This is a genomic window from Pseudonocardia sp. SID8383, from assembly GCF_009864975.1.
Lineage (GTDB): Bacteria > Actinomycetota > Actinomycetes > Mycobacteriales > Pseudonocardiaceae > Pseudonocardia > Pseudonocardia alni.
Genome location: NZ_WWFY01001020.1, coordinates 1 through 57,671, shown reverse-complemented (window position 1 = coordinate 57,671; position 57,671 = coordinate 1). Strand labels below are relative to the sequence as shown.

Annotated in this window: 34 protein-coding genes and 6 tRNA genes (1 of these 40 running past the window's edge); 20 read left to right on the top strand and 20 right to left on the bottom strand. The window is 71.1% G+C overall.

Translation table 11 applies throughout. From position 1 onward, the window contains the following. Positions 1 to 715, top strand: partial view of an SDR family oxidoreductase gene (locus tag GTW08_RS24490; protein WP_073574128.1) — the 3' portion only. The gene continues 32 nt to the left of window position 1, outside the view; 715 of the gene's 747 nt are visible here — the last part of the coding sequence; its start codon lies off the left edge, out of view; the stop codon is at positions 713 to 715. 69 nt (positions 716 to 784) lie between these two features. On the opposite strand, the gene GTW08_RS24485 is transcribed toward GTW08_RS24490, so the two are convergent. From GTW08_RS24485 to GTW08_RS24460, 6 genes are all read right to left on the bottom strand, one after another. Next, positions 785 to 859, bottom strand: a tRNA-Val gene (locus GTW08_RS24485). A 1-nt stretch (position 860) separates the two neighbouring features. After that, positions 861 to 932: transfer RNA gene (locus GTW08_RS24480), tRNA-Cys, on the bottom strand. A gap of 30 nt (positions 933 to 962) precedes the next feature. After that, positions 963 to 1,035, bottom strand: a tRNA-Gly gene (locus GTW08_RS24475). A gap of 235 nt (positions 1,036 to 1,270) precedes the next feature. After that, a tRNA-Val gene (locus tag GTW08_RS24470) sits at positions 1,271 to 1,345 on the bottom strand. A 19-nt stretch (positions 1,346 to 1,364) separates the two neighbouring features. Next, a tRNA-Gly gene (locus GTW08_RS24465) sits at positions 1,365 to 1,437 on the bottom strand. 156 nt (positions 1,438 to 1,593) lie between these two features. Further along, entirely contained in the window at positions 1,594 to 2,022 is a 429-nt protein-coding gene (locus GTW08_RS24460) for an SsgA family sporulation/cell division regulator (RefSeq protein ID WP_073574127.1), read from the bottom strand. 278 nt (positions 2,023 to 2,300) lie between these two features. Between GTW08_RS24460 and GTW08_RS24455 the strand changes: the two genes are divergently transcribed. The 4 genes from GTW08_RS24455 (at position 2,301) to GTW08_RS24440 (ending at position 4,574) form a co-directional block, all read left to right on the top strand. Further along, positions 2,301 to 2,978, top strand: a complete 678-nt coding sequence (locus tag GTW08_RS24455) for an RNA polymerase sigma factor (RefSeq protein WP_073574126.1) — start codon at positions 2,301 to 2,303, stop codon at positions 2,976 to 2,978. 26 nt (positions 2,979 to 3,004) lie between these two features. Beyond that, positions 3,005 to 3,886 (top strand): anti-sigma factor, encoded by an 882-nt coding sequence (locus tag GTW08_RS24450; RefSeq protein ID WP_073574125.1) that lies wholly within the window; start codon positions 3,005 to 3,007, stop codon positions 3,884 to 3,886. A gap of 26 nt (positions 3,887 to 3,912) precedes the next feature. Continuing rightward, positions 3,913 to 4,440 carry a TIGR02611 family protein gene (locus tag GTW08_RS24445; RefSeq protein WP_073574124.1) on the top strand — a complete coding sequence of 176 codons (528 nt, stop codon included), beginning with the start codon at positions 3,913 to 3,915 and terminating at the stop codon, positions 4,438 to 4,440. 62 nt (positions 4,441 to 4,502) lie between these two features. Then, positions 4,503 to 4,574: transfer RNA gene (locus tag GTW08_RS24440), tRNA-Val, on the top strand. 367 nt (positions 4,575 to 4,941) lie between these two features. On the opposite strand, the gene GTW08_RS24435 is transcribed toward GTW08_RS24440, so the two are convergent. Continuing rightward, entirely contained in the window at positions 4,942 to 5,982 is a 1,041-nt protein-coding gene (locus GTW08_RS24435) for a hypothetical protein (protein WP_073574123.1), read from the bottom strand. Between the two features lie 57 nt (positions 5,983 to 6,039). Here GTW08_RS24435 and GTW08_RS32180 point away from each other — a divergent pair, with 57 nt between their 5' ends. From GTW08_RS32180 to GTW08_RS24420, 3 genes are all read left to right on the top strand, one after another. Then, positions 6,040 to 6,645, top strand: coding sequence for a TetR/AcrR family transcriptional regulator (locus tag GTW08_RS32180; RefSeq protein ID WP_304580025.1), 606 nt, complete (start codon positions 6,040 to 6,042; stop codon positions 6,643 to 6,645). 743 nt (positions 6,646 to 7,388) lie between these two features. Further along, entirely contained in the window at positions 7,389 to 11,984 is a 4,596-nt protein-coding gene (locus GTW08_RS24425) for an AAA domain-containing protein (RefSeq protein WP_161152597.1), read from the top strand. Positions 11,985 to 12,106: 122 nt separating this feature from the next. Further along, positions 12,107 to 14,572 carry a GmrSD restriction endonuclease domain-containing protein gene (locus GTW08_RS24420; protein WP_073574120.1) on the top strand — a complete coding sequence of 822 codons (2,466 nt, stop codon included), beginning with the start codon at positions 12,107 to 12,109 and terminating at the stop codon, positions 14,570 to 14,572. On the opposite strand, the gene GTW08_RS24415 is transcribed toward GTW08_RS24420, so the two are convergent. The 3 genes from GTW08_RS24415 to GTW08_RS24405 all read right to left on the bottom strand — a co-directional run bounded on the left by GTW08_RS24415 (position 14,551) and on the right by GTW08_RS24405 (position 22,806). Continuing rightward, on the bottom strand, positions 14,551 to 15,741 hold the full coding sequence (locus GTW08_RS24415; RefSeq protein ID WP_161152596.1) for a sigma-70 family RNA polymerase sigma factor: 1,191 nt from the start codon (positions 15,739 to 15,741) through the stop codon (positions 14,551 to 14,553). The genes GTW08_RS24420 and GTW08_RS24415 overlap by 22 nt on opposite strands. A gap of 99 nt (positions 15,742 to 15,840) precedes the next feature. After that, entirely contained in the window at positions 15,841 to 20,547 is a 4,707-nt protein-coding gene (locus tag GTW08_RS24410; RefSeq protein ID WP_073574119.1) for a DEAD/DEAH box helicase, read from the bottom strand. Between the two features lie 18 nt (positions 20,548 to 20,565). Beyond that, positions 20,566 to 22,806 (bottom strand): hypothetical protein, encoded by a 2,241-nt coding sequence (locus tag GTW08_RS24405; protein WP_161152595.1) that lies wholly within the window; start codon positions 22,804 to 22,806, stop codon positions 20,566 to 20,568. A gap of 93 nt (positions 22,807 to 22,899) precedes the next feature. Between GTW08_RS24405 and GTW08_RS32595 the strand changes: the two genes are divergently transcribed. Next, positions 22,900 to 23,022, top strand: coding sequence for a hypothetical protein (locus GTW08_RS32595; protein ID WP_255497748.1), 123 nt, complete (start codon positions 22,900 to 22,902; stop codon positions 23,020 to 23,022). Positions 23,023 to 23,594: 572 nt separating this feature from the next. Here GTW08_RS32595 and GTW08_RS24400 read toward each other — a convergent pair. From GTW08_RS24400 to GTW08_RS24375, 6 genes are all read right to left on the bottom strand, one after another. Beyond that, the gene (locus tag GTW08_RS24400; protein ID WP_161152599.1) at positions 23,595 to 24,392 is read right to left on the bottom strand and encodes a transposase family protein; all 798 of its coding nucleotides are present in this window, start codon (positions 24,390 to 24,392) and stop codon (positions 23,595 to 23,597) included. A gap of 238 nt (positions 24,393 to 24,630) precedes the next feature. Next, entirely contained in the window at positions 24,631 to 25,029 is a 399-nt protein-coding gene (locus GTW08_RS24395) for a hypothetical protein (protein ID WP_161152594.1), read from the bottom strand. A 663-nt stretch (positions 25,030 to 25,692) separates the two neighbouring features. After that, the gene (locus GTW08_RS24390) at positions 25,693 to 27,885 is read right to left on the bottom strand and encodes a UvrD-helicase domain-containing protein (RefSeq protein ID WP_161152593.1); all 2,193 of its coding nucleotides are present in this window, start codon (positions 27,883 to 27,885) and stop codon (positions 25,693 to 25,695) included. After that, entirely contained in the window at positions 27,886 to 34,257 is a 6,372-nt protein-coding gene (locus GTW08_RS24385; RefSeq protein WP_161152592.1) for a DEAD/DEAH box helicase, read from the bottom strand. Next, the gene (locus GTW08_RS24380) at positions 34,254 to 39,008 is read right to left on the bottom strand and encodes a restriction endonuclease subunit M (protein WP_073574112.1); all 4,755 of its coding nucleotides are present in this window, start codon (positions 39,006 to 39,008) and stop codon (positions 34,254 to 34,256) included. The genes GTW08_RS24385 and GTW08_RS24380 overlap by 4 nt, the downstream gene beginning before the upstream one ends. After that, on the bottom strand, positions 39,005 to 41,797 hold the full coding sequence (locus GTW08_RS24375) for a helicase-related protein (protein ID WP_346009966.1): 2,793 nt from the start codon (positions 41,795 to 41,797) through the stop codon (positions 39,005 to 39,007). Before GTW08_RS24375 ends, GTW08_RS24380 begins: the two co-directional genes overlap by 4 nt. Before the next feature lie 488 nt (positions 41,798 to 42,285). Here GTW08_RS24375 and GTW08_RS24370 point away from each other — a divergent pair, with 488 nt between their 5' ends. From GTW08_RS24370 to GTW08_RS31210, 5 genes are all read left to right on the top strand, one after another. Beyond that, positions 42,286 to 42,753 carry a hypothetical protein gene (locus GTW08_RS24370; protein WP_073574110.1) on the top strand — a complete coding sequence of 156 codons (468 nt, stop codon included), beginning with the start codon at positions 42,286 to 42,288 and terminating at the stop codon, positions 42,751 to 42,753. A 206-nt stretch (positions 42,754 to 42,959) separates the two neighbouring features. Continuing rightward, positions 42,960 to 44,915, top strand: coding sequence for an SNF2-related protein (locus tag GTW08_RS24365; protein WP_139282687.1), 1,956 nt, complete (start codon positions 42,960 to 42,962; stop codon positions 44,913 to 44,915). Between the two features lie 467 nt (positions 44,916 to 45,382). After that, positions 45,383 to 45,532: a hypothetical protein gene (locus GTW08_RS33080; protein ID WP_337825959.1), complete on the top strand. Its 150-nt coding sequence runs from the start codon at positions 45,383 to 45,385 to the stop codon at positions 45,530 to 45,532. 41 nt (positions 45,533 to 45,573) lie between these two features. After that, positions 45,574 to 46,128, top strand: coding sequence for an alpha/beta hydrolase (locus tag GTW08_RS24360; protein ID WP_337825960.1), 555 nt, complete (start codon positions 45,574 to 45,576; stop codon positions 46,126 to 46,128). Positions 46,129 to 46,370: 242 nt separating this feature from the next. Beyond that, positions 46,371 to 46,595 carry a hypothetical protein gene (locus tag GTW08_RS31210; protein WP_202417626.1) on the top strand — a complete coding sequence of 75 codons (225 nt, stop codon included), beginning with the start codon at positions 46,371 to 46,373 and terminating at the stop codon, positions 46,593 to 46,595. An 11-nt stretch (positions 46,596 to 46,606) separates the two neighbouring features. Here GTW08_RS31210 and GTW08_RS24350 read toward each other — a convergent pair whose 3' ends face one another. After that, positions 46,607 to 47,527: an alpha/beta fold hydrolase gene (locus GTW08_RS24350; protein WP_073574395.1), complete on the bottom strand. Its 921-nt coding sequence runs from the start codon at positions 47,525 to 47,527 to the stop codon at positions 46,607 to 46,609. Between the two features lie 101 nt (positions 47,528 to 47,628). Beyond that, positions 47,629 to 48,579, bottom strand: a complete 951-nt coding sequence (locus GTW08_RS24345; protein ID WP_073574107.1) for an SDR family oxidoreductase — start codon at positions 48,577 to 48,579, stop codon at positions 47,629 to 47,631. 333 nt (positions 48,580 to 48,912) lie between these two features. On the opposite strand from GTW08_RS24345, the gene GTW08_RS24340 reads away from it, so the two are divergent. The 6 genes from GTW08_RS24340 to GTW08_RS24315 all read left to right on the top strand — a co-directional run bounded on the left by GTW08_RS24340 (position 48,913) and on the right by GTW08_RS24315 (position 56,531). Then, positions 48,913 to 50,223: a dienelactone hydrolase family protein gene (locus GTW08_RS24340; RefSeq protein WP_304580023.1), complete on the top strand. Its 1,311-nt coding sequence runs from the start codon at positions 48,913 to 48,915 to the stop codon at positions 50,221 to 50,223. A gap of 772 nt (positions 50,224 to 50,995) precedes the next feature. Then, a complete protein-coding gene (locus tag GTW08_RS24335; protein WP_083658127.1) occupies positions 50,996 to 52,606 on the top strand; it encodes a peptide ABC transporter substrate-binding protein in 1,611 nt (536 codons plus the stop codon). Positions 52,607 to 52,701: 95 nt separating this feature from the next. Further along, the gene (locus GTW08_RS24330; RefSeq protein ID WP_073574469.1) at positions 52,702 to 53,628 is read left to right on the top strand and encodes an ABC transporter permease; all 927 of its coding nucleotides are present in this window, start codon (positions 52,702 to 52,704) and stop codon (positions 53,626 to 53,628) included. Continuing rightward, positions 53,621 to 54,559: an ABC transporter permease gene (locus GTW08_RS24325; RefSeq protein ID WP_073574470.1), complete on the top strand. Its 939-nt coding sequence runs from the start codon at positions 53,621 to 53,623 to the stop codon at positions 54,557 to 54,559. Before GTW08_RS24330 ends, GTW08_RS24325 begins: the two co-directional genes overlap by 8 nt. After that, positions 54,556 to 55,530, top strand: coding sequence for an ABC transporter ATP-binding protein (locus GTW08_RS24320; protein WP_073574471.1), 975 nt, complete (start codon positions 54,556 to 54,558; stop codon positions 55,528 to 55,530). The genes GTW08_RS24325 and GTW08_RS24320 overlap by 4 nt, the downstream gene beginning before the upstream one ends. After that, complete coding sequence (locus tag GTW08_RS24315; RefSeq protein ID WP_073574472.1) at positions 55,527 to 56,531, top strand: ABC transporter ATP-binding protein; 1,005 nt, start codon at positions 55,527 to 55,529, stop codon at positions 56,529 to 56,531. Before GTW08_RS24320 ends, GTW08_RS24315 begins: the two co-directional genes overlap by 4 nt. Positions 56,532 to 56,590: 59 nt before the next feature. Here GTW08_RS24315 and GTW08_RS24310 read toward each other — a convergent pair whose 3' ends face one another. Beyond that, complete coding sequence (locus GTW08_RS24310) at positions 56,591 to 56,827, bottom strand: hypothetical protein (protein WP_073574473.1); 237 nt, start codon at positions 56,825 to 56,827, stop codon at positions 56,591 to 56,593. A 9-nt stretch (positions 56,828 to 56,836) separates the two neighbouring features. After that, positions 56,837 to 57,671, bottom strand: an 835-nt coding sequence (locus GTW08_RS24305) for an NAD(P)/FAD-dependent oxidoreductase (RefSeq protein WP_161152591.1), incomplete at its 5' end; no start/stop codon positions are given.

The window sequence follows — 57,671 nt, the reverse complement described above, 5'->3', positions numbered from 1 at the left end:
CGTGACGGGCGCGTCGAGCGGTATCGGCGAGGCGACCGCCCGGGCGCTGGCCGCCGAGGGGGCGACGGTGGCGCTGCTGGCCCGGCGCCGGGAGCGCCTCGAGGAGCTGGCGACGGAGCTGCCGAGGTCGTCGGTGCACCCGGTGGACGTCACCGACGACGACGCGCTGCACGCCGCCGTCGCGGCGGTGGTCGAGCAACACGGCGGGCTGGACGTCCTCGTCAACAACGCCGGCTTCGGGTCCTGGGGTCCGGCGGCCGAGTCCGACGTCGCGGACTGGCGCACGATGATCGACGTCAACCTCACTGGCGTCCTGTCGACGACGCACGCGGCCCTGCCGCACCTGGCGACGGCGGCCGGTGGGCCGCGCGGCGTCGCCGACGTGGTGACGATCAGCTCTGTGGCCGGGCGGCGGGTCCCGTCGCCGGAGAGCAACGTCTACGCGGCCACCAAGCACGGGGTCGGCGCGTTCTGCGAGGCGCTGCGCCAGGAGTACGCCGAGCGCCACGTACGGGTCGGTCTCGTGGAGCCCGGCCTGGTCGCCTCGGAGATGACGACCTCGGGTGCGGAGTACGCACCGGACGCGACCTCGAAGGGCGAGCGCGGGGTGCTGGAGCCCGCCGACATCGCCGACGCCGTCGTCTACATCGTGACCCGCCCGCGGCACGCGGCGGTCAACGAGATGCTCGTGCGCCCGGTGGAACAGGTGCGCTGAGCCGCGGCAGGGGAGGCCCGGAAAGCAGAATCCCCGGGGCCGGACTTCCGGCCCCGGGGATCCGGGAAATGGTGCGCGATACTGGGATTGAACCAGTGACCCCTACCGTGTCAAGGTAGTGCTCTCCCGCTGAGCTAATCGCGCGAGGCGGCGGCGGGAATCGAACCCGCGTACAGGGCTTTGCAGGCCCTTGCCTAAGCCACTCGGCCACGCCGCCGGAAACCGGCCTGCTGTCGGGGCCCGGCAGAGCGGACGACGGGATTCGAACCCGCGACCCTCACCTTGGCAAGGTGATGCGCTACCAGCTGCGCTACGTCCGCATGCCGCACCGTTCCCGTAGCGTTTCCGCAAGTTCCCGGTGCGTTGGGAGAACAGTAGCGCACGGTCCGTGGCCGCTGTCGAGGGGGTACCCGGTGATCGTCCGTCCAGGTCAGCGGGGCCACGACCGCCGGACGAGCCCGGGGGAGGGCGCCGTGGGTGGTCGGCGGTGCGCGTCGCCGTACCCGGAAATGCGAAATCCCCGGGGCCGATGTGCGGCCCCGGGGATCCGGGAAATGGTGCGCGATACTGGGATTGAACCAGTGACCCCTACCGTGTCAAGGTAGTGCTCTCCCGCTGAGCTAATCGCGCGTGGGAAGAGAAGTCTCCGAGCGGACGACGGGACTCGAACCCGCGACCCTCACCTTGGCAAGGTGATGCGCTACCAGCTGCGCTACGTCCGCACCGTGCACCGCGTCCCGGACCGTCAGGCCCGTCCGCGGTGCGGTGAGAGAACACTAGCACCCGCCCCGAGGGGGGTCCGACCGCCCCCTCTCTCCACCACCGGATGTCCTCTCACGTGCGGAGACGGGCTCCGCCCGGTGGTGGGGTACGTCGGGTCAGTCCCGGGCGGTGGTGTCGAGCAGGTCGGCGAGGGCGGCGTCGAAGTCGAGCCAGGAGTACTCGGCGGCGGCCGGCACGGCGTCGTAGGTCGCCTGCAGGAACTCCGACAGCGTCGCCGCGGAGGTGGTGAACAGGGCGTGGCCCGACGGGGAGGTGAGCTCGAGCTCGATCCGGGTCGGGTCGTCGCTCATCGGCTGCACCCGGACGTCGCCGGTGCCGGCGGAGTCGACCAGTCCGTCGCCGAGCAGGTCGCGGGCGAAGACCCAGTCGACCGTGGTGTCGTGACCGGTCTTGAACGAGGCCTGCACGGCGTAGGGGTCGCGGCTGCTGTAGGACAGCTCGACCTTCACGGGAACGACAGGCGCGTCCGGAGCGATGAGCTCGAACATGGCCGTCGCCCGGATCGTCTTGGACTCGTCGCGCATCGGTGATCCTCTTTCGTGGGGGCGTTGCGTGGGGCGTCAGTGTGGGAACGAGACAGAAGGCCTCGGGGTGACGGGTTCGATGCGCAAGAACGTGGATCACCGTGGGATGACCCCCGATCGAGTCACAACGGTGTAACTCGCTGCGTGTGGCGACAGGGCTGAACGGGCTCCGCGCCGTCCTGGCGTGTGAGCCGTGTGACCGGGAACGACTACTCTCGTCGGAGTTCGAACCGGAACGGGTACGGACACCGAACACAGCAATCGTGAGGACAACGCTGGTGGCAGGCATCGCCGATCCGCCGGACCGCCCCGAGCACGGGCGGGCCGCCGGGCCTGCCGCGCGCCGTGATCCGGCGCGTCGTGACGACGCGGGGGACGCGCGACTCGTGCAGCGGATCGTGTCGGGCGACTCGACCGCACTGGGTGAGCTGTACGACCGCTTCGGGCGTCAGGCCTATTCCCTCGCGCGACGTATCTGTGCCGACGAGGGGTTGGCCGAGGACGTCGTGCAGGAAGTCTTCCTGGCCTTCTGGCGCGACCCGTCGCGCTTCGACCCGGCCAAGGGCCGCTTCGGTACCTGGCTGCTGACCCTGGTGCACCACAAGTCCGTCGACGCCGTCCGCCGGGAGAGCGCCATCCGGCGCCGCACCGTCCCGGCGTCGGACGACGGCGCGGAGTGGAACGCCCCGCCCGGCCCGGGTGCCGACGAGGGGGCCATCGGCGCACTCGTCGCCGGTCAGGTGCGCGACGCGCTCGGTCAACTGCCCGCGGACCAGCGGAAGGTCCTCGCGCTGGCGTACTACGGCGGCTACACCCAACGCGAAGTGGCTGCGATGACCGGGGTGCCGCTGGGCACCGTGAAGTCCCGCATGTTCACCGGGGTGGCCAAGCTCCGGAACCTGCTGGGCCCGGCGCTCGGGGAGGCCGGGGGAGACCTGGCGGGAGGGCTGTCGTGAACGGCAACGAGGGGAGGCCCTGTCCGATGAACGAACAGACGGTCGGGTGGGCGCTGCACGCCCTCGAGCCCGACGAGGAGATCGAGGTGGTGCAGCACCTCGAGAGCTGCGACGAGTGCCGACGGCTCGCCGCGGACGTCGCCGGGACCACGACCGTCCTCGGTGGCGCGGTGCCGCAGGTCGAGCCGCCGCCGTCGCTGCGTGAGTCGATCATGGAACAGGCCCGGCAGACCCCGCAGCTCGGACGCGAGTCCGACCGCCCGGTGCCGCGGCACGCCCTCCGCGACGAGACGTCGTCCACCGGCGCCGCGCCCGACGGGGGGGCGCGAGCCCGCCCGTCGCGGTCCGAGCCGTCCACCGGGCCCGCGACACGCCCGTCGGGAGGTGCCGGACGCGGTCCGGCCCGGAACGGGTGGCTGCGCCGCCCCGGACGGGTACTGGTCGCGGCGGCCGTCGCACTCGCGGTGATCGTCGGCGGGGGAGCGGCGTTCGGGCAGATCCGTTCCCTGCAGGCGGAGCGGGACGCGAGCCTCGCGCAGGCCCAGGAGCTGCGCGACGTGCTCTCCGCCATCGCGCAGCCCGGGACACCGCATGCGTTCCTCTCCGCGGAGCCGGGGGCGCCGATGGTGGCCGCGGTCGTCGTGAAGGACGGACAGCGCCAGGTCATGCCGATGGGGCTGGGCCCCAACGAGACCGCGGACCAGACCTATGTCCTGTGGGGACTCGACGGTGACGGAACTCCGCGCGCGGTCGGCACGTTCGACGTACGAGCGGGGCAGCCGGGACCGGTGTCCGTAGAATCGCCCGACAGCGGGACCTACGGGACATACGCCGTCTCGCTCGAGCGCGGAAGGGAGGCTCCTCCCGCGCCGACCAAGGTAGTTGCGGCCGGGCAGGTGGAGACCTGAGTACGACGGAGAAGAACGACGTCGGTGTGCCGGCGTCCGGGAGAACCACCTCCGGGCGCCGGTACACCGGTATCCGCAAGAAGTACCGGCGGGCGAAGGTCCGCTACCGCGTGTTCCGGGCCCGCGTGGCTCGCAACCCGGTGCTGGACCTGGCCTACCGCATCACCATGGGCGTCCTCGGCACCGCGATCGTGATCATCGGGATCATCGCGCTGCCCGCGCCGGGTCCCGGCTGGGCAATCATCTTCCTCGGCCTGGGCGTGCTCGCCGCCGAGTTCGGCTGGGCGCAGCGGCTCCTGCACTGGGTCCGTGTCCGCTACGACGGCTGGGTCGCCTGGATGGGCCGTCAGAACCGCGTCGTACAGCTGCTGGTGATGACGCTGATCCTCGGCACGGTCGCCGTGTGCGCGTGGCTGTTCGGGATCTTCGAGACGGCCGGCGGCTGGGTGGGGATCCACTGGGAGTGGCTGCGCTCGCCGCTGCTGCCGCTGGTCCAGCCGCCGCCCCCGCCGGTGCCCGTTCCGGGATCGGAGCTGGTCACGGGCCCGCGGTGATCCACGGGTGACCCCCGTGAACGGCGGTGGGACGGGCTGTGTAGAGTTAGTTTCACCGCTGAGGGCGATTAGCTCAGGGGGAGAGCGCTTCGTTCACACCGAAGAGGTCACTGGTTCGATCCCAGTATCGCCCACAGTCAAACCCCTGGTCACAGGCTCAGCGAGCCGGATGTGACCAGGGGTTTCGTCGTTCCCCGGGGTGTTCCCGGAGCATTTCCGGAGCATCGTTCATTCCGGAGCGACGGACGTTCCGCGATCGTCCTCGTCGTCGAGGGCCTGGAGAATGCGCTCGCTGTTGTCGGTCCGCCGGGGGTGGAGGTCAGCGTCGTCGAGGACCGCTCGTGGCCCAGGACCCGCTGCACCATGTTCGGCGGGACGCCGTCGTCGACGAGCCAGCGCTGCCTCTTGCGTGAGTTGTCTCTGCCGGTAGACATGCGGTACAGCCGACATCCGCAGGGCCCTCGATGGGAAACGGGTGGTTCGCGGCGTCTCGTCGCAGCTTCAGGTCACGGGGTGGCCGGTCCGCATTCGGCCGTACTCGGCCAGTGCCGAGAAGGCTGCTTTTGGCTCCCATGGCATCCCTGGGTAGGCGTTGCCGGTGCGCCCGTGGGTAAGGGTCTTGACGATCCCGAAGCTTCCCAGGTCGAAGTCCCGCTCTGGCTGATCGGAGGTCGGCAGGTGTCGAGAGGCGAAGGTGTACACGAACGCCGTGTCCACGCCTCCCGAGTCGTAGAGGTGGAGGAGTTCCAGGAGGTAGGCGGCTTGTTCGGCTTCGTTGCGCTCGACGGTCTCTGTGAGGTGCGTTGCGTGCCCGGTCCGGTCGTCGTAGCCGATGATGTCGCCCCGGCTACCCCGATCGGCGGCTCCGGAGAAGGCTGCACAGCCGAACTCGGTCACTGCGAACGGTTTTCCCTGCGAGGTCATGGCGGCGAGGTTCGCGGGAAGGGCGTCAGCGTTGCCGGCATCGCGGTAACCCGCGTCGGTCGCGATGAAGTCGAACGGCGTCCAGTCCACTCCCTCCAGGGGGAGTGACGCGTAGCCGATGAGGCCTCCGAATCGCTCGCGTGCCCCCTCGACTGCTCGGGCCAGTAGCGCGTTGGTCCTGTGCTGCACTCCCGGGAGGATCTCGCGAACACGCGCCGCGTCTGTGAGTACGGCGGATCGTTCGGCCAGCGTCTGCCCGGGCATCAGTCCGATCGTCATGATGCTGATCTCCGAGCCGGTGAGGAACCGGATGTCCGCACCTTCCTGTCGGATGCGCTCCGCGCGCTCGGCTGCGTCCAGCAGGAATGCCAACAGCTCGTCGGTGGTCAGGTCATGGGTGAACGGGCAGTACCAGACCTCCAGTCCGACGGCTGCCGCGTGCCGTGCGGCGGTCTCCAGGCGGTCGGCGACTCCGCCGGTGATCCGCACGGCGTCGGCGAGAAGCTCTTCACGGATGATCCGCATGTCCTCGGCGACGACCGTGGGGTCGAACGGTTCGTGTGTCGTGCTTCCGCAGTTGGTGAAGCCGGTGTCGTAGGTGACGCCCCATGCGCGCATCGCAACCTCCATAAGGTACGAGTAGTACCGTATCAGGTGGGAGGTACGCTCCGTACCGTGACAGGGGGGCGGCGGCGCGGTGCGGAACTGGAGCAGGCGATCCTGCGTGCGGCCGCCGATGAACTCGTTGCCTCCGGCTACGCCGGTATGACGATGGACAAGGTCGCTCGGCGCGCCGGCACGAACAAGAACGCGATCTACCGGCGCTGGCCCGGGCGCGCCGCGCTCGGCGTCGCCGCCTACGCCTACGTCGCGGACGCTCGCACTCTGACGCCGGACACGGGCGAACTCCGCGGTGATGCCGTCGAGCTGCTGCGGCAGGTCAACTCCACCTGGTCCTCCCCTCATGGGGAGATCCTGCGTGATCTCCTGGCCGCGGCCGCCGACGAGCCCGCGCTGCTGGAGCTGCTGCGCGAGCAGGCCGGAGGGGGCGCGCTGGACGCCGCCTGGGTGGCGATCGTGGACCAGGCAGTGGCACGCGGCGAAGCTCCGCCGGAGGCCGTTCATCCGCGGGTGGCGGCGCTCCCCATGACGGTGTTGCGTGGCGAGTACGCCCTGCGCGGTGTTCCAGCCGTACCGGACGAGGTCCTGATGGAGATCATCGACGAGCTCTTCATGCCGCTCATCCGTGGACGGGGTCTCTCCGAGTGCGGGCTGACGTAGCGGATCTCGTCTCCCCGGATCCAGGGAGCGGCACCGACGTGACCACGGTCTGCTCGACCAACTGCCTGACGGCGACTGATCACTACGGCAGCGTCCTGCGGACGCCCGGGGATGAGACGGGCACTACCGCCCGTCTGCTCGACGGTCCGGTTGCTTCACACGGAAGAGCTCGTGACCGGAGCTGCAGTGCTCGGAGCGTGCAATTGGCGTGCACCTACCGGCGGTCAACCAGGTCAGCCGCAGGGGTGTGTGGTCCGCTGTTCTTGCTGGTCGATGACGGAGAACGCCAGTCTTACGAGGCCTTCCAAACTGGCTACGGCTGCCCGTCGGACGGGCGCGGCCCGGCGCTGTCGTAGTGGCGGCGTCGCGCTGCCTTGACGACCTCGGTGGCGTGCCCCGGGGCGTGGTCGACGTTGATGGGCGGGTGGAAAGCCCGGATGACATCAGCTTCAACGTCCCGGGGGTCGAGTACAACTAGCCCGCGTATCCGGCCATCTGGCCAGGCAGCGGAGTGCGAATCCGCACGTGCCTCGTAGCGAGTCCCGAATCCCTTGCGCGATTCGAGTGAATCTTCCTCGTCTCGGTGACGGTGTTGTGCTTGCCTTCGATGAGGGGTGTGGCGCTCAGATCGGGCACTTCGGGGGAGGAAGTCGATGACGCACGAGCACGACCCGTTGACCAGGGATCGCGTGACACGGTTGATGGGCGTGCTACGGCAGATGGCCGCGGCCCGCTTCGCGCCTGTGCGAAGCGTCGACCGCTACCACCGGACCTTGTGGCTGCACTACGCCCAGCAGGCGACCACGATCCAGAGCCCGGACGGACCTGGGGCCGAGGTGCTCCGTGTCTCCCGGGTGCACCGCGATCCCGAACCGGCGGTGTCCCGCGAGCTCAAGCGGTGGCTGGACCGCTCCGTCACCGACGACCTCAGCGAGCCGCGGCTCAAGGAGCGCGTGGTCGTCCGAGGGCAGGGCGAGGTCCCGATCGACGAGCACCCCCACATCCGCGGGCAGTTCGACGCGTGGCTCGTCGACTGGCGGGCGTGGGCGGAGCAGGAGCGGCTGCGGAGGCCTCGTCGCCAGGTCTTCGAGGCGCTGTTCGACATGCACCGGCTCGCACAGGACCAGCCGGAGTCCGTCGAGCTCGTGCTCGCCTCCGGGCTGTTGCAGACCCCCGGCGTGCGGGTCCACATGATCAGCCAGGCCGTGCGGATCGACCAGGACCTCGAGTCCGGCGACATGATCTGCGTCCTCGCCGACGAGTCCGGCCTCCGCCTCGAGGACGACGAGCTCCTGGGCGGGCTGGACTCCTTCGACCTGTCCGGTAGCGCGATCCTGCGGGACAAGCTCCTCGAGCGGGCTGTGAGCCCGATCGAACCCGCTCTGCCCGAGTTCCTGAAGGAGTGGGCGGCCCGGGTTCTGCAGGTCGCGCACAAGGTGAGTGACGGTTGGGAGCCTGAGCGGACCGAGCACTCCTTGGTGTCGATGAGTCCGGCACTCGTCGCCCGGCCGCGCGGCGCCTACGCGATCAGGGCGTACTACGACGCGATCGCCACGTCCCTCGCGGATGAGTCCTCGCCCGTGCCGCTGGGGCTCGCGCAGCTTGTTGAGGCAATCGAGCCTGAGCAGCGCCTCGCCTGGCTGGAGCGCACCGGCTTTGGCACTGCCACGGCGGGGGAGGCCCCGCTCTTCCCTCTGGCCGCGAACGAGGAACAGTCTCAGATCATCCATCGGCTCGATGCGGACAGCGGCGTCGTGGTCGAGGGTCCGCCCGGCACCGGGAAGACCCACACCATCGCCAACCTGGTCAGCGCGCTGCTCGCCCAGGGCAAGCGGGTCCTGGTCACCGCGGAGAAGGCGCAGGCCCTCCGGGTGCTGCGGGACAAGCTGCCGCCCGAGATGCAGGAGCTGTGCGTGTCGCTCACCGACGCCTCCGCGAAGGGGAACTCCGACCTCTCGCGCAGCGTGGCGACCCTCGCCGGGCGCAAGACCGACTTCAACCCCTCCCGGGCCGACCGCGAGATCACGGACCTCACCGAGAAGCGCGAGGCCGTCCGTCGGGACCGCGCGCGGCTCCTGGAGCAGATTCGCGCCGTCCGCGAGGCGGAGACCTTCGAGCACCCCGAGGTGGCCGTCGGCTTCCGGGGCACGCTCGCCCGGATCGCGGCAGAGCTCGGTCGCACGCAGGAGCGGGACGGCTGGCTGGGGGAGGGCGTCGCGGGCGAGCTCCCGGTGTCGGCCGCCGAGCTCGGTGAGCTGGTGCGGCTGCTCGGCGAAGAGACCGACGAACGCCGTAGCCGTCGTGACCAGCGGATTCCTACCGGTCTGCTCGACCAGCGCCGCTTCGGTGAGCTAGCGGAGGCGGTCGCGCTGGGTGAGTCGGTCCGGCGGGGCGACACGTCGCTGTTGGTGGCCACGCTCGAGACTCTCGACGGTGAGCAGCTCGTCCGGCTGGGTCCCGCCTGCACCGAAGCCGACGAGAGCCTCCTGGCGTTGCGGGACCTGCCCGCGCACCGGGACTGGGCGCGGGACATGACGTCCGCACTGCTGGGCGGAACGGGGCCGCACGCCTGGCAGCGCGCAGTGGAGCGTCTGGGGCTGGTGGACGCCGCGGTGCAGCACGACCAGGCGGCCGGGTTCGCGGACGTCTCCGTCCACGCCCAGGTCGATCTGGACGCCGCCGCGCACGCCTTCGCTGCGCTCGGCGCCCACCTCGACGGTGGTGGCTCCCTCCGCAAGATGTTCAAGAGCCCCGAGCAGAAGGCCGTCGCACCGTTCGAGGCGGCCGTGCTCGTGGGCGGACGGCCGGTGGACTCCGCGGCCGCGGCGCACGCTGCAGCCCATCACCTGGCGGTCCTCGCGATCGGGCAGCAGATCAACGTGGCCTTCGGGCCCCTTCGCATCGGCGTCGGCCTCGGCGAGCCCCGCGTGGTGCTGATCGACCTCCTCCAGCAGCTCCGGACGGTGTGCGGGGTGATCGCGCGGGTCCTGGCCGCCACTGACGCCCTCCGCGCGGTGCTCGCCACGTTGCCGCCTGCCGCGAGGCCCGCGCTGTACGACATCGGGGCCGTAGAGCAGGTCACGGCTGTCGCGGTCCAGGTGACCCACGCCCGGTCGGCCGCGATCGCCCGTGCCGAGCTCGACGCCGCTCGCGACGACCTCGTGGCCGCGGTGCCGCTGGAGATGCGCCCGCACGAGCTGGCACATGCCCTGCGGGCGTTCGAGGCGGCGGACCAGGGCGCCTACGCAGAGGCCCTCGCCTCGCTGGCCCGTGCCGCGGACCAGCAGACGGCCCAGCTGCGCTGCGACGAGCTGCTCGACCGCGTCCACGTCGCGGCGCCGCACCTCGCCGCGGACCTCCGCGAGCACCCGCTCGACGGCTGGACGGACCGTCTCCGCCGCTGGCCGGAGGCTTGGGCGCGGGCGTGCGCGGCGACCTGGCTGCAGGTCCAGATCGATCCGGGCCGGGAGCAGCGCCTCGAGGCCGACCTGGCGATCGCGACCAAGGACCTGGCCCGGCTGACCGGCCGCCTGGCCGCCGCCCGGTCCTGGCGCGCCTGCCTGAGCCGGATGAACGCGACCCAGGTGCAGGCCCTGCAGTCGTACAAGAACAACATGGCGAACGTCGGTAAGGGCACCGGAAAGTACGCCGAGCGTTACCGGCAGGCCGCGCGGGACGCCATGCGCGTGGCGCAGGGCGCGGTCCCCGCCTGGGTCATGCCGATCCAGCAGGTCCTGGCCTCGGTCCCGCCGCGGGCGAACACCTTCGACGTCGTGATCGTCGACGAGGCGAGCCAGGCCGAACTGACGAGCGCGTTCCTGCTGTGGCTCGCGCCGCGGGTGATCGTCGTCGGCGACGACAAGCAGTGCACACCGTCCGAGGTCACGAGTGGCTCCTTGCAGCCCATCTTCGACCGCATCGACTCGGAGCTGCACGACATTCCCCAGTACCTGCGCACGAGCTTCACGCCACGCGACAGCATCTTCTCGCTGCTGCGCAGCCGGTTCGGCCAGGTCATCCGGCTGCGGGAGCACTTCCGGTGCATGCCGGAGATCATCAGCTGGTGCTCGAACTCGTTCTACCGGGACGCGCCGCTCGTCCCACTCCGGCAGTTCGGGGCCGACCGGCTCCCGCCGCTGCGCGCTACCTACGTCGAGGGCGGGTTCACCGAGGGCACGGGCAGCCGGGCGGCCAACGTCGCCGAGGCGGAGGAGATCGCGGCGGCACTGGCCGCATGCCTGGCGGACGAGGCGTACGACGGGCTGTCGTTCGGGGTCGTAGTCCTCCAGGGACAGGCGCAGGTAGAGATCATCGCCTCCGCGCTGAAGCGGGTGATCGATCCGGAGGAGTGGGACCGGCGGCGGATCCGAGTCGGCACCCCGCCCGAATTCCAGGGCGACGAGCGCAACGTCGTGTTCCTGTCCATGGTCGTGGCCCCGAAGGAGCGGGCCGCGTTCCCCTTCACCAAGCGGGACGCGGAGCAGCGTTTCAACGTGGCCGTCTCCCGTGCCCAGGACCAGCTATGGCTGTTCCACTCGGTGACCGCTGATCTGCTGCGCCCGACGGACCTGCGGCGGTCGCTGCTGGACCACATGACGCCCGGCGCCGGCGCGGAGCTCCCCCCGGTGCTCGCCGACGTGACCCGGACCCGCCGCCACGACGCCTTCGACTCGCTCTTCGAGCAGCGGGTCTTCCTTGACCTTCTCGGTCGCGGCTTCCACGTGACCCCGCAGGTGGAGGCCAACGGGTGCTTCATCGACCTGGTCGTCACCGGGGCGGCGGGCAAGCTCGCCGTGGAGTGCGACGGGGACGCGTTCCACACCACGCCGGAACAGCAGCTCGCGGACCTCCACCGTGAGCAGGAGCTCAAGCGGTGCGGGTGGACGTTCCAGCGGATCCGGCAGTCCGAGTACGTCCTGAACGAGGAGCGCGCCCTGGCCCCGGTGTGGGCCGAGCTCGACACCCTGGGGATCGGACCGTTGGTGGCGAGCGACGCACCGGCCGAGAGCCCTGAGATGCCCGAGTTCGCCGAGACGGCGGAGGTGACGGTAGCGCCGGAGCTTATGGAGGACGAGGCCCCCACACCCGTCCTCGGCGTCCCGGTGGTCCTACCACCCGTCGTTGAACAGCCGGACGAGGACCCCGACGCGGATCGCTCCGGCCTCGTCCTCATGTTGGCCGGCCGAGGCGCGCTGTCGACGAGCCAGGTCGCGGACCTCCTGGCCGTGAGCCTGCCGGAGGCACGCTTGATCCTCACCGCGCTCGTGGAAGACGGCCGTCTCGAGAAGGTGGGGCGGACGAAGGGCACCCGCTACGTCCTGCCCGGCACGGCGGATTGAGTCGCCGACACGATCGGGGTGTCCGATTGGGGCGAGGACGGCAACACGGTCACGTTCGGTACATCATCAACGGGCGCCCTGGGATCGGGAAGGCGCAGCACGGCGGCAATGGAGGGGCGGATATGGCGCGGCTCAGCACCATCCTGGATCAGATCGACTCGGGGTCGATGCTGCTCCCGGAGTTCCAGCGCGGCTACGTGTGGAACAAGGACCAGATCCGCGGCCTCATGCGGTCGCTCTACAAGGGCTTCCCCGTCGGCGCGCTGCTCGTCTGGGAGGCGGAGGGGCACCAGCAGGCAGTCCGTGGCGCGGAGGCCGGCAGCGGCACCAAGCAACTCCTCCTCGACGGTCAGCAGCGGATCACCACGCTCTACGGCATCATCCGCGGGCGCCCACCCGCGTTCTTCGAGGGTGACCCGGCGATTTTCACCCGGCTCTACTTCAACGTGGAGACCGAGGCCTTCCAGTTCCTCGCTCCGTCCACCGCGCGGGCCGACCTGCTGTGGGTGGACGTCACCGGCCTCTTCAACGCCGACCAGGCCAAGAAGTACGACCAGCTGATCGACGAGCAGTGGATGCGCCCGAACCTCGGCGTGTACCTGTCCCGGCTGCTGCAGCTCGAGAGCATCCTCGAGCGAGACTTCTTCGTCGACCGGATCACCGGTGCGGACAAGACGGTGGACGTCGTCGTCGACATCTTCAACCGGGTCAACTCGGGTGGCACGAGGCTGTCCAAGGGCGACCTGGCGCTCGCGCGGATCTGCGCGGAGTGGGGCGACGCCCGTCCGTCGATGCGCCGGGTGCTGGAGGGCTGGCGGGCGCGGCAGTTCACGTTCTCGCTGGACTGGCTGCTGCGCAACGTCAACGCGGTGGCCACGGGAAGGGCGCCCTTCGCCGCGTTGGAGGGGGTGTCCGCGGACGAGTTCCGTACGGCGCTCGACCACGCGTCGCAGAACATCGAGCACTTCCTCGGCCTCGTCGGTGGGCGGCTGGGCATCGACCACGACCGCGTGATCAGCAGTGGCCGCTACGCGTTCCCGATCGTCACCCGGCTGCTCCACAACGGACAGGGCCGGTTCGCGGACGGTGCGGAGGCGGACAAGGCTCTCTACTGGTTCGTCCATGCCGCCCTGCGCGGCCGGTTCGCGGGCTCCGCCGAGACCGCGCTGGCTAAGGACCTCGACATCGTCGACAGGTCCGGTGTGGATGGACTGATCACTGCGCTCGAACGCTCCCGTCGGGGCGGCCTGACCGTCGAGCCGCAGGATCTCGAGGGGGTCGGCCGCGGGGCGCGCGCCTACGCGTTGCTCTACATGCTCACCCGGGTCAGCGGTGGGCGGGACCTCGGAACCGGCGGCCTGCTCGACGGCGAGAGCGGCGAGCTGCGGGTGCACGAGATTTTCCCGAAGGACGCTCTTTACCGGCACGGCTACTCCCGGTCCGAGGCGAACGCCGTCGGGAACCTGGCCTTTGCGGTGCCCGGCACCGCGACCACCTTGAATCGCCGCAGCCCCCACGAGTACCTGATGTTCTGCTCGGCGGAGGCGTTGGCGAGCCAGTGGATCCCGGCCGACCCCGAGCTGTGGCGCGTCGAGAACTATCGCGCCTTCCTCGACGCCCGTCGCAAGCTGGTTGCGGCGGATGCGAACGCGTTCCTCGGGCGCCTCGTCGGCGCCGAGGTCGCGTGGACAGAGGGCTTGCCGCAGGTACGGGTCGCCGAGGACACCGACGAGCGGGACGCCCGCGCGGTGCAGATCCGCGACCTGCTCACCGAGCTGGGGGCGGCCGGGTACGCGAACCCGGCGTTGGATGCGGAGATCGCCGACCCCGAGACGAGCCGGGCGCTAGCCGTGGCGGAGGCGTACTGGCCCGAGGGACTGCAGGCCGGGCAGGGCTCGCCCGTGGTGCTGGAGCTGGACCCGGACGAGGCGGACCTGCCCCGCCTCGCCGAGCTGGGCTTCGAGGTCTTCACCTCGGTCGACGCTCTGCGCGGCTTCGTCCAGCGCCGCAACGAGATTGCGGCGGGGGATCGGGACGACGAGGGCACGGGCGCCCCCGGCGTCGCACTCGTGGAACCCGCACCCGAGGCCGAGCCCGTCGTAGGCCCGGCTCGGCAGTTGGAGCTCATCGAACCCGAGGTCGCGCAGCTCGAGCTCCCGGAGGTCGAGCAACAGGCTCCCGCGGAGACGCCCGCGGCTGCGGCCACGCCGGAGCCCGCTGCCCCGGTCCACGTTCCCGCGCCGAGCGTCGAGCCAGAGCCCGTCGTCGCGCCGGAGACGACGCAGGCCGAGGCTCTCTTGGAGGCCCGCCTCGTCGAGGTGCTCGATGTCTGCAAGGGCGAGCTGAAGCACAACCCGCGACTGTTCGTGGGGCTGCTCGTCGAATACGGCCCGGTCGACGCGGTGCGTCGGGCTCTCCGGAAGCCCGCCAACGACACGTTCTCGTTCCTCTGGGAGCGCAGGCGGCTCGATCTCAGCGTCGAGGCCGTCATGCTGGACGAGCGCTTCCACGACCTGTTCACCGACGAGGAGCGCGCCACGGCGCGCGCTCGGCTGGGGGAGTTCGACTACGAGGCCGCCCGGGCTTGACGACGGCGGGCCGCACGCAGCTCGGTTTCCAGCTTCCCGAGTGCCTTGCTCTGGATCTGTCGGATGCGCTCGCGGGTCACCCCGAGCTCGCCGCCGATGGTGTCCAACGTCGAGGCGTCGCCGACGAACCCGAAGCGACGATCGATGATCGTTCGCTCGCGCTCGGACAGGATCGAGAGGGCGGCTGCGATGTCCTCGGCGTCGAATCCCCGCAGGTCCGGGGCGGGTGGGTCGAGGTGGCGTTCTGCGACGCCCTGCAGGCTCTCCTCACCGAGGGCGTTCTGTGCACTCTCGTACGGCACCGTCGTCGGCAGCGTGGCGGCCAGCTCGGCCGTGGCGGGATCGTCGTCCGGGTGGGCGCGGCGAGCGAAGGTGTTCAGGCGCTCGACGATGTGTACCGGGTAACGGATGGTGCGCGACTGGTCGGCGATGGCGCGGGTGATGGCCTGCCGGATCCACCAGGTCGCATACGTCGAGAACTTCGTGCCCTGGGCGATGTCGAACTTCTGCACGGCCCTGATCAGGCCGAGAGCACCCTCCTGTACGAGGTCAAGGGCGTCCAGACCCGGAGCTCCGTACCCGCTCGCGATGGAGAGCACGAGTCGGAGGTTGGCCGTGACGAAACGCTGGTACGCGCCCTCGCCGGCCGCGATCAGCAACCGCAGCGGGAGAGCGGCCGGTGTCGTCTCATCGCTGTTCTCGAGGCGTTCGGCGGCGAGGAGACCGACCTCGATCGCCCGCGCCAGCGCGACCTCCTCGGCCGCGTCGAGCAGCCGTGCGCGGCCGGTCTCCAGCCGGTACCGCCAGAACGAGTCCGTGGCCTCCGCGTTCTCGTCGAGGTCGTCCTCGTCAAGGTCCAGGACGGACCCGTCCGGCTCCTCGGGGGCCTCGACCACCGGGGGCGCCGGCAGCCGCTCGACGGGCGGATCCCACACCGCCTCTCGGGGGAGGGGAACCCCGTCCCGTGTGGCAACCAGCCCGAGGTCGGCCAGTGAGATCGAGTCGAGATCGAGGGTCGTGTGCTCCGAGAACGCCTCAGCCAAAGCCGCCGGGACCGGGACCGAGGCGACCAACGGACGGAGCGGCCTCGGTACCCGGGCACCGTCGTCGACGAGCCGCCGGAGCAGGACGGCCAGGTCGGCCTCGCTCAGCTCGTGATCGCGCGCCATCGTCGAAATCGCCACGACCGTGAGTTCACGGGCTCGGAGCGCGCTGAGCGCGAGGTCGACCGCGCTCGGGACGAGGGTGGATCGGGCGTCGGGCATCCCTCAGACCTCGAAGACCGGGACGAACCTGCCCAGCAGGCTGAGGGCACCCGCTCGGCTGAGCTGCTCGTGATAGCGCTCGTTGCGGAAGGCGCGCAAACAGCCATAGCAGCTGGTCTCCGGCCCGCACTCGCACGAGGCCACCCGTCGGACGGCCGCCTCCAGCACGGTGGCCAGCTGCCGCGCGATCCGAGGGGTGTTCCCCGCCCCGCCCGGCGTCGTGTCGAAGAGGATCAACGACGGGAACCCGTCACCGCCGTGGTGCACGGTGCCGTCGATGTCGTCCCGGCTGATCTCGAGCTCGGCGGCGGCACCCTCCAGGAGGGCGTACACGGTGGACCGCAGCGCCGACTCGGCGACAACGGTCGCCGTGCCGGGCGGCAGCTCCAGCTCCACGAAGTCCGTCTGGTACTGGTGCGCCAGGCTCTGCGACCGCATCGGGCCGGCGCACTCGGTCCCCTTGAGCAGGTGCTTGTGGCTCTTCGCCTTCTTGCGCCCGGCAACCATCGAGGTGCCGAACCCGCACCAGTCGCACAGCTGGTAGCCGCCCCGGTTCGGGCCCTCGTTGACCACGACGAACTCACCGCGAGCACCGGAGCGCCAGCGCAGCTCCGCTCCGGTGGGAAACCGGACGACGTCCTCCTCGACGTCGGCGTGGGAGTCGATGATGTAGGTGGCCCCGGACCAGGAACGACGAGGTGCCTGCCCCGATCCTTGACGGACGCTCTCCGAGGCGACGAACCCGAACTCCGGCACCACGTACGCCTTTGCGGCCTTGGTCTGGATGGTCTCGCAGGCGGGACACTCGGCTGCGGGCGGTGAAGCGTCCTGCCGGTAGTGCCCGCAGGTCTCGCAGACGGTGTAGTACTGCCGGAAGAGGTCTTTCCCAGGGAGCCGGTAGACCCCGCCCGAGGTCCATCGGTACCCGCCCGCGATCACCTGGGCACCCGGGGCGTACTCGTTGATCGCCATGGTGAGGTCCCGGGTCAGCTCCAGCGGCTTGTCGATGCCACCCTGCAGCCGGTCGGTGCGCAGCTCCACCGTGTCGACCGGGAAGCCGTATTTGGGCAGCACGTTCCGGTTGGCCAGGTATCCGATCAGCTGGCGGCTGCGCAGGGTGGCGATGACCCGCTTGCACTGGCCCGCGAGGGCGTAGTTCGCCTCGGCCGCGGCGGTGCGTTCGCGTTCGGTGAAGTCCTCGACATCCTGCGCGAGCTGTTGCCCCGCCTGTTCGATGAGGTCCAAGAGGACCTCGGCCCAGGCGCCGGACTCGACGTCGATCTCAGCGGCGACGTCCGCGGGCAGGACCTCCAGCAGGCTGTCCCGGACCCGGCGGGGGACGGGGGTGAGGAACCGCCGCAGCTGGGCGACCGGGCCGACCCAGTCAGGCGGTGTGGGAACAGGCGGCAGGAAGAACTCGCCCGCGGTGGTCCACTCACGGGCGAACTGCCGTTTCATCGTGCCGAAGAACGCGGCGATTGCCACGGAGTGGGCGTGCCTCCGGTCGATGCGCACGTTCGCCAGCGGCACGATCGGTGGACGCATCTCACCCGCGATCATCTTCTCCGGCTCGGCGAACCGGGTGAGGTCGTGCGACCGACGCTGGGCGTAGGTCAGCACGAGGGCGGCGGAGCCGGAGCGTCGGCCCGCCCGACCGGCGCGCTGGACATAGTTGGCGGTCGACGGTGGCATGTTGCGCAGCACCACCGCCTGCAGCTCGCCGACGTCCACGCCGAGCTCGAAGGTCGTCGAGCAGGAGAGCGCGTTGACCTCGCCCCGGACGAACTGCCCCTGGATCTCGGCGGCCTTCTGGCTCGTCCATTGGGCGGTGTGCTCCATGACTTTCATGGGCACCGGCTTGGCGTCGAGGTAGAGGTGCCGGTAGTGGTCGCGCTCCTCCGCGGCGCGGGGCCGGACCCACGGCTCGAGCATGCCGTCGCAGCGCAGCGTGGGGCAGACCCCGCGCACGGACACGCCGGCCATCCGACGGCACCGTTCGCACCGGAAGAGCTGCTCCTGTTCCTCGACCGGTCGGATTCGGAACCGTAGGTGGTTGAGCCTGCGCACGGGGCCGAGGTCCTTGGGCGAGACGACCGAGAACCAGCTGTGCGGGCCCTCCTTGCCCGGTGTGCCGACGGGGTCGAGCGCCACCCAAACCGCGTCAAGCAGCGCGCGCGGCGCCGCCGTCGATCCCACGGACTCCAGCACACGGGTGAGGTAGTCGATCCGCCGGTTGGTCCCCGTCGTCGGGAGCCAGCTCAGCACCTTCCGCTTGGCGTCGGAGCCGTCGCCGCGGACGTAGATGGGGCCGGTGCGCGGTTCGAAGATCGGCGAGTTGGGCGGTACCTCCTCGGGCATGTCGATGGCGCCCTGGAACCGTAGGGTGCGGACGAGCTCCTGCAGGAGGTCCCAGCCCTCCTCGTCGGGCAGGCCGAGGTCGGCCAGACAGCCCGGCAGCGCCCAAGAGGCCTTGCGGACCATCTCGACGCGCATCAGCCCGACGCCTTCGAGCGACTGGCGGTCGTCGAAGCTGATCACCTCGTGGACCGTCCACTCGAGGGCCTCGCGGCGGGCGACGACGGAGGAGGCGTCCTCGTCGAAGACTCCCTCCCGCTTGGCAGCCAGGTAGGCGTAGTGGGCGAGGCCATCGAGCTTCGCCGGTTCTCGCTCCATCCGCTGGTGGTCGGCTAGCGCCATCGTGAGGATCCGGCGCTGTGCGAGTTTGCGGTGGGTGTCCTCCAGGTAGGGCGCGAAGTACGCGGCCGTCTGCCTGCTGTCGCTGAAAAACAGGAGCTTCCGACCGTTGCCGGGCAGATCCGACGAGGGCCCGTCCGCGGCGGGGAGTGCCTGATAGAGCGCGGAGCCGAGTACCGACGCCGAGGCCTCGCCGCCGCTCTCCAGGAGCCGGATCAACCGGGTGCCCCGCGCCCCGCACGCAGCACAGGAGCCGAGGGCCGCGGACTCGGACGACAGCAGCTGGACCGTCCGGAAGTCGCCGGCGGTGCAGTCGCCCGCACCGCAGTTCAGCGGCTGGTCGAGGTGCACGGCTCCGCAGCCGGTGCAAAGGTAACGCCGGTCGCCCTCGGTGGCCTTCTCCTCCTCGAGTGCGGCGTCGTCCTCGTCGTGGGGCGTGCGATCGGTGCTGTCGCCGTCCTCCAGCAGCAGCCAGGCGTGGCGTCGGTGCCCGCCCGCCTTCCACGGGACGTGGCGGGGGACCGGGCCGCTGTCGTCGAGCGCGCCGTGCAGATGGGCGGCACCGCAGCGCTGGCAGCCACCGAGCTCGAAGACGACCCGCTCGCACGTCTCGCAGCGTTCCCGACGGCTCAACCCGAGGTGAGGGCCGTCCGGGCCGAGGCAGCTAAATGCGCCCTCGGTGGCCCGCACGAAGAGGTGGAACCGCGACGAGAGCGCCGGGGACCGGTCGGGGGCCCGTAGCGCCCCCGCCAGGCGGACGAGGTCGGTCAGGTGCCGCTCCTGCTCGACGTCCTCACCGAAGACCGTGCGGGCGACGTCGGCGAACGGGCGTGGTCCCGTGGACAGCGCGGTGCGGAACGCGGTCAGCCGGGACTCCGAGCGGAGGGCGGCGACCGCGTCATCGGGCCCGTCCCAGCCGTGGTCGCGGGCGGCCTTCAGCACGTCGGTGTGATCGACGTGCGCACCCAGCCGGGCGTAGTCGCCGGCGGGGAGCGGCCCCCACGTCGGTCGGTCCGGGGCCGCGACGACGGTCGAGGTCACGAGGTCCTGCCTGCCCGGTGTGTCGTCGTTCCACTCGAAGGGCAGGTCGAAGAGGTCGGTCGCGAAGCGGGTCACCGCGGCCGGGGAGTCCTTGGCCCCGACCGTCGCGCTCGTCGCGATCGCCTGCAGGTCCCGGCCCGACGACACCCGGTCGCGGAGCCTGCGCAGGAGCATCGCGAGCTCCGCCCCCTTGGCTCCGTCGTAGACGTGGGCCTCGTCGACGACGACGAACCGCCACTGCCCGGCGTGGTCGCCCTCGAAGAGATCGAGGTCCTTCGGCCGGAGCAGGAGGTACTCGAGCATCGCGTAGTTGGTCAGCAGGATGTGCGGCGGCGTGGCGCGCATCTCGGCGCGGCTGAGCAGCTCGTTGGGCAGCCGGCGTTCGTGTGGATGGAGCTGGGCGAAGGTCGCCTCCGCGTCCCGCACGGAGTCACGGGTCTCGCCCGTGTAGCGGCCGAAGGTGATCTCCGGCGAGTCCGCGAGCAGGTGCCGGAGCCGCTTCATCTGGTCGTTGGCCAGCGCGTTCATGGGGTAGAGCAGCAGCGCTCGCACACCCGGCCCGAGCCGACCGGCGGCGGACTCCTCGGCGAGGTGGCCGAGGATCGGCAGCAGAAAGCTCTCGGTTTTGCCCGAGCCGGTGCCGGTGGCGACCACGACGTTGCGTCCGGCCCGGACCTTGCGGATCGCCTGCTCCTGATGCCGGTAGAGCGGGCGGTCCGCGGGGAGCTCGGGCCCGGTGAGGGATAGGAACCTCTCCGGGAGCACTCCCTCGGCCACGAGCTCCGCGAGGGTCGCGCCGGGCATATAGGCGGGCGTCGCCTCCAGCAGCGGTCCCTTGGTCAGCAGCGGGCTCGTGTCGATCATGTGCTCCAGCGCCGAGGCCAGGGAGGCGTCGCGCAGGGGAAGCAGGGAACGCAGGTATCGGCGGTAGCCGAGGGTGATCTCCCGGCTGGACTCCAGCGGATCGAACGTCACCGTTGCTCCTTCGCGGTGTCAGTCACGGTGGGCGTGCCAGTGGGAGACGAGGTACTCGGCCAGGGCGAGGTCGGAGGCGGCCGTGCCGGGGTCGGCGGCGACGACGGCGAGCCAGGCGACACGCAGGCCGGGCTCGGCCTCCGCCGCGTCCGGGTCCCCGTGCGCGGCGAGCCGGGCGACGATCGCGAATCCGAGCGAGACCTCCCGTGGGGAGGAGGCTCCGGGTGCGCGCACGTGCGTGAGCACCGAGAACAGCTCGCCGAACGCTGAGGCGTGCGCGAACGCGCGCAGCTCGTCCAGACCGGTGAGCGCGGTGGTGGCGGCAGGAGATGGAGCGTCCGTCACGTCGAGAAGCGGCTGCGGGGGCACGGGCCCGTCCCACCGTCGCTCGCCGGTCAGGATGTCCAACCCCGCGGGACTGGCATATCGTTCCGCGGCGTCGAGGAGCAGGGCCTCCTCCGTGCTCAGCTCAGCGGGAGACCAGTCCACGGCTCCGCTGCGGTAGGGCAGCAGCGGCGAGGTGAGGAGCAGCGACAGCAGGGGGCTGCTCTCCCAGAGCAGCGTGATCGCCTCGGGCCGGTCGACCCGGGCGAACCGGTGGGCGGCGACCCCGGAGCGGACCAGGATGGGCACGGTTCGGTGCGCGGGCATCGCCGTACGGGCCCCGGCGACCAGCGCGGCGTACGGACGCTCGCCGAGGACCGCGGCGCACTCCTGGGTGACGAGCGCTCGGCTGCCCGCGTCGGTCGCGGGTCCGCCTGCGTCCGCGGCCGCCCAGAGGAGGCGGTAGGCGGCGATCCCGGTGGGCGGGGGCGCCTGGCCGGCCAGGTAAGCAGCCGCCTGGAATTCCACTCCGGACAGGGCGGTCGGCACCCGGTTCGGGTCGCCGATGCGGAAGGACCGGTCTGTCCGGCTGGCGAGGTGGGGTGCGCCAACCCGGACGTCCAGCAGCCCACCGTGGACATAACCCGGGCCGAGCGGCACGGCGGACTCGCCGGGCGCGACGGTGACCTCCCACGGCCGGAGCCATGGCGTGAGCGGCGACGTCACCCGCACGACGAGCTCCGGTGCGGGGTCCCGGTCGACCAGACGCAGCTCGTCGCCGCGGCGGAGCACCGCCTCGGCCACGGCGGAACCGCGGATCCGGGCGACCTGCGCGGTGAAGCCGTCGCCGAGCACGAGCGAGAGCGCGAGGCTGCCGTCGGAGCGCACAGAGTCGAGCAGCGCGGCGAGCCGGTACCGGTACACGCCGTCGGCCACTCGGGCTCCGCGGACCAGCTGGTCACGGCCGCCCGCGGGATCGGTGGCGACCAGCGCGGGGACGTGACCGAGCGCCTCGCGGAGGCGGGCGGGCAGCTGCACGTCGAGGCATGCGCCGTGGCCAAGGTCGTCGAGGGTGAAGGCCTCGGGCCGGACGCCCCAGACTCCGTTCTCTCCCGCCACCCGGCGCCGCAGCGCGCAGTGGGGGAGTTCGACTACGGCGTCCAGGCGGTGCGTCGAGTCCGCGGCACGGATCGTCACCGACGTCCGCATCTCGATGGACTTCAGCGACACGACGGAGGGGACCAGCACCCCGGCGGGGGCGCTGAGCTTGACGTCGGCGGAGGTGAGTCCGCCGTTCTCGCGAAGCAGCCGCAGTCGGCGCTTCGTCGTCAGCGTGACGCCCTGGGCGAGGGTTACCGATGCCCGCACCGGCGACTGCCCCGGCGCCGAGGCGGCGACGCGGAACCGCCCCACCAACGGCCCCGTCGACCCGTCCGCGAGTGAGACGACGGCACCACCGAAGGCGGTCCACCGCCGGGGGAGCGCCGCGCCGTCGCGGAGCAGCTCGACGGTCCAGGTCTGGCTCGCGCCTCCGGGCAGACGGAGCCGCGGGGGCTCCCCGTGGACCGGCTCGCCGTCCGGCCCCAGGAGCCCCTCGATGGGTTCGCCGAGCAGCAGGTCGGCTCGTTCGGTGCTCTGCACCGGCCGCCAAGGACCCGGCGGCGGCCCGAAGTCCACCGCCGAGCGGATGGCAGCCGCGCCGGCGAGCGACACCCGCGCGAGCCACCACCGGGACCACCCGACGGGCGGCGTCGCGTGCTCCAGGACCTGCCAGGTCCCGTCGACCGCGTCCGCCGTGGGGGTACCGAGGTGGAGAACCCAGACCTCGCCTGCGGGTAGGGCGGCACCGGCGGGCAGCCGGGATCCTGTCTCGTCGAAGATGATGAGCGGGTCCGTGATGTCGACGACGTCGACGACGTGGACGCCACCGAGCACGTCCGTGCAGGTTGCGATCCGCGAAGGCCGCGCCAGCAGGAACCCGTTACCGGCGCGAGGACACTCGCCCCCGCCCACCAGGACGGAAGCCCCGTGGCGTTCGTCGGGGAAGGCGACGACGAGTGCACCTCGTTCGAGATCGAGCCGCAGGAGTGGAGCAGCCACCACCGACCCGACGGCGCCGCTGGCCCGCACAGCAGCGGTCAGGCCCGGTGAGTGAATGTGGCCTCGCAGTTCCGGGTGCATGGCCCATGCGTGAGCCCATCCTGCGAGCCAACCGGTCGCCGGACCGCCGAGCACCGCCGCCAGGGAGGCCGTGAGATCCTCGGCGCGCCGGGCCAGCCACGCCGTCGCGACGAGAGTGCAGGCGGGCCACTTGGCGAAGACCGTGCCAGGATCGGAATCGGGCGCCTCGCGGAGACGGAGCCGCTCGTACGCCGCGAGCGCTTGGAGGAGAAGCTCACGGCGGTGGGCTTCGCCCGGGTCGGGGTCGGCGCCGATCGCGTCGACGAGATCCCCGTCGTACAGGCGCTCGGAGTCGTCGAGCAGGTCACGAGGCCGTACCGACGGGGACGTGGGCGAGGGGGCTTCGTGATCGCGAAGCGTCGGTAGCTCCATGCCCGTCCCCCTTGCCCTTACCCCTACCGCGCCACGCATGATCGACTCAGCGCGGATGCGGCAGAGTGCGATCGTTTCACCCTTATGGGTGACGATAGTGCGCAGGGGTCACACGGGAGCGGCGAGCATTCATCGAAGGACCGCGTCCCACTGAGCCTTTGCCAACCTGATCAAGTGTTGGCGATCATGAGGGTCTGAACTGCGGCGATGAGCGCTGCGGCCTGGTTCGGGCTGGAGCGGATCTTGCGCAGGACCTTCCAGGTCTTCAGCTCGGCGTTGACCCGCTCGCCCGGCCCGCGACGGCGGGCGTGCGCGGCGTTGACCGCCTTCTGGTTCACCGACAAGGGTCGGTAACGACCGGTGTCGGGGTCGAGGCGCCGACGGCGCTGCGGGACCGCGACCGTAGGCCCGGCACCCTGGTAGGCGGTGTCGCCGGCGGCCGGGATCGCGTACTCGGTGAGCGCGTCGATGATGCCGTGCTCGCGGGCTGCGCCCATGTCGTGACGGGCCCCGGGCAGCGGCGGGGAGATCCACACCAACCGGCCGACCGGGTCGGCGATGACCTGCACGTTCAGCCCGTGGCATTTGTGCTTGCCCGAGTAGAACCCCCGGTCATAGCCGCTCGCCATGCCGACCCGGTCGATGCGCAGCAGGGTCCCGTCGATGATCACGAACGCTTTGCGCGCCGCGACCTGCATCGCTTGCTCCAGGGTCGGGGCCATCGCAGCGAGCAGGTCGATGGCCTCGCGCAGGTAGCGGTACACCGTGGAGGTCCCGACCTTGAATCCGCAGGCCAGCTGGGCGTAGGTGTCACCGGTGCGCAGGTGCGCCACGACCAGCAGGGCTTGACGGCCCGGGGTGAGCCTGCGCCAGCGGGTCGCGCGTTCGCGGCGGTGACGACGCAACAGCGTGCTGACCATCTTCAGCGTGTGGGTGGACACGGTCATCCCGGACGGGTAGGACAGCACCTTGAAGCTCCTGGTCGGACGGATTGGTCTCAGCAACCGCTCGTCTACCAGGAGCTTCACCCCTTCGAGGTCACGCCACGCCGCACACGCTCTGACCTGCCCGTCCGTCAGGTTGGCAAAGGCTCACTGTTTCGCGCTGAGCCGAACTGGCACCCGTCCGCGGGCATCGAGACGATCCGCGGCCGCCTTCCGCACTGGTAGCCGGGGTCGGGAGCGATCCCGAGCAGGTGGGTGGTCATCAGTCGACCTGCACGATGGTGCCGGGACGGCTGAACGAGGTCGGATCGGCTGCGTCGGCGAAGGACCACGAGGTGATCGTGGCCGACGACGGAACGCGGTAGACGTAGGTCATGTCGGCCTCGAATCCGGGCTGCACGGCGTCGTTGCAGTAGGGGTTGCCCTGGATCTTGTAGAGGCCATCGAGCGGGTCGAACTTCCGTCCACGGTCGTCGATGAGCACGTTCGTGATCGGCGAGCTGCAGGTGAGGTCGACGCTCTTCTGTCCGTCATTGACGACGTGAGTCCGGACCGCGAAGTAGCGGGCGCCGTCACCCGGTCCCTGAGGTGCGTAGGTCGCCGAGGTCGACCCTGCATTGTCGGACACCATGACGTCCGGCACGAACTCCGCGGAGGTCACGGTCACAGTGATGCCCCCATCGGTCAGCTGGTCACCCACCTCACCCTGCGCCGCGGGGGCGGACGCGACCGGAGTTCCTCCTCCGCCGGTCGGGGACGAGGCCGACACCGTCGGGGCGGACGCCGTGGGACCTGCTGCTGGTGTGCCGGCAGGCGCCAGAGTCAGGGCGACGATCACCGCCGGCACGGTAGCGATCACTCCGCCGAGCGCCATGCCGCCGAGCAGCAGAGGCCACCGGCGTGGACGAATCGGGGCGGCGAGCGCCGCCGGCTCGTCGGGCCCGAATTCTGCGGTGGGACTGTCGGCGCGACGTACCCTGTGACGAACGAGTCGGTGGAAGGCTGCTGGGTGGTCTCGGACATCCCGTGCTCCTTAGGCCTGGCGGCCGGACGTGCTGCGGCCGAATGGCCGGTTCACCCTCGTGTCGCGCGATACCGTTTGCCCGTTTCTCTGTTCATCACTTTCGATGACGGTCGCGCTCGTCTTCGGGCGAAGCCTCGCTGCGCCGCTTCCGGTGTGATAGCCCCGGTAGAGCACCCGTTGCAAGCCAGCGCCGCGTCGCGCCGAAGGCGCTGGTGAGCTCAGTCCTGCTTCTGTTGGCGGTATGAACGCCCGCCACGAGAACGGGTGTGGCGGGCCTGCTCGTGGCAGAGCGCGCTGCTGCTATACCCCGCGCTGGATCACCGACAGCTCGTCACGGGCTCGGGTGGCGGCGACGTAGGTCAGGGAGCGGGTGCGGAGTTCGGCATCGTGGCGGCCGGACTCGTCGAGGACGGCAAGGCGGGCGGTTTCAGCGGCAGTACGCTGCCCGACGTCCGCGAGGACGACCTTGGTGAACTCCATGCCCTTGGCCCGGTGCATGGTCATGACCAGCGGCTTTCCCGCGGTGGGCTGCTCGCGGTCCACAGCGCGGACCGGGACGCCGCGTTCGGTGAGGCCGGTGACCACGCGTTCGCGCTGGAAGCGGTCCTGGACCAGGACCGCGATGGTCTCGGGGGCCTCGCCGGCCGCGAGCCAGCCCGTCAGCCGGGCGGCGATAGTGTCGAGCTCGCCGGTCAGCGACGTGACCTGGTCGATCCTCGGGTTCGGGCCGGAGCGGGCCGACCGGTAGCCCGTCGCCTCAGGCTCCTCCTCCAGGTCCACATAGGAACCGCCGTCGAGGATCGAGAGCGCGTAGTACAGGTTCTGGGCGGTCGTGCGGTAGTTGAGTGTGAGCCGCCGGGAGCGGCCGACGATCTTGATGCCGTAGCGGCTCAGTACCGTCCGAGGACCGTAGATGCGCTGGTGGGAGTCCTCGGCGATGAACAGGTCGTCCGCTCCGTCGGCTGCCAGCGCGCGGAGCAGCTGCCAGTGGGCGGGGGAGAGGTCCTGGCCCTCGTCGACCAGGACGTGGTCGGCGAGCGGGCCGGTCTCTCGCAGCCGCGCGGCGGCGACGGCGGCGGCCTCGCCGAAGTCCAGCGTCCCGTCGATGCGGTTCTGGGTCCGGTAGGCGGAGATCAGCGACCAGACTGCGGACCGTTTGGCCCGGTCGAGCGCGACGCCGCGCCCGGGGCGCCGCACGCGGAGGTACTCGGCCTCGGTACCTACGGCGTGGGGCAGGACGATCAGCGAGTACTCGGTGGCCAGGAACGTCTCGTTGGCGATCTCGGGCGGCAGGTCGGTGCCCGCCGTGTCGAGGACGGCCCGCCAGCGGGTGCCGGGGACGCGGCCGTTCGGGCTCGACCGCTCCTCACCCAGCACTGCCTGCACGGCCTTCGCCACGTCGCCGCCGCGGATCACCGCGGCGGCGAGAGCATCGACGCCAGCGATGAACACACCGGGATCGCCGAGCTTCGCGGCCTGTGGCACCCGCGGGTCGAGCTGCGCGAGGCTCTCGCGGAGAGCGTCGGCAAGGTTCGTGGTGAACGTCGTCAGAACGATGCGGGCCTGCGGGTTCTGCCGAGCCAGCCGCCGCGCGCGGTGGACGAGCACGACCGTCTTGCCGGTCCCCGCGCCGCCGGACAGCCGGAACGGCCCGTTGTAGTCCTTCGTGACGTAGGTGCGCTGCTCGGGATGCAGGAACACCCGCCACGCGCCGAAGTCCCCGTCCTCGATGACCCGACGCAGCTCGTCCTGGTCGTCGATGAAGGCGAACTGCGCGGCGGCGGCCGGCTTGCGGAGCGAGACGAGGAGCTGGTCGTCCTCGGTGCCGGTCGTCGGCGCCGGGTCGCCCAACTGGAGCTTGTCGTGGATCTCGTCGATCGAGTCCGTGCTGGTCAGGTCAACGAGTAGGAGCCCAATCCAGCCCTCGTGCCGCTGTGCGAGGGCGAGGACGGCGTCCTCGTCCGGCGCGGCGAGGGCCGCGTCGGCGATCTCCTCGGGCAGGCCGAGCCGGTCGACGAGCGCGGTCTGCGTCCGCCCGCGCCGAACCAGCAGAGGCTTATCGACGACCGGTTCGTCGGCCTGCACGACGGCCTCCGGTTCGGCGACTACAGTGGCGACCGGCTCCGGCACCGTCGGTTCGGGCACGGCGGGTGCCTCCGTCCCCGCGGGCGTCTCCTCGATCTGCGGAAGCCCGTTGATCGGGTTGACCTTCAGCCGGACGCGTTCGGCGACCTTGTTCGCCTCGTCATGTGGCCAGACGCCGTGAATGACGTAGTGCCGCTCCCCGTCGCCGTCGAGGCGGAACATGACCGCGCGCCAGAAGTCGTCGACCCGGCCGGTGCGCACCCGCGGGTCCGCGGACCCCTGGATCGGCTCGACGTGCAGCCCCGGGACGGTGTCGTCCGCCGACAGCTTCTGCAGGAAGGCCATCGCCTTCGAGCGCACCGAGCCGTCGAGCCTCTTCGGCCACTTGGTCATGATGAGCGTGGGCACTTACGCCTCCCCGGCCTTGCTGAGCTGCGCGATGATCTCCGCCGGATCGGGCGGGACGACGACCCATCCGGCTGCCGCCAGGTCCGTGCGGTCCTCGGCGGGCATGTCCTGGGTCTCGACGACGATGTTCAGGCTCGGCCAGGCGACGTCGATCATGATCCCCTCAGGGCTCTCCCCGCCGATCGCGGGCGCCAGCGGGGCGCCCGCCGCGGCGAGGGCGAGCACGAGCTCACGCTCGGACCCTGGGCGCGCCTGGTCGACCACCTGCGCCCAGTCTTCGGGAAGCTCCGGAAGATCGGCCACCGCCGAGATCGCGGGCGCAGCCACCGGGACGGCAACGGGCGTGGCTCCGAGCGTCGTCGTCGAGACGGCCGTCGGCCAGTCGCGCAGGGCAAGCGCGTTCGAGAGCTGCAGCCACTCCCGCCACGAGTCGCCGTGCGCGGAGTCCAGCACCTCAGGGCGGTCGTCGAGGACGAGTGCGGTGCCGACGAGCGGGCCGTCCAGCTCGATGGCGACTGCGCACGACCCGGAACGCCAGACCATCGCCTTGCGCGGACCCGAGGACGCCGCGTCCGTGCCCAGCAGCACCCTCCGGGCCGCCTCGGAGAGCTCGGTCTCCGCCGGGAGCAGGACGACCGTGGTCTGGGCCAGCAGAAACATCGGCACCGCCCGCGCCACCGACCGGACGTGCACCGGCTCGGGAGAGGACACCCAGCCGAGCAGCCAGTCGACCGGGCCCGAGCGCAGCGCGTGGTAGGCGGCGGGCGAGGCCATGAATTGCGCGTTCGTCATCAGCTGTCCGACGGTGGCGTCCGAGTACCAGGCCGGTGCAGTCACAGAGCCCTCTTCCGCCGCGACCACGTCCCGCGCCGACACCGAGATCACCACCCGCCCGGTGTCCCGCAGGATGTGCCGCTTGGCGGCGTCGTCCGCCAGCCGGTTGTGCGCCACGGTGGCGTGGAAGGTGAGCCCATCGGTGAAGATCGCGACCGTGGGCACCGACGTGTCGTTGGTCTCCAGCACGAAGTCCGGGCGCGAGTTCTCGACGTTCACCTGCGGCGTCAGCGTCCACTGCCGCGGCTGCCCCGGGATCGTGAACCGCACGGAGTTGCCGAACGGGCCGGGGACCTCCTGGGTCGATGCGCCGATCTTCTTGAGCCGCTCCACGAACACCTTCCGGAAGCGCTGTTCGAGGTGGGACTCGGGATCCTCGGCCGGCGGGACCTCGGTGATCGTCCAAGCCGGCACGTCGTCGAGGCTGGAATCGTCAGGCCGGAACCCGAGCAGCGTGCGCAGGTGCCGCTCCGCCGACGCCCGAGATGCCCGTCGGACCTGGCCGGGCGCGATGAACGGGAGCAGGCAGCGGTGGCAGGCCAGACGAGGCTCGGTGCGGCACTCGCAGTCCCGCACCCGCTCCCACGCCGTCGCCAGCAGCGATCGCAGCACGTCAGACTGGACGAGCTCCGCCAGATAGCCCGTCCCACCGGGGACTGCGTCGTGCAGCAGGATCGCCTCGTGGTTGTCCGAGCCGTCGCTGAGCGTCGGGTCGACGACATGCTCCACCCGGATGTGGTCCGGATGCCCGCCCAGCTGCTCCCGCAGCCCGAGCAGCAGCGCGGCGGCCAGGCTGGGCGCGGCGAAGTCGTCTCCGATGGTCACCGCGCTGGGCAGCCGGAGCAGCAGGCCCTGCGTCCGTAGCGTCCGGGACAGCGCGACGGTGGTGGTGTGCTCGTCCGTCGACGTCCGGTACCGACACCACGGCCGGTGTTCGTGCGCCTTGTTCTGGCCCGCGTCCGTGTCCAGCTTCCCACAGCCCTCGCACACCCGGAACAGCGCGCCGGAGATGTCCTCACCGGCGATCGTGCGGGTGGCGCCGTGCCCGGCGGTTCCGAGGTTGACCCACCGGATCGTGAGCGCCTTCAGGTACGTGCAGCCGAGCCCGATGTCCTCAGCGAACCACCGGTCCCCGAAGTCCGCCGGGTCCACGTCCGCCGCCGTGACGACCTGGAAGTAGCGGTTGTCCCGCTGGTCGCGCCGGTCGGTGATCGTCGCCTCGTCGCGGCGGATCTCCGCGGTGACGTGCGACAGCTCGACGACCCCGAGCCGCTGCCCCATGTCGCCGACACCGCTGCTCCCGCACCGCGGGCACGTCGGCACAGACTTGGTCTTGCCCTCCGCGTCGACGTCCACGGCGTAGCCGCAGGCCGGGCAGAACACCCACGGTCGGATCGCCACCCCGTCCACCCCGAGGTCGACGGCGTCGATGGTGATCTCCAGCCCCCGTGCGTAGAAGCGGGCGCCGGGCGCGAACTCCCGGATGGCCTGCGCGGAGCCGCGCTGGATCCGGGCGTGGTCGGTCTGGAACTCCTTCGAGTCCGGGTTCATCCAGCTCAGCCCGACGTCGAGAGTGACGTTGTCGTCGAGCAACGTGTAGTTGGGCAGCAGCCCGTACTCCTCGAGCACCCCGATCCAGTACTCGCCCTGCAGATGCGCGAGCTGCCCGGAGGTGAGCTTGCGCGCGGTCTCGGCCGAGCGCTGCGCGCGGCGGTCGTCCTCGGTGGCGGCGGTGGACTGGGCCTGCGCGATGAGGGCGGGCAGGGCGTCGTCGATCGCCTTCTGCCGGTGCTTCAGCTCCTCCACGGTGCCCTGCCAGCGGCCGCTCGCCGCGTGCACCTGGGCGGCGAACGCGCTCGTCCCGGGCCCGTTCGGCGCGACCAGCCACGCCCGCAGCCCGCTGACGACGTCGTCCGGCAGCGCGCTGAACGCGCCGAGGAACCGGTCGAGATGCGCCGACGCATGCGTCTCGGCATGGCTGATCAGGTCGCCGAGGAACGTGCCGGGCTGACTGGATCCGATGGCGCTGCGGGCCCGACGCGGGTGGGGCCGGGTCTCGTCGCGGGCGAACTCGTCCGCGAGGTGCGCGGTGTATTGGCGGCGCAGGATCTCCTCGGCGCGCAGGTAGGTCGCGGGCGGCCGGACCTCGCCGTTGATCACCGAGAGCGGGTCGCCGAGCTTCGGCAGCTGCTCGCCGCGCCCGGTGATGAACGCGAGGTTGAGCGCGTTGCCGGTGAGCCGGCCCGCGCGGCCGACGCGCTGCAGGTAGGAGGCGACGGTGCGGGGGAGCGAGGCCAGGACGACGGCGGAGAGGTCGCCGATGTCGATGCCCATCTCCAGGGTCGGCGTGGCGACGAGGACGTTCGGCGCCGCCGGGCTGTTCTGCGCGCCCTTGAACCCGTTCTCGTAGTCCAGCCGGACCTCGTCCTCCAGCAGGCTCGTGTGCTCCCGCGCGACGACCCGCCGCATGTCCGGGGAGGCGTAGAGCCGCTGATAGAAGTTCTCCGCGAGTGGGCTCGCCTGCAGCCGCCCGGGGCAGGTCACGAGCATGCAGGGGGCGCCGGTGAGCTGCTCCATCGTGGTCGTCGACCCGGTGACCGGGGCCCGGCAGGTGCCGCAGATCAGCAGGTTCCGGCCCGCCGCGAGGTCCTCGGGCGCGGTCGGCCCCACGACGACGCCGCCCGCCGGGATGGCGAACACCGCGGCCCCGGAGGTGCTGGTGATCGAGGTGAGCACCCCGTCGCGGGTCAGCTGTTCGAGCAGCAGCCGGGCCAGCCGGCCGCCGTCGGTGGGGCTCACGTCGAGCACGCGGGAGGTCCACTGCGCGTACCAGGACTTGGGCGGGGTGACCGGCTCCAGGCCCTCGCCCGCGGGGTCCCCGCTCCCGCCGATCCGGGGGTAGCCAGGCGCCGGGCGGCCCTTGGGGAAGGCGGGCATCCCGTCGCCGCGCGGGCGGCCGCCGGAGACCCACCAGCGGTTGCCGTCCTCCTGGCGGTAGCGCTCGAACCACGGGTGCTCGACGGCGCCGAGCGACCGCATCCGGTCCAGCAGACCGCGCACCCACTGCAGCAGTACGACGTCCGGCTGCTCACCGTCCGCGGTGTCCGATCGGGTCTGCACGGCGACGCCGGCCAGCACCGTCCGCGCCGCCGCGATCATCTTCGGCGGCTGCCCGGCCTCGACGCCGACGGCCGCGGAGCCGGTGAGCTCCAGGGTGCGGCCGGTGCGGGAGTTGAGCCCGAACTCCAGCATCGCGTCGAGCGCGAGCCGCTTCTGGACCCGCGACCGCACGCTGATCGGGATCTGGCGGTACTTCTCCGCCGTCCAGAACGGGGTGAAGGACTCGCGATCCGCGCAGTCCGGCGCGAGGAGGCGGTAGCGCTTCGAGGCGTCGTCTCCTGCGCTGCGCATCACCTCGTCGACCAGGCCGTCGAGCGTGAGCGGACCGTCCGCGACGGCCTCGCGCAGCACCGCGCGCAAGGTCAGCGTGTGCGAGCGGGCCTGCACGAACCCGGCGCGGTGCGCGGCGTCCTGCACGGAGTCGGTGAAGACCAGCGCCTTCTTCTCCCCGGGCGCCACCTGCGCCGAGCCGAACAGGGTGGAGAGGGACACCGACAGCAGCGTCGCGATCGCGCTGCCCAGGAACCGGATCCCGTCCTCCTGCCCGCAGGCGGGGCAGGTGTCCTTGCGGGAGTCCTCGTCCGCCTCCTGCCCGGCGTGGGTGAGCACGGGCAGCACCCACCCGTCGCGCAGGTCGGGATCGTCCTCGGCCGGGGTGGCGGTGAGCAGCTCGCGGGTGCGGACCGAGAACCACGCCAGGCCGGACGCAGGCGCCTCACCACCGAACACGGCGGCGGCTTCCGTGGCCGCGGACATGAGCGGCCGGAAGCGACCTTCGCGGCTGGCGTGATCACGGCGGATGGAGTCGTCGTTCGCGGCGAGGCTCCCACCGACCGGCGCCAGCCCGACGCCCCAGCCGGACCGCCCGCACCGCCGGCAGTACAGCGCGGGGAACGACGGCCGGATGTCCTCGGCGTCGTGCACCCCGGTCGGCGGCCCGTCGTCTCCCCACCGGAACACGGCAGTCGGGTCCGCCGCGCGGTCGATGCGGGTCAGCTCGCGCACCCACAGGTGCGCCTCGACGGACAGCGCCTCCCGCCCCATCGCGGCCCGGACGTGCCCGAGCGCGGCGACGACGCGGGACAGCAGGCTCTCCCACGCCGGGTCGCGCCCGGTCGCGGCGAGGCTCGGCGTGGCCGTCGGCCCCACGACCCGCTCGACGAGTGCACTCAGGCTGAGTGCGTCCCCGGACTCGCGCGCTATGGCCGCGACGAGCGGATGCACCTGGCTCAGCCGCAGCAGCAGGTCCGCGCCCGCGGTCGCGAAGTCGCCGGGCTGCTTGCCGTACAGCAGCGCGAACACGGCCCGCGCGAGCTCGGCGCCGTCGGGATCCTCGCCGAGCAGGTCGAGCGCGGTGTTGACCTCGGCGACGCGCAGCTCGGGGATGGCGGTGGGGATGTAGCCCATCGCTGTGAGGACAGGGGCCGAACCCTCGGCCCACTCGTCGTGGGTGAGCCGTGACTCCGTGACCACCGCGTCCGGCCCGAACGGCTCCCCGAACACCGTCTCGGCGAACTCCAGCATGACGCCGGGATTGCCCTTGTCTCCCAACGTCGCGGAGGTGGCGACTGGGGTGATCCGGCCGAGCGGCCGCGCCCGGTCCTCATCGGACAGTCGGGGGTCGGTGTCGCTCCAGTAGCTCTTGAGCGTCATCCCGAGCCGCCGCAGCAGCATCGCGACGTCCGTGCCCTGCGCGCCGTCGTAGGTGTGAAACTCGTCGAGGACGAGGTACCGCAGGCTCGTCGCTGACGCGCGCCAGATGTTCCGGTCCGCGTGCCGCAGGAGGAGTTGGTCGAGCATCTTGTAGTTGGTGAGCAGGATGTCCGGCGGCTCGTCCTGGATGATCCCGCGGTCGGTGATCAGCCCGTCCTCGGTCACCATCGTGCGTGGGGTGTCGTTCTGCCCGGTGTAGAGCGCGGCGGTGACCGAGCGCAGCGCGGAGTTCTGGGTGATGAAGCTGGTGAGGCGCGCGGCCTGGTCGTTGGCCAGGGCGTTCATCGGGTAGAGGATCAGCGCCTTCGTCCCGGTCACGCCCTCCCGCTTCGCCCGCAGCACATGGTCGAGGAGCGGGTAGAGGAACGCCTCGGTCTTGCCGGACCCGGTGCCGGTGGTGACGAGCGTGGGCAACGGGCGCTCATTGGTGAGCGAAGAGAGCCGCGCGAACGCCGCCGCCTGATGCCCGTACGGCGTGTGCCCCTCGTACCACTCCAGGCTCTGCCGCCAGCCCTCGTCGGCTGGCCGGAACGGCAACCGCAGCCGCACGTACGGCCCCTTGAACATCCCGGACTCGGGATCGCCGAGGAAACGATCGAGGGCGTCGCGTGCGCCGGGATCGGTGAGGCCGAACGTCGTGGTCAGGTAGTCGACCAGGCTGTGCCGGATGCTCCCGGCCTGGATCGTGGGGAGGAGCTCACTCATGAACGCTCCGCAAGCCGCCGCTCGAACTCCGCATACGCGACCCGCATGTCGTGCTCACGGTCGAGCGTCTGGAACGGCAGTTCGTAGACGTAGGTGTTGCCAGCCTGGTTGGTGGCGGTCCGCTCCTCCTCTGAGATCCGCTCGCCCTTCTTCCGCCAGACGGTGAGCACGGAGTTCGGGACGAGGCGGCCGTTCGCGTCGTAGAAGTAAGTGTTGCGGTCGTAGCCATAGAGGACGGCGAACTGGGTGCGGTAGATGGTGCACAGTTCGTCGGCGGTGAGGCCGAGAGTGAGGGCAACGATCGCGTCGATCTCGAGTTGCGCCTGCCGACGGTCGGCTGCGATGCGAAGTGGGGTATCGACTGTCCAGGCCACGCGCACCGCGCCGAGCCGGGACCTACGCGGATGTGCCATGCCGCCTGTCCAGGTGTCACTGGGAAAGGCCAGACTCCAACATGCCGTCCATAGGTCGCCGTAAGCATCAGCGACGGCGTTGAGGCGGAGAGTGCGAAGCAGCAACTCTGGCTGAAGTGCCCCGTCCGCAACTAGTAGGCGACTTACGGTACTCGCTCGTATATTTGACTTCGGGACAACTCGAACTGCGAAGTCGTTAATGATGGAACTCAGAGACCCGCAGATGGCTACGAGTTGGCGCGCATCACCGTCAGGCATACCGGCCGAGTAGACGGCGTCGACGTGGGCGGGGCCGGGCGGTATTAGAGCGGGAATTAAGGTTCGCTCATTTGTGTTCACGCCCATGTTTCGCCAGGCGATGCGATAGTGGTCGCGGGCTGGAACGGGGCTCACTTCGTCGCCCCAATCTGTATACGCGCAGTCATACCTGTACCTGTCGCCGGTCGGCTTGTAGGCCGTAGTCGGTATTGAACCCCGTGGAAGCGTCTCAAGGTCGTTAGCTGACCAGTCGGTGTTATTGAGTAGTGTATGGTTTGGAATCTTATTTAGAGGCGTTGAAACGTAGATGTGGGGGCCTTGCAGGATAACATCATCCCAAGTGCTCGGCATGCCCCATCTTGTTTCGAAATACTTCTTCTTTCGATCGCCTGTCTCATGCCATCCTGCCGAGAAGAGGAGTCCTTGCTCGGCAACTCGTGGGGAGCCTGCAAGCTTCTTGAGGGCGGACGCTGACGCCTGGTTTACTGTGTAGATCATCCGAGACTGGTAGCGAGGCGTGGAGGAGTCCTCCAAGACGGAGTGCCATGTCGCAAGCACATCGGAATCGACGTGGGTGATTCGACCGGAATGCGGCCGCTGATCCCAACGGTCCTGATCGTCCTTCAAGCCAGGTTCGGGACCGGATCCATTGTGAACGAGTGAGCGCGTCACTGAATCTGGGTGATATAGTGAGACAGCATTGAGGAACTGCAAAGCCTCTCGCCGCGCACCGTAGATATTGACGCTATAGTGTCTCTGGTTTCCAATCTCAAATAGCTGGAGCTCGTTGCTGAACTCCCAATGGCGGCGTAGTCGATAATACGTCTCTTCGCGGAGCGGTCCGGCTTTGTTGTCAGTGAAATGGGTGTCGAGGTGAATCAGTCCGACGAAGCCGCGCCGCGAGTTCGATCGCCAAGTCTGCTCCATGAAGCATCGATACAGGTCAGGCTGAAACCCGCGCAGGTGTGGATAGAGTGCAGTTGAGCCAACAAAATGTGCAGTAGACGCGGTGTCGGTTGTGCCTTGCAGTAGTAGATCGACCATCCCTGTCTGGGACAGAGTGTCAGGGCGCTTCTTGTCGAGCAGGTCCTGGTTGGGCTTGAGGTTTAGCTTCCACCATGGGTCGCCCTCGGCGAGAAGGGCGTCGACATCAACTGCCGGCCGCACCCATGGCGGATTCCCGACTTGTAGATCAAAACCGCCGCCTGCGGCGAAGACCGTGGCGAAGTCGAGGTTCCAGTGGAAGAAGCCTTGCTGCTTGGCGACTCGCTGGCATACCACCAACCACGGATGCTCGAACAACAGCGCCTTGATCGGGCGAGCACCCGCGAAGTCCAGGGCCAGCTCCTCAGCCTCGCCCAGCTCTTCCCAGCTCGTCGCCTCGCCGAGCGAGATCTGGCCGGCTGTCCGAGCAGCGTTCTTCGTGTGCTCCTTGCCGAACTCTGGGTTGCGGCCGAGCAGCGCCTGGAGCCCCGCGATCCACTGATCCACAGTGGGCGGTTCGACTCGCGCACCGTCGACCGTGACCGCAGCGTCGGTGAGGGGCCAAAACCACAGCGCGGCCCAGGCGTCCATGACTCGCCGCAACCGCCGGTAAGCGCCGGACTCGTCGTCGAGCGCCTTCTCAATGTCCTTGCGCTGCACCGCGCCGCCCGCTGGCAACGAGCCCGCGCCCCACACCGGGATCGAGCGGCGGATCTGCTGCTCGGCGATGTGTAGGCGTCGGTAGCTGATCTGCCACAACGCTTCCACGCGGTTCGCTAGCTCGGCCAGGGCGGCGACCTGCGCTGTCGAGGGCTTGGTCTTCGTGGACCCGCGCCAAGACTTGAGCTTCTTGACCGCGTCCGGGACCAGGCTCGCGGCCTCTTTCGCATCGGCGGCCGCGCCCCAGCCGTCGGCGGGCAGGAGGAAGTGGTGGATGCCGTCGCCGAGGTCGGAGGCGATCCGGCCGGCCTCGATGTCCGCGGGCAGCGAGGTGAGCGGCAGATCCGTCGGGACCGCGGAGAGCCAGCTCTTGTCCGTGACCTGGCTGCGGCGGTACACCGCGCGGCGGGCGCCGATCAGGGAGTTGCCGCGCTTGAGGTGCAGGCCGAACCACGGGGCCGAGAGCCCGGAGACCATGGTGTCCAGCCACAGCGAGATCTCGGCGAGCTCGACCGCGGTGGCGTTGAGGTCCACGCCGTAGACGTTGTGCAGCGCCAGGTAGGCCTTGACCTCCTGCAACCGGCGCGGGTACTCGTCCGGGTCGATGCGCTCGCCCAGCTCCTCCTGGCGGCGCTTGAGGTACTGCTCGGCGAGCTGCCGCACTGCTTCGATGGCGAACGCGCCCGAGCCCAGCGCGGGCTCGCACACCGTGAGGCCGAGGATCTCCTCGGCGCTGGTGCGCGAACCGTCCTGGTCGAGCAGCTCTTCGAGGGCCTGCCCGACGGTGAACCGGGTCAGCACCTCGGGGGTGTAGTAGGAGGCGGACTGCTGGCGCTCCCGGCCCGCGAGCCGGAACACGAACGACCCGGCCTGGTGCAGGACCGGCTTCTTCTCGCCCGTCCGCGGATCCTCGGCCTTCACGAAGTCCGCGGCGGCGATGCCCTCGGACCGGCTCACCGGTACGACCCACGAGCCCTTGCTGCTGTCCCCGCCCTTCGCGACCTCGTAGAGATCGGTCTCGGCGAAGAAGCCGGTGTAGGACATCAGGCCCTCGTACACCGCGCCGAGCTGGTTGATGCCGAGCTCGGCGTAGGAGATGAAGCCGCGGTCCTTTCCGCTGCGCTCCTTGCTCAACAGGAGATGCGCGAGCACCTTCTGCAGCGCCGCGTTCCCCAGCCCGACGGCGTCGATGAACCGCGTGGCCTTGGGCAGGAAGAGGTCCGCGCGCAGGGCGTTGAAGTAAAGCCCGTCGGAGGGGCCGGCCCCGTCCTCGTCGTCGGCCTCGGACGTGACCACCGCGGGCGCGTGCCCGGTGTCGACCAGCCCGAACAGCACCGCCAGCGACTCGTAGAGGTGCGTGCCCGCCTGCGCCCGTGGGGTGGCGAGCTCGACCTGCACCAGCTCGCGGAGGCGGTCGAGGCTATAGCCGGCGTCGTACTCTGCGGCGCCCGCGGGCAGCACGCCCAGCTCGGGGGAGGCCTCGGCGTAGAGCAGGAACAGCACGCGGTAGAGGAACCGCAGGGACTGCTTGGCCAGCTCGTTGGCCTCCGCACCCGGCAGCGGGTCGAGACCCTGCGCCTTGCGCCGGGCCACCACCTCGTTCGCGATGATCTCGATGGAGAGCCGCACGCCCTCGCGGAGGTCCTTGGACACCCCGACGGTGTGCTTGACCGACTTCTCGAGGGTCTCCAGCCACCAGAGCTTCCCGGCGGCGTCCGGCGCGACGGACTCGGCGGACAGGCAGGTCAGCGCGCGGTCGATCTCCCCGCCGCGCTTGGTCTCGTTGCGCTCGCAGATGAGCTGCAGGTCCACGGCGAGGTAGCGGCCCTCGGCCCAGCGCTCCTGCTCGGCGAGGATGATCCACCGCCCGGCCAGGATCAGGGCGAGGTCCGGGGCGGCGGACTCGTCGACGAACAGCGCCGACACCAGCCGCGCGGCGGACGTGAACTCCGGCCCGTCCTCCTCCAGCGCGAGCGGCTCCAGCAGCGTGGGCTGGTCCTTCGCCAGGGCGTCCTCGTGCGTGACGGCGGGGCGGGCGAGCACCACGGCCAGCGGCGCCCGCTCGGTGATGCCCGCCGCGGAGATCCGCCACAGCGGCCCGGTCTCGGCGACCTGCAGGCCGTGCTGGCGTAGCTCCAGGACCTGCACGATCTCCGTGTAGACCTCGCGGGTGGCCTTGGCGACGGTCTCGTCGTCCTGCACCACGGCGGACTCGCGGTCGGCGAGCTCGGCCAGCGCGGCGAGGTCGACCTCCAGCTTCTGCCGGACCTTCGTGAACCGGGTGCGCGGGGTGGGGCGGTCGGCCTTCTCCTCGGCGTCCCACGTCTTGCGCCGCGCCAGGACCTCGGCGTGGAACGACTGGGAGGCGGCCTCGGAGCCGAAGTAGTGCTCGGAGATCCAGCTCTCGCCGACGAGGATCGCGTCCGACCCGCTCACTGCTGCGCTCCGTTCTCGGGGACCACGACCAGCAGCGGCCGCACCAGCTGCCGGTCCGGTCGCATCGCCTCCACCAGTTCCTTCTCCTGCGCCACCGTGACCCGGCGCTGCTTCATGCCCGCGTTCTGGGTGGCCTTCTCCGCCTCGGCGTCCCAGCGGTCGAGGCGCTGGGACCACGAGTCCACCCGGCGGGCGACGTCCGCTTCATTGGCGGCCACCAGCGGCCCCATCTGCGCCTGCGCCTTCTCGACGGCGGGAGGCACGAGCCGCTGCAGGTCCCCGACGTCTGGAACCCCACCGGGGTTGTCGCGCCTGCGGTCCCAGCCGACCGCCGCGAGCATCGCCGCCGCGGACTCGTGCGGGGTGAGCAGCGCGAGGTCCGGCATCGGGAACGCCACGCTCAACCAGGTCGCGGCCACGATCTCGCCTCCGCGGTTGGTGAGCGTGCCGAGCAGCAGCACCGTCGGGTCGTCGACCTCCCCGCGGACGGCGAAGATCTCGTTGCGCCCCAACGACGACAGCGCCCGGTCCGCGGCCCAGCCGAGGACGGGGTGCAGCGGGCTGAGGTAGTGGGCGTCCGGCCAGTTCGAGCCGGTCTCGTCCTTGAGAGCGGCGGCCAGCCGGTCCTTCCCGCGGGAGGTCGTCGTCGCCAACATGAGCTGCGAGGTGACCTTGCGGTCGGTGAGGTAGGTCTGGGGGAGGACCTCCAGACGTTGGGCGAGGTCGTCCGGCGGGACGAGGGACGCCGTGCCGAAGCCGGTATTCGGCCGCCACTCCACGCCGTCGTTCGAGACGGGGTTCGTGGGATCGGTGAACGCGGCGGCGAGGGCGGTGTCGAGGTAGGTGAAGTCGTCCTCGAAGAGGCCGGTGCCCGCGGTGGGCGGCGCGGCCGGGGTCGGCTCGGGCGCGGGGTCGGCGTTGCTGAGCTGGGCGAACAGGCTGGAGAGGTCGGTGCCGGCCTGGACCTGCGCGGGGGTGCGGACGACGTCGTCGAGAGACTTCTCCTGCGCCAGCACGCTGCGGATCTGCTCCTCCTCGGCCTTCACGTCGTAGGAGCCCATGAGGGAGGCGGCGTCGCCGAGGGCGGTGTGCGCCTCACTCTCCTTCTCCATGAGGCTGCGCAGGATGCGGACGTCCCCCGCGAAGCGCTCGCTCGCCGGATCGAGGAGCAGGGCGGTGATCCGCGGCGGGTGTTTCTGGCCGTAGCGGTCGATGCGGCCGTTGCGCTGCTCGATGCGGATCAGGCTCCACGGGATGTCGTAGTGCACCAGCTCGTGGCACTGGGCATGCAGGTTCACGCCCTCCGACGCGACGTCGCCGGTCACCAGGATCCGGACCTTCGCGCTCTCCTGCTTGAACTCCCGGACCACGCGCTGCTGCTCGTCGTCCGCCAGGCCGCCGTGCATGATCTCGACAGCGATCGGGTCGAGGCCGAGGTCCTTGGGGAGCTTTTCGGCGAGCCAACGCAGGGTCTTGACGCGCTCGGCGAACACCACGGCCCGCTTCGGGGAATTCTTGCCGACGCCAGTGCCCTTCAGTTGCTCGACGAGTGCCGTGTACTTCGCCGACGGCTGCGCGAGGGCGTCCTCGGTGAGATCCATGAGGCGCTGCAGTGCCGCGCGTTCGACGTCCGCATCCGGGCCAAGACGGTTCGTGCGCTCCTTGATCGACTCCTGCAGCGCCGCGGGGGAGGAGAGGAACGCCTTCGCCAGGGTCCAGGGGAACAGCGCGGAGTTCTTGCCGGAGTAGGGGCTCGCGCCTTTCTCGGGCCACAGCCACACGTCCTCGAGCTCGCGGGCGATCGCGTTCTCGGCGGGGTTCGCCGGCACCAGGACGTTGTGCGGGGGCTGCCGCTCGGCCCAGTCCGCCCCGACGACCGACTCCACCTCGGGGCTGTGCCGGTGGCGTCGGATGACGAGGTGCTCGATCTCCTTGGCGTTCAGCTCGCCGGACGGCGGCACCGCGGACGGGTCCAGCAGGCGGATGAGCTCGGCGAACGACTCGGCCTTGCCGTTGTGCGGGGTGGCGGAGGCGAGGATCAGTGCCTCGGCGTTGCGGGCCAGGATGCGGGCGAGCCGGTTGTTCTGCGTGGCGTTGTTGGCGAGGTTGTGGGACTCGTCGATCACGACGGCGTCCCAGCGCTGCGTCTTGAGGCTCGCGAGGTAGCGGTCCGACTTGAGCGTGTCGATGGAGATGATCACGCGCTTGAAGTAGGTGAACGGGTTGCGCGTGGCGGGCAGCTTCTGGCGCACCCGCTGGATGCCCGCGGAATCGAGGCGGACGAAGGGCAGCGCGAACCGCGTCCACATCTCGTGCTGCATCTGCTCCAGCACGTGCCGCGGGGTGACGATCAGGATCCGCTCGCCCCGCCCGCGTCGGACCAGCTCGGAGAGGATCATGCCGATCTCGAGGGTCTTGCCCAGCCCGACCGCGTCCGCCAGCAGGATGCGGGGCCGGAGGTTCTCCGGGTCCAAGGCTCGTCGGACGGCGGATTGCTGGTAGCTGAGCGCGTCCGCCAGACCCTGCGTCGCGACGGTCAGGGAGCGGTCGCCGAGCGGGATCGGGGTCTTGCGGAAGGTGGACTCCACCCACAGCCGCGCGGTGCGGTAGTGCGGGCTCGCGTCCGCGACGACCCGTGCCTGCGCGGGGTCGAGGGGCTCGATCGAGTCGAGGCTCGCGTAGAAGCTGGCGGTGGTGTCCCGCACCAGCTCGGTGAGCCCGCGGACGTGGACCAGGAGCCCGTCCGCGGTCTGCTCGGTGGACTGGACGAACCAGTCCTCGTCCCGCACGACCACCACGGAACCGGGCGCGAGCGCCTGCTGGACCTGGGACTCACTGGTCGCTGTGATGGCGGCTCCCCCTTCGTGCGGAGAGACTTCTGGCGGGATACACCACCGAGCCCCCCAATATCGTGCGTGTCCAACTTAGTGGGGTCGTCACGTGATGCTCACGGGGGCTCACGATCGGGTGAACTCCACTCGTCGAGCGGAGTGACTTCCCCAGCTCCGGGCCGAGTTCTGGAGGAATGGGGGGAAGCGGACATCGCTGCGGGGCCAGGAACAAGGAGGCCCCGGGGTACTGCCGAAGACGGGTGGTCGAGTCCTGGGACCGGTGCTACCAGCACCAGACCGCATGGTCGTGGGGAGTCGGCTGGTATCGGACGAGGCAGGCCGAGCGACGGCGTCAGCGCGCGGCCATGGCTCGCATTCCGCGACCGAGGGGGCCCGTTCCGGCCGGTCGGCTGACAGAACGGCAGAAGGCGGAGATCGCTCGTTCCGTGCTGACCGTCGGCTGGCAGCGGACGGTCGCCGACCAGCTCGCCACGGCGCTGAACGACGACGTATGGCGGTCCGCCCCGCGGTGGCGGGTCGGCCGAGTCGACTGTTCTGCCCTCGCCGACCTCGCGGACCAGGTGGACGACGCGAAGAATGCCGTGCACGACGCCGTCGGGACGGTGGCGGCACGAGCGGCGAAGCGCCTAGGCCGCGGCTCGCTCGAACGGGAGATTCTGGCGGCGTTCGCGCGACGAATCCCACTGCCCGGGGACGAGCAGGCGGACGCGGTCGTGCACGGGCTGCGTGTGACGGGCGTCTTCGTGTGCCTCGTCGGGAACGGTGACGTCCTCTCGTGCCCGTGCTTCCGGGCGTTGGCGAAGGACCGGACGAAAGAGGAGCTCACCGAGCTGCTGGAGCGGCGGCTAGACGAGATCGTGGCCGAATACCGAACCCGGTGGCAGCAGCCATGATCCGAGCTCTGCGAAGATCGAGGGATCGGTGATCGTCTGAGGGGGAGCTGATGGCGGACGCTCAGGCCACGGTGGCGGCCGCTCGCGACTTGGCCGCGCGCGGCACCGCCCTGCTCGGTCGGGCCGAAGAGCTTCGCGCTCGTGCCTCACACCAGTTGGACGCCCTGAAGGCGGACGAGGTTCAGCGGCGGCTCCAGGCCATGCCGGTGTCCGTGCTGAAGGAGGCGGCCGGCCGGGGCGTCCGATGGGCCGCGATCGAGCAGGCCGGGCTGCGCAGCGTCGCCGACGTGCAGAGCATGCGCCTCCTCGTCGGGGTGCCCGGCGTGGGGGAGCGGTCCGCGGAGCAGGTGACGCGCGCCGCGCGGGCCGCGGCGGTCGCGGTCCGGGCCGAGACCCGGTTCCGGTTCGATCCTGACCGCGCCACGCGGGCACAGGCCGAGCTCCTGGCCACCGTCGCCGCGTTGAGGGCCGCCGAGGAGGCGCAGACGCTCCGGCCGCACCTGGATCGGCTGCTGGACCGCACCGAGCCGCTCGCCGACCAGGCCGCGCTGCTCGGCAGCTGGTGGAAGCGGAACCTGGCCGGGCGGCGGCGGCGCGCCGAGGCCCAGCGTGCGCTCGACGACCTGGCGGGCCTCCTCGCCGAACCCTCGACGAGCGCGGTGGTCGCGGGCATCGCGGAGCACGAGCAGCGTGTGGATCCAGGCGCCTACCGGCAGCGGCAGCTGTGGGCGGACTACGGGCGGGACGCCGCGGCCGTCAACGCGCTGCTGTCCACGATGGACGACCGCGTGGACGAGGCGTCTGCGCAGGGGTTCGTGCCGGACGAGCTGCGGCAGCGGATCGTCGCCGTGCCGCTGGACACCTCGCTCCTGCGTGCGACCCTGCGCGGCTACCAGCAGTTCGGCGCCCAGTACGCCCTGCATCAGCAGCGGTCGATGCTCGGTGACGAGATGGGCCTCGGCAAGACGCTGCAGGCCCTGGCGACGATGTGTCACCTCGCCGCGAACGGGCAGCGCCAGTTCCTGGTCGTCTGCCCGGCCAGCGTGCTGGTCAACTGGCTCAAGGAGACCGAGCGGTTCACGACGCTGTCCGCGTACGTGCTGCACGGGCCCGAGCGGGAAGACGCGGGTGCCCGCTGGCTGCGGGACGGCGGGATCGGAGTGACGACGTTCGGCACCCTGGCGCGGCTGCCCGAGGCGGTGCGGGACGCCGAGACCGCCCTCCTCGTGGTCGACGAGGCGCACTACGCGAAGAACCCCGCCGCGGCACGTACCCGGGCGATCGCCGCCGCTGCGGGCCGCGCCCAGCGCGCCCTGTTCCTCACCGGCACCCCGATGGAGAACCGGGTCGAGGAGTTCCGGGCGCTCGTCGGGCACCTGCAGCCGCGGCTCGCCGCACGGATCGACGCCCGGGACGCGCTCGCCGGCGCCACGGCCTTCCGCCGCGCGGTCGCGGACGTCTACCTCCGACGCAACCAGGACGACGTCCTCGACGAGCTGCCGGAGCGCATCGAGACCGAGGCGTGGGTGCAGCTGACCGCGGACGACGCGGCGCGCTACCGGGCGGCGGTCGCCGCGGGCAACGTGATGGCGATGCGACGGGCTGCCCTGGAGTCGGCCCACTCAGCGAAACTCGAGCGGATCAAGGAGATCGTGGCCGAGGCGGCGGACGACGGGATGAAGGTCCTCGTTTTCAGCACGTTCCTCCCGGTGCTGGACCTACTGGCCCGGGAGCTGCCCGCGGTGTGCGGCCGCATCGACGGCTCGGTTGCGCCTGCAGCGCGCCAGGAGCTCGTTCAGGACTTCGCCGACCGCGCGGACCACGCCGTCCTGCTCAGCCAGATCGAGGCCGGCGGGGTGGGCCTGAACATCCAGGCCGCGTCCGTCGTCGTTCTGGCAGAGCCGCACTGGAAGCCGAGCGTGGAGGAGCAGGCGATCGCGCGCGCCCACCGGATGGGCCAGGTCCGGCCCGTCCATGTACACCGCGTCCTGGCCAAGGACTCCATCGACGAGCGGATCGTCGAGATCCAGCAGGGCAAGACCCAGCTGTTCGACGCCTTCGCTCGGCGCAGCGAGGCCAAGGAGCGCGACGATCGTGCGATCGACCCCGGCTCAGTGGAACGGCAGGTCGTAGCCGCTGAGCGCGAGCGTCTGAGGCTGTAGATGGTGACCGGTAGTCGTCCGGTCGATCAGGTCCGCCAAGAGAGCCTCCGCTTCATCGAGCGGGCGAGGCCGCTCAGCGTGGCCATCTCCGCAAGCGAACGTCCTTCAGGGGAGGGCGGCCGCCGAATGGGCACGCAGTATGACCCGGAGCCCCCGTTCGACGCCGGCACCCGGACACGGCGCCCCCGGAGGTGCTGGCCCGAGTGCGGGAGGCCCAGGGGGACCTCACCGCGCGCCGGGCCGCGGAGCGTCTCGGTGTCCGGCCCGTCCCGGCGGCCGGGGCTGAACCGCGCCCGGTCGCGGAAACCCGCTGGCCGCCATCCGCGGCCCGCACTACCGTTCTCGTAGCCGTGCACCGAACCGAGGAGGTGGGACCCGTGACCGCAGCAGACAGCCGGGTGCCCCCCTCCGGGGACACGGCCGGGCGGTAGGTCGCCCGGGAGCGCCCTCTCCCGAAGGGCACGACCATGCGACTTCTCACCGAACAGCGCCACGACGACCTGGTCGAGACGGCGTTCTCCCTCGACGACGACCCCGGCATCCTCTGGACGCCGACCACCCCGGCCGCAGCGACCACCCCGTCCCGCTGGTCCTCCTTGGCCACCCCGGCGGCCTGAGCCGGACGCACCCCCGGCTGCTCGCCCCGGCCCGATCCTGCGTGGCGGCCGGATTCGCCGCGGCGACCCTCGAACTGCCGGGAACCGGTGAGCGGCCCCGCCACCCCGACGCCGACCGGGCCCGGGTCGACCTGCGACGCGCGGTACGGGCCGGTGTGCCGGTGCCCGACGACGTCGTCGACCGGCTCGTCCTCCCGTTGGTCGAGCAGGCGGCCCCGGAGTGGCGGGCCGCGCTGGACGCGCTGCTCGCCCGGCCGGACCTGTGCGGGCCGGTCGCCTGGTCGGGCGGGATCATCTCGCTCGGCGTCCGGATGGCCGTGGTCGAGCCGCGCATCGCGGCCGCGGTCCTGTTCGCCGGGAGCTACGTGACCCGCGCGATCGTCGAGGAGGCCCGGACGGTCACCGTCCCGCTGCTGGTGCTGCTGCAGTGGGACGACGAGGGCAACGACCGGCAGCAGGCACTAGGCCTGTTCGACGCCCTCGGCAGCCGCGAGAGGACGCTGCACGCCAACACCGGTGGGCACACCGGCGTCCCCGCCTTCGAGGGCGACGACGCCGCCCGGTTCCTCACCCGGCACCTGAGACCCGGCGCCTGAGGTGAGTGGTCAGCCGACCTCGCTCGGGACCGGCCGCGGGAACCGACGGGCCGACACCCGGCACAACCTGGTGCTCTGCCCCGACGTGTCGGTGCTCGCCGTCGTACCGGGCCGCGGCGACGTCGTCCGGCTCACCGGCACCGCCCGGGTCGACGTGGACCCGGGGCTGCTCGCGACGATGGCACTGCGCGACACGGCGCCCGACGCGGCCGTCGTGCTGGGAAGCCGGGAGCGCCGAGCTCGTGCGGTGCCCCGGCCCCGCACCGGAACCGGTGCGGCTGGCCGTGCGCGGCTGGCTGTCGTTCCTCGTCGCCGTCTGCCTGGACTGGCTGGAGAACCCCGTCCTGGACCGGACCGCGGTCCGCGAGCTCTGTGCGGACACGCTGACCGGGGCGCTCGGTGCGAGCGGCCACGGGGCGCCGCCCACCGCGCCGGACCCGGACCTCCGCGCCGCGCCCCCCGACTAGTACGTGCCGGGTCAGCCGGCCCGGGGGATCCCCAGGATCCGGCGGCGCAGCGCGTCCCGGTCGCCCTCGGCCGGTGCGGTCCCGTCGACGAAGTCCCGCAGCAGCCCCACGAACCGGTCCGGCTGCTCGGCGTGCGGGAAGTGTCCCGCGCCGTCGAACACCTCCAGCCGGCTGTCGGGCAGCCGGTCGTGCGCGGCGAGGGTGTGGGCGAGCGGGATGACCCGGTCGCGGTTCCCCCCGACCAGGAGCACGGGCACCTCCTCGAGCAGGTGCAGGCGCTGCGCCCCGTCGAGGCGCTGGCCGGACGGCTCCAGCGCACCCCGCGCGGTCTGGACGAACGCGCCGCGGGTGCCGCGGTCGGCGAAGGTCTCCAGTGCGGTGTGCACACCGTCGATGTCCGAGCGCGGTGCGGCGCCGACCCGGTGGGCCAGCCGGTGCGCGGCGCGGCGCATCCACGGCGGGGTCAGCGACGCCGCCGAGCGGAGCACCAGCTCGGTGCCCGGCAGGCTCGCCGCTCGCAGCGCGAGGGTCAGGTCGTGGCCGAGACCGCCGGAGGACACGAGCACGACCCGCTCGGTGAACTCGGGGAACTGGTGCGCGAACTGCATCGCGATGCCGCCGCCGAACGAGTGCCCCACGATCGTCGCCCGCTCGACGTCGAGCGCGGCCAGCAGGTCCCGCAGCCCGGTCGCGTAGCCGCCGAGGGAGTAGTCGCCGCTGCGCGGGGCCTCGCTGGCGCCGTGGCCAAGCAGGTCCGGCGCGATCACGTGCAGCCCGCCGCCCAGCGCGTCGAACACCGGGGCCCACGTGCGTGAGCTCGCGGCGAGACCGTGCACGAGCAGGACCGTCGGGCCCTCGCCGCGGCCGGTCTCGCGGTAGCTCACACGCTGTCCGTGCAGCAGGATCTCGCGCTCCTGGGGGGACTGGTCCACCACTGGGCACCTCCGTACGTCGACGTCTCCATGATCCCCTCCGGACGGGCCCTCGGCGGTGGGGTCCGCCGGTGTCCTGGAGGCGTCGGCGAGGGGGGTTGTCAGGGGGTGGCCGCGCCGTCGAAGGACACCCCGGCCCGCTGCTGCGACAGGTCCCACACCCGGCGGGCGGCGTCGGCGTCGCGCAGTGGGCGGTAGAGCTCCTGCTCGGCGGGTGGTCCGCCCACCCGGCCCGGACCCTTCGGCCCGTAGAACACGGCGTGCCCGGCGTCCGGTGCGGTCGCGGCGAGCAGCGCGGGCAGCCCCGCCGAGTCGGCGGTCCCGACCAGCAGACCGGCCCGGGACAGCGCCCCGATCACCCGTCGCCCGGCGGACCGCCGTTCCCGGCCGAGATCGGGCCGGGCGTTCAGGAGGTTGGTCGGCGCGACGCCCGGGTGCGACAGGTTCGCGGTGACGCCCCAGCCCGCGGCGCGGCTGCGCCGGTCCAGCTCCAGGCCGAACAGCCCGAACGCGATCTTCGAGTGCCGGTAGGCGGCCATGCCGTCGTAGGAGCGCTCGGAGTCCGGGTCGTCCCACAGGACCGTGCCGCGGGCCGCGGCAACGCTGATCTGGCAGACCACCCGGGCGTGGCCCTCGCGCAGCAGCGGCAGCAGGTGCGCGACGAGCGCGACGTGGCCGAGGTGGTTCGTGCCGAACTGCAGCTCGAACCCGTCGGCGGTGGTGCGCCGCTCCGGCGGGGTCATCACGCCGGCGTTGTTGATCAGCAGGTGGACGGGGCGTCCCTCCGCGCGCAGGGTCTCCCCGAGCGCGGCGACCGAGGACAGCGAGGACAGGTCGAGCTCGCGCAGCGAGACGGCGGCACCGGGGTGCCGGTCGCGGATCCGGTCGGCGGCGGCGGCGCCCTTCGCGGCGTTGCGGACGGGCAGCACGACCTCGGCACCGGCGGCGGCGAGCCGGTCGGCGATGCCGAGCCCGACGCCGTCGCTGCCGCCGGTGACGACGGCGCGGCGCCCGGTCAGGTCGGGGAGGGTGAGGTCAGGGGTGCGTGGCATGGGGTCCAGCCTGGCCGGGTCGCGGCGCGGTATCCACGGATCGTCGATCCGTGGTTGCGGGCGCGGCGCGCGCGGTAGGACCGTCGGGAAGCCGCGGTCGCTGTCGGTGGCCGGGGACCGCGCGACACCGCGCTGCGGCCCCGGCCGTTCGCAGCCGCGAACGTCGGCAGACCTCCTCCGGGGTGCTGCGCGGACCCGCCGTACCCCGTTGTCACCTGCGGCAACACCTGTGGCGACAGGAGTCACACGTTAGGTGTGTGATCATGTCCCCCGATCGACGTGATACCGGCAACGTCGGTTGCAGAGGGTCCCTGCCTCGGTAGCGTTCGGACCGTGTCCACTCCGATCAGCCCGCGCAGTCGTCGTCGCGTCCTGCTCCCCGTCGCGAGGACGGCGACGTCGCTGTTCGTCGTCGGCGCGGTCGCCACGGCCGGGTGCGTGGGCGCGGTGGGGGCCACGGCGACGCCGGTCGCACACGCCGCCTCCACGTCGGTCCCGGCGGCGGGCCTGTCCGTCGCGGCGACGGTGACCATCGACGGCACGCAGTACCCGAACCCGCTGCGCCTGCTCGACGGCACCGGGGTCACCGACGTGGCCCGGTGGGAGGGCACCCGGCGCGCGGAGCTGCTCACGGCATTCCGCGAGAACGTCTACGGGCAGCCGTTGCCCAGGCCGACGAAGCAGACCGCCGACGTGCAGACCACCGAGGACGGCGACGTGGTCAGCAAGAAGGTCACGATCGGCATCACCGGTCCGGAGGGCACCGGGTCCTTCCCACTGCGGCTGTTCGTGCCGAAGGGCCAGACCCCGCGCGGCACCTTCCTGATGATCGACCACCGAGGCTCGGTCTCCGACGACCCGGGGCAGTCCTCGGACTACGCACCGGTCTCGACGATCACGAAGGCCGGGTACGCCTTCGCCCAGATCGACGCCAACGACATCGCCCCGGACGACAGCGGCAGCTACCGCAGCAAGATGATCAACCTGTTCCACCCGTCCGGGAGCGACCTGCCCGACGACGCCGGCCGGGCCGTCGCCGCCTGGGCCTGGGGCGCGAGCCGGGCGATGGACTATCTCCAGACCGACAAGGACATCGACCCGTCGAAGATCGCGGTCATCGGGCACTCCCGCAGCGGCAAGGCCGCGCTCTGGGCCGGCGCCCAGGACCCGCGCTTCGCCGCGGTCATCTCCAACAACTCGGGGTCGACCGGCGCGAAGCTCGCCCGCCGCGGCGACGGGGGAGTGGGCGCCGAGACGGTGTCGCGGGTCAACAGCTCCTTCCCGTACTGGTTCCCGAAGACCTACCAGGCCTACGGGGACAAGGTCGACGAGCTGCCCGTCGACCAGCACGAGCTGATGGGGCTGGTCGCGCCGCGCAGGCTGGTGATCGCCAGCGCCAGCGACGACTCCAACGCCGACCCGGAGGGCGAGTTCCTCGCCTACGAGGCGGCGAGCGAGATCTACGACCTGTACGGCCTCGGCGACAACGGACTGGGCACGACGGGCTGGAAGCCCGCCACCGACACGGCCTTCTCCGGGCCGGCGATGAGCTACCACCTGCGTTCCGGTGGGCACGGCCTCAAGGCGGCCGACTGGAACATCTACCTGAAGGGCGATCTGTTCACGCAGGCGTCGCCGCGCTGACCGCCCATGATTGGTACGCCCGTACGTGAATGTCGTTTCAGGCGATCTTCCTGGAATGCACACGTCGAGCGTTTGACGTCCCGGAGAAGTGTGTCGCCGTCCCCGGAGGCGGGGACGGTCGGTCCGCGATCCCGCGGTCCCGCAGGTGGAGCGCACGCCGGCGGTGTCCGCGCCCCGTTTCCGATGCGATTCCGGTGCATTCTTCAGAGTTACCGGAAAACGGGTCCGTGCGCTGTCGGATTCGGTGTCCCGGGCTCGGTGGTTGTCGTCGCGATAACGACGGACATTCCGCGGGAAGACAGGCGGAGAATGCGCGCGGACGGTGGTTTCCTGCGCGACGGGTGGTCCCGCGTCGTGGCGATCGGGTTCCACGACGTGGGACGGTGCCCGACTCGCCGTCCGGTGTCGGTGCGTTTCCGTGAGGTGCCGTCGCTGCTCACGGGCTCGGACTGACTCGTAGATGTGGCACTCGTCACATACTCGACCGACTAATTGCGATGCGCAATGCAATGTTGCGTAGCGGAAGAATGCACCGGAATGCGTCCGACCTGCGCCGATGTGTTTTCCGTGAGGATCGGGCCGGACGGGACGTCGCGATCCGCTCACCGACCGTCGCGCGCAATTCCGTGTTGCTCGGCGCAATGGCGGCGGGCGCAATGGATTCGTAACCGGAGAACCGCGATGCTGTGGTTACCGTGCGACCCACCACCGAACCGCACCGGCCGCCTGCACACCACGCGGGGAGCGGCCGTCCCGGACAGACAGGACTCTGATGCGATCACCTCGAGTCGCGGCGCTGCTCGCGCTCTCCCTGACCTCCGCGCTGGTGCTCAGCGCCTGTGGCGGCGGGGGAGGCGGCACCACGGGCGACGCCCAGGGCGCCCCCACGATCTCGGTCTACGGCACCGAGCCGGAGAACGCCCTGCTGCCGGGTAACACCCGTGAGGTCGGCGGTAGCAAGATCCTGGATGCGCTGTGGTCCGGCCTGGTCGACTACAACCAGCAGGGCGAGCCGGAGAACAAGGTCGCCGAGTCCATCGAGTCCCCCGACTCGCAGAACTGGACGATCCGCCTGAAGGAGGGCTGGACCTTCCACGACGGCACGCCCGTCACGGCGAAGAGCTTCGTCGACGCGTGGAACTACGTGGCCCTGAAGACCAACGCGCAGTCCAGCTCGGAGTTCTTCTCCAACATCGCCGGGTTCGACCAGGTCAACCCGGACGAGGGTGAGCCCACGGCGCAGGCGATGTCAGGTCTGCAGGTCGTCGACGACCGTACCTTCACCGTCGCGCTGACCGCGCCGTCGCCGATCTTCGTGAACACCCTCGGCGACGTGGCGTTCTACCCGATGCCCGAGTCGTTCTTCGCCGACCCGGCCGCGTTCGAGGCGAACCCCGTCGGCAACGGCCCGTTCCGCTTCGAGGCCCGCGTCCCCGATCAGAACGTGACCGTGACCCGCTACGAGCAGTGGGGCGGCGAGCAGCCGGTCTCCGTCGGCGGCGTCGAGTTCCGCTTCTACGCCGACAGCGAGGCCGCCTACCAGGACGTCGTCAGCGGCAACCTGGACTTCCTCGAGTCGATCCCGGGCTCGTTCCTGATCGACAACCTGTACCAGCAGGACCTGGCCGACCGGAACGGCAACCAGCCCTACGCCGGCATCAACACGATGACCTTCCCGATCTACGACCAGCGCTACGCCGACCCGCAGCTGCGGCAGGCGATCTCCATGGCCGTCGACCGGCAGGCGATCATCGACAACGTCTACAACGGACTCGTCCAGCCGGCCACCGGGTTCATCCCGGAGGGCGTGCCCGGCAAGGTCGACGACCAGTGCGGCGAGCTGTGCACCTTCTCCCCGGAGCGGGCCAAGCAGCAGTTCGACGCCTCCGGCTTCACCGGCCCGATCGAGCTGATCTCGAACGTCGACTCGGCGATCAACCGCGAATGGATGCAGGCCGCCTGCGTCAGCATCAGCAACACCCTCGGCGTGCCCTGCAACTTCGTCCCGGTCCCGACCTTCTCGGAGTTCCTGGACCAGCGCCGGGCCGAGAACCTGACCGGGATCTTCCGCTCCGGCTGGGTCGCCTCGACCCCGACGATGGAGTACGTGCTGCGCCCGCAGTACACGACGGGAGCGGCGAACAACAACAGCGGCTACACCAACCCGCGCTTCGACGCCCTGGTGAACCAGGGTTCGACCGCGGCCACCGCCGAGGAGGCCTACGCGCTGTGGGCCGAGGCCGAGCGCGTCCTCATCCAGGACATGCCCGCCGTCGCGATCAACGACCAGTCCGCGCAGTTCGGCTGGTCGCCGCGTCTGCAGAACGTCGAGCTGACCTACGGTCGTGAGCTGGACCTGGAGAGCGTGACCGTCCAGGAGTGACGCCGTCCCACCACCACACCGGCGGCCGGGCGACCCCCGGCCGCCGGTGCACGTGCCCGGCGCGAACCGCCGGACCCCGAACCCGGAGGTGACCCGTGGGGCGCTATGTCCTGCGACGACTCCTGCAACTCGTGCCGGTGTTCCTCGGCACCACGTTCCTCATCTACTTCATGGTCTGGGCGCTGCCCGGCGACCCGCTCGCCGGCAAGTGCGGTGACCAGGCCTGCCCGCCCGCGTTCATCGAGCGCATGCGCGAGGAGTACGGGCTCGACCAGTCGATCTTCGTCCAGTACGTCACGTACCTGGGCAACCTGCTGCAGGGCGACTTCGGCGAGAACTTCCGCGGCCAGGAGGTCGCGACGCTGATCGCGAACGCCTACCCGGTCACGATCAAGCTCGCGGTCGTCGCGCTGGTCATCCAGGCGATCATCGGCCTGACCGCGGGCGTGCTCACCGGGCTGCGGCCCGGCGGGTTCCTCGACAACGTCGTGCTCACCGCGACGCTGTTCCTGGTCGCCGTGCCGGTCTTCGTGACCGGCTACGTGCTGCAGTCGGTCCTCGGGCTGCGGCTGGGCCTGATCCCGCCGACGGTCCCGGCGGACCCGGGGTTCCTGGACCTCGTCGTGCCCGGCTACGTGCTCGGCAGCCTGTCGCTGGCCTACGTGGCCCGGCTGACCCGGACGTCGATCGCGGAGAACCTGCGGGCCGACTACGTCCGTACGGCGACCGCGAAGGGCCTGACCCGGCGTCGCGTCGTCGGGGTCCACCTGACCCGCAACTCGGCGATCCCGGTGATCACCTTCCTCGGCGCGGACTTCGGCACGCTCATGGGCGGAGCGATCGTCACCGAGGGCATCTTCAACATCCGCGGGATCGGTGGGCTCATCTTCGGCTCCATCCAACGGCTCGACGGGGTGGTCGTCACCGGCGTCGTCGTCCTGCTGGTGATCGTCTACCTGCTCGCGAATCTCGTCGTGGACGTCACCTACGCGCTGCTCGACCCGAGGATCCGCCTTGACTGACCCCACCACCGCCACCGCCGACAAGCCCGTCGCCGCCGCCGGCCGCGCCGAGGCGACGGCCCGCACCCGCAGCCTCAGCGGCGACGCCTGGCACGACCTGCGTCGTCGCCCGCTGTTCCTCGTCGCGGCGGGCCTCATCACGTTCCTGCTGGTCATGGCCGCGTTCCCGCAGCTGTTCACCTCGGTCGACCCCACCCTCGGTGACCTGTCCCGGGCCCGCGAGGACCCGTCGGCCCAGGCCTGGTTCGGCTACGACCACCTCGGCCGTGACGTCTACGCGCGCACCGTCTACGGGACCCGCGTCTCGATCGTCGTCGGGGTGCTGGCGACGACGGCGGTCGTGGGAGTCGGCGCCGTCATGGGCCTGATCGCCGGGTTCGCCGGCGGCTGGGTCGACTCGCTGCTCGCCCGCGTCGCCGACGTCTTCTTCGGCGTGCCGTTCATCCTCGGCGCGATCGTCGTGCTCTCCACCTTCCGGGCGTCGGTCGGGCAGAGCGTGATCGGCATCAGCGGCCTGGTGATCGGCACGATCGGGCTGCTGTCCTGGCCGATCGTCATGCGGATCATGCGGTCCGCCGCGATCGCCGCCCGCAACCAGGACTACGTCAAGGCCGCCCGCGCGCTCGGTGCGAGCCCGTGGCGGATCATCCGGCGGCACATGCTGCCCAACACCATCGCCCCGGTGATGGTGTACGCGACGATCGCGCTCGGTGCGTTCATCGGGGCCGAGGCCACGCTGTCGTTCCTCGGCGTCGGCCTGCGCGACCCCGTCGTCTCGTGGGGCGTGATGATCAGCGAGGCGCAGAGCTATCTGCGGACCTCGCCGCACCTGCTCCTGTTCCCCGGCGCGTTCCTCGTCGTCACCGTGCTGGCCTTCGTGCTGCTCGGCGACGCCGTGCGCGACGCGTTCGACCCGAAGGGCCGGTCATGACCCCGCTGCTCGAGGTGGAGGACCTGCACGTCGAGTTCGGCACCCGCGACGGCGTCGCCCGGGTGCTGAACGGCGTCGGCTACCAGGTGCACGCGGGGGAGACCCTCGCCGTCCTGGGGGAGTCGGGGTCGGGCAAGTCGGTCACCGCGAACACGGTGATGGGCATCCTGCCGACCCCGCCCGCGACCGTCACGGCGGGCTCGGTCCGCTACCGCGGCGAGGAGCTGCTCACCGCGACCGAGGAACGGCGCCGCGAGCTGCGCGGCGAGAACGTCGCGATGATCTTCCAGGACGCGCTGTCGGCGCTGAACCCGGTGTTCACCGTCGGGTTCCAGATCGGGGAGCAGCTGCGGACCCGGCGCGGGATGAGCAAGCGCGACGCGCGGGCCCGCGCCGTCGAGCTGCTCGACCTCGTCGGGATCCCCGGGGCGGCGCAGCGGGTCACGAACTTCCCGCACGAGTTCTCCGGCGGGATGCGCCAGCGCGTCATGATCGCGATGTCGCTGGCGCTCGACCCGGACGTGCTCATCGCCGACGAGCCGACGACCGCGCTCGACGTCACCGTGCAGGCCCAGATCATGGATCTGCTCGCCGAGATCCAGCGCGAACGGGAGATGGGGCTGGTCCTCATCACCCACGACCTCGGCGTCGTCGCGGAGGTCGCCGACCGGATCGCGGTGATGTACGCGGGCCGCATCGTCGAGCAGGGCGACGTGCACCAGCTCTTCGCGAACCCGGCCCACCCCTACACCGAGGCGCTGCTCGCGTCGATCCCGCGGCTCGACAGCAAGGGCACCGAGCTGCGGGCGATCACCGGGCTCCCGCCGACGCTCACCGCCATCCCCGACGGCTGCCCGTTCCACCCGCGCTGCCCGCGCGCGGTGGAGCGCTGCCTCGGGACCGACCCGCCGCTGATCCCGCTGCCCGGAGCGCGGGCGTCGGCGTGCCTGTTCGCGGAGGACCTCGTATGAGCGAGCCCGTTCTCGAGGTCGACGACCTCGTCAAGCACTTCCCGGTGAAGGTCGGTGCGGTCGTCAAGCGCACCGTCGGCCACGTGCGCGCCGTCGACGGCGTCTCGTTCGCGCTGAACAAGGGCGAGACGCTGGGCATCGTCGGCGAGTCCGGCTGCGGGAAGTCGACCCTGGCCCAGGTGCTGATGCGGCTGGAACCGCCGACGTCGGGCTCGGTGCGCTTCCACGGCGAGGACATCTTCGCCCGCCGCGGGGCGGAGCTGCGGGCGCTGCGCCGGCAGATGCAGATCGTGCTGCAGGACCCGTACACCTCGCTGAACCCGCGGATGACGGTCGCCGACATCGTCGGGGAGCCGTTCGAGATCCACCCCGAGGTCGCGCCGAAGGGGGAGCGACGGGCGAAGGTGCAGGAGCTGCTCGACGTCGTCGGGCTCAACCCCGACTTCGTCAACCGCTACCCGCACCAGTTCTCCGGGGGGCAGCGGCAGCGCATCGGGATCGCCCGCGCGCTCGCGCTGCGCCCGGAGATCATCGTGTGCGACGAGCCGGTGTCCGCGCTCGACGTGTCCATCCAGGCGCAGGTGATGAACCTGCTCGGGAACCTGCAGCGCGAGTTCGGGCTGTCCTACATCTTCATCGCCCACGACCTGTCCGTCGTGCGGCACCTGTCGGACCGGGTCGGCGTGATGTACCTGGGCAAGATGGTGGAGCTCGGGACCGAGCAGGAGATCTACACCCGGGCGTCGCACCCGTACACCCAGGCGCTGCTCTCCGCGGTGCCGGTGCCCGACCCGTCGGTCCGGGAGGGGCGCACGCGGATCCGGCTCACCGGTGACGTCCCGAGCCCGGTGGACCCGCCGAGCGGCTGCCGGTTCCGGACGCGCTGCTGGAAGGCCACCGACATCTGCGCGACCGAGGAGCCGCCCCTGGTGACGCGGCCGGGTGGGCACCATCCGAGCGCGTGCCACCACGCCAGCGAGGAGTACCTGCTGCCGACCTGACACACCGGGCGGAGCGGACCTCGACCCCCGCGGACGGCCGGGGTCCGCCCGGCCGCTCCTCAGACCCGCGCGCCGTACCGGCGGGCGTCGTCGCGGGAAAGGGTCCGCCCCGCCCCGCACACGGAACACCGCATCTCGTAGCGGCTGCGCAGCGGCAGCACCGGCACGAAGAACAGCGTGAACCGGGTCCTCCGGTGCACCGCGGGCTGCGGACCCGCGTGACCGCAGGTCCCGCAGCCCAGCGCGACCAGGCCCAGCGGGCGCTCCTTGCGGGACAGCCCGAAGATGACCAGCACGACTCCAGGTTAGAGGCGTGCCACCTCCCGCAGCGCGGCGAGCGCCCCGGCCTCGACGAGGTCGGCGTTGATCGCGGCCCCCGCGAACGCCCCCGCGGCCGCCGCGGCCCCCACCTGCGCGCTCAGGTCGGTGATGTTGCCCGCGACCCACACGCCCTCGACCGTGCTGCGGCCCATCGCGTCGGCGACGAGGTGCTGCCCCATCCCGCTCGGGTGCTCGGCCGGGACCAGGCCCAGCTCGGCGAGGAAGCCGGCGCGGGCCTCCATCCGGGGCGCCACCGCGACGACCTCGCGCGCCAGCACGCCGGTCGGCGTGACCAGCCCGGTGATCGCGCCGCCGGACCGCACGACCTCGTTCACCGGCCCGTCGACGACGGCGATGCCGAGCGCGTCGAAGCGTTCCCGCTGCTCCGTGGTCGGCCCCGTCGAGTGCGACACGTAGACCACGTCCGCGCTGAGCTGCCGGAACAGCAACGCCTGGTGCGCGGAGCCGGGGGCGGTCCCGAGCACCGCGATCGGGCGGTCGCGCACCTCGTAGCCGTGGCAGTAGGGACAGTGGACGACGTCGGCGCCCCACCCCTGCGCGAGTCCCGGCACGTCGGGCAGCACGTCGACCAGTCCGGTCGTGACAAGCAGCCGCCGGGCGTCGAGGGTGGTGCCGTCGGCGAGGGTCACGGTGAAGCCGTCGCCGGTGCGGCGGGCGCCGACGACCTCGCCGTCGACGAGCGTGCCGCCGTAGCGGCGGACCTCCTCACGGCCGGTCGCGAGCAGCTCGGCCGGGGCGACGCCGTCGCGGGCGAACAGGCCGTGCGCGGCGGCGGCCGGGGCGTTGCGCGGCGAGCCG

Excerpts from the sequence above, each read along its gene's own strand:
- GTW08_RS24460 (WP_073574127.1), bottom strand. The coding sequence starts at position 2,022 with ATGCGCGACGAGTCCAAGACGATCCGGGCGACGGCCATGTTCGAGCTC.
- GTW08_RS24450 (WP_073574125.1), top strand. The coding sequence starts at position 3,005 with ATGAACGAACAGACGGTCGGGTGGGCGCTGCACGCCCTCGAGCCCGAC.
- GTW08_RS24435 (WP_073574123.1), bottom strand. The coding sequence starts at position 5,982 with ATGCGCGCATGGGGCGTCACCTACGACACCGGCTTCACCAACTGCGGA.
- GTW08_RS24420 (WP_073574120.1), top strand. The coding sequence starts at position 12,107 with ATGGCGCGGCTCAGCACCATCCTGGATCAGATCGACTCGGGGTCGATG.
- GTW08_RS24415 (WP_161152596.1), bottom strand. The coding sequence starts at position 15,741 with ATGGCGCGCGATCACGAGCTGAGCGAGGCCGACCTGGCCGTCCTGCTC.
- GTW08_RS24385 (WP_161152592.1), bottom strand. The coding sequence starts at position 34,257 with ATGAGTGAGCTCCTCCCCACGATCCAGGCCGGGAGCATCCGGCACAGC.
- GTW08_RS33080 (WP_337825959.1), top strand. The coding sequence starts at position 45,383 with ATGCGACTTCTCACCGAACAGCGCCACGACGACCTGGTCGAGACGGCG.
- GTW08_RS24345 (WP_073574107.1), bottom strand. The coding sequence starts at position 48,579 with ATGCCACGCACCCCTGACCTCACCCTCCCCGACCTGACCGGGCGCCGC.
- GTW08_RS24335 (WP_083658127.1), top strand. The coding sequence starts at position 50,996 with ATGCGATCACCTCGAGTCGCGGCGCTGCTCGCGCTCTCCCTGACCTCC.
- GTW08_RS24320 (WP_073574471.1), top strand. The coding sequence starts at position 54,556 with ATGACCCCGCTGCTCGAGGTGGAGGACCTGCACGTCGAGTTCGGCACC.
- GTW08_RS24315 (WP_073574472.1), top strand. The coding sequence starts at position 55,527 with ATGAGCGAGCCCGTTCTCGAGGTCGACGACCTCGTCAAGCACTTCCCG.